Source organism: Mycobacteroides franklinii, assembly GCF_001853795.1.
Taxonomy (GTDB): domain Bacteria; phylum Actinomycetota; class Actinomycetes; order Mycobacteriales; family Mycobacteriaceae; genus Mycobacterium; species Mycobacterium franklinii.
Window position 1 is genome coordinate 739,431 of the sequence record NZ_MLIK01000004.1, and the last position, 56,687, is coordinate 796,117.

The 56,687-nt window shown below is 64.7% G+C and carries 61 protein-coding genes and 1 tRNA gene (2 of these 62 cut by a window edge); 31 read left to right on the forward strand and 31 right to left on the reverse strand.

What is annotated here, in order from left to right:
• The 3 genes in view from BKG76_RS04115 to mca are tightly spaced (each overlapping or abutting the next) and all read right to left on the reverse strand, a layout consistent with a single transcriptional unit that may run on beyond the window.
• Positions 1-217 carry the 5' end (the start) of a thioredoxin domain-containing protein gene (locus tag BKG76_RS04115; RefSeq protein ID WP_070936208.1) on the reverse strand. It extends 1,769 nt beyond the left edge of the window, so 217 of the gene's 1,986 nt are visible here — the first part of the coding sequence; its start codon is at positions 215-217; its stop codon lies beyond the left edge, outside the window.
• Complete coding sequence (locus BKG76_RS04120; RefSeq protein WP_070936210.1) at positions 207-497, reverse strand: hypothetical protein; 291 nt, start codon at positions 495-497, stop codon at positions 207-209. Before BKG76_RS04120 ends, BKG76_RS04115 begins: the two co-directional genes overlap by 11 nt.
• Entirely contained in the window at positions 494-1,363 is an 870-nt protein-coding gene (gene mca, locus BKG76_RS04125; protein WP_070936212.1) for a mycothiol conjugate amidase Mca, read from the reverse strand. Before mca ends, BKG76_RS04120 begins: the two co-directional genes overlap by 4 nt.
• 86 nt (positions 1,364-1,449) lie before the next feature.
• Between mca and BKG76_RS04130 the strand changes: the two genes are divergently transcribed.
• Entirely contained in the window at positions 1,450-1,869 is a 420-nt protein-coding gene (locus BKG76_RS04130) for a DUF4307 domain-containing protein (protein WP_070936214.1), read from the forward strand.
• A 265-nt stretch (positions 1,870-2,134) separates the two neighbouring features.
• Entirely contained in the window at positions 2,135-2,629 is a 495-nt protein-coding gene (gene greA / locus BKG76_RS04135) for a transcription elongation factor GreA (protein ID WP_005059312.1), read from the forward strand.
• Positions 2,630-2,637: 8 nt separating this feature from the next.
• Here greA and ilvA read toward each other — a convergent pair whose 3' ends face one another.
• The gene (ilvA, locus tag BKG76_RS04140; RefSeq protein WP_236737517.1) at positions 2,638-3,786 is read right to left on the reverse strand and encodes a threonine ammonia-lyase; all 1,149 of its coding nucleotides are present in this window, start codon (positions 3,784-3,786) and stop codon (positions 2,638-2,640) included.
• Here ilvA and BKG76_RS25270 point away from each other — a divergent pair.
• Positions 3,748-3,963, forward strand: a complete 216-nt coding sequence (locus BKG76_RS25270) for a hypothetical protein (protein ID WP_236737518.1) — start codon at positions 3,748-3,750, stop codon at positions 3,961-3,963. The genes ilvA and BKG76_RS25270 overlap by 39 nt on opposite strands.
• Positions 3,924-4,604 (forward strand): GOLPH3/VPS74 family protein, encoded by a 681-nt coding sequence (locus BKG76_RS04145; protein ID WP_070936218.1) that lies wholly within the window; start codon positions 3,924-3,926, stop codon positions 4,602-4,604. Before BKG76_RS25270 ends, BKG76_RS04145 begins: the two co-directional genes overlap by 40 nt.
• On the opposite strand, the gene BKG76_RS04150 is transcribed toward BKG76_RS04145, so the two are convergent.
• The 4 genes from BKG76_RS04150 to BKG76_RS04165 form a co-directional block, all read right to left on the reverse strand.
• Entirely contained in the window at positions 4,601-5,773 is a 1,173-nt protein-coding gene (locus tag BKG76_RS04150) for a cystathionine gamma-synthase (RefSeq protein ID WP_070936220.1), read from the reverse strand. The genes BKG76_RS04145 and BKG76_RS04150 overlap by 4 nt on opposite strands.
• Positions 5,774-5,836: 63 nt before the next feature.
• A complete protein-coding gene (locus BKG76_RS04155) occupies positions 5,837-6,412 on the reverse strand; it encodes an RDD family protein (RefSeq protein ID WP_070936222.1) in 576 nt (191 codons plus the stop codon).
• 106 nt (positions 6,413-6,518) lie between these two features.
• Positions 6,519-7,916 carry a cystathionine beta-synthase gene (locus BKG76_RS04160; RefSeq protein WP_070936225.1) on the reverse strand — a complete coding sequence of 466 codons (1,398 nt, stop codon included), beginning with the start codon at positions 7,914-7,916 and terminating at the stop codon, positions 6,519-6,521.
• A 90-nt stretch (positions 7,917-8,006) separates the two neighbouring features.
• Complete coding sequence (locus tag BKG76_RS04165) at positions 8,007-9,095, reverse strand: alpha/beta hydrolase (protein ID WP_070936228.1); 1,089 nt, start codon at positions 9,093-9,095, stop codon at positions 8,007-8,009.
• 190 nt (positions 9,096-9,285) lie between these two features.
• On the opposite strand from BKG76_RS04165, the gene BKG76_RS04170 reads away from it, so the two are divergent.
• The 3 genes from BKG76_RS04170 (at position 9,286) to purT (ending at position 12,888) form a co-directional block, all read left to right on the forward strand.
• Positions 9,286-10,281: an SGNH/GDSL hydrolase family protein gene (locus BKG76_RS04170; protein WP_070936230.1), complete on the forward strand. Its 996-nt coding sequence runs from the start codon at positions 9,286-9,288 to the stop codon at positions 10,279-10,281.
• Between the two features lie 50 nt (positions 10,282-10,331).
• Entirely contained in the window at positions 10,332-11,549 is a 1,218-nt protein-coding gene (locus BKG76_RS04175) for an acetyl-CoA C-acetyltransferase (RefSeq protein ID WP_070936232.1), read from the forward strand.
• Between the two features lie 130 nt (positions 11,550-11,679).
• A complete protein-coding gene (gene purT / locus BKG76_RS04180) occupies positions 11,680-12,888 on the forward strand; it encodes a formate-dependent phosphoribosylglycinamide formyltransferase (protein WP_070936234.1) in 1,209 nt (402 codons plus the stop codon).
• A 60-nt stretch (positions 12,889-12,948) separates the two neighbouring features.
• Here the strand turns inward: purT and BKG76_RS04185 are convergent, their stop codons facing one another.
• Positions 12,949-13,794, reverse strand: coding sequence for a Bax inhibitor-1/YccA family protein (locus BKG76_RS04185; RefSeq protein WP_070936236.1), 846 nt, complete (start codon positions 13,792-13,794; stop codon positions 12,949-12,951).
• Between the two features lie 315 nt (positions 13,795-14,109).
• Between BKG76_RS04185 and BKG76_RS04190 the strand changes: the two genes are divergently transcribed.
• From BKG76_RS04190 to BKG76_RS04215, 6 genes are read left to right on the forward strand one after another with little or no spacing between them, the layout of a single operon-like run.
• Positions 14,110-15,627, forward strand: coding sequence for a CoA-acylating methylmalonate-semialdehyde dehydrogenase (locus BKG76_RS04190; protein ID WP_070936237.1), 1,518 nt, complete (start codon positions 14,110-14,112; stop codon positions 15,625-15,627).
• 11 nt (positions 15,628-15,638) lie between these two features.
• A complete protein-coding gene (locus BKG76_RS04195) occupies positions 15,639-16,787 on the forward strand; it encodes an isobutyryl-CoA dehydrogenase (protein WP_070936239.1) in 1,149 nt (382 codons plus the stop codon).
• On the forward strand, positions 16,784-17,818 hold the full coding sequence (locus tag BKG76_RS04200; protein WP_070936241.1) for an enoyl-CoA hydratase/isomerase family protein: 1,035 nt from the start codon (positions 16,784-16,786) through the stop codon (positions 17,816-17,818). Before BKG76_RS04195 ends, BKG76_RS04200 begins: the two co-directional genes overlap by 4 nt.
• Positions 17,815-18,696, forward strand: coding sequence for a 3-hydroxyisobutyrate dehydrogenase (mmsB, locus tag BKG76_RS04205; RefSeq protein ID WP_070936855.1), 882 nt, complete (start codon positions 17,815-17,817; stop codon positions 18,694-18,696). Before BKG76_RS04200 ends, mmsB begins: the two co-directional genes overlap by 4 nt.
• Positions 18,693-19,466, forward strand: a complete 774-nt coding sequence (locus tag BKG76_RS04210) for an enoyl-CoA hydratase (RefSeq protein ID WP_070936246.1) — start codon at positions 18,693-18,695, stop codon at positions 19,464-19,466. Before mmsB ends, BKG76_RS04210 begins: the two co-directional genes overlap by 4 nt.
• Before the next feature lie 4 nt (positions 19,467-19,470).
• Entirely contained in the window at positions 19,471-19,968 is a 498-nt protein-coding gene (locus BKG76_RS04215) for a MarR family winged helix-turn-helix transcriptional regulator (RefSeq protein WP_070936248.1), read from the forward strand.
• A gap of 145 nt (positions 19,969-20,113) precedes the next feature.
• Here the strand turns inward: BKG76_RS04215 and BKG76_RS04220 are convergent, their stop codons facing one another.
• Positions 20,114-20,482 carry a rhodanese-like domain-containing protein gene (locus BKG76_RS04220; RefSeq protein WP_070936249.1) on the reverse strand — a complete coding sequence of 123 codons (369 nt, stop codon included), beginning with the start codon at positions 20,480-20,482 and terminating at the stop codon, positions 20,114-20,116.
• Positions 20,479-21,051, reverse strand: coding sequence for a cysteine dioxygenase (locus BKG76_RS04225; RefSeq protein ID WP_070936250.1), 573 nt, complete (start codon positions 21,049-21,051; stop codon positions 20,479-20,481). The genes BKG76_RS04220 and BKG76_RS04225 overlap by 4 nt, the downstream gene beginning before the upstream one ends.
• Before the next feature lie 180 nt (positions 21,052-21,231).
• Between BKG76_RS04225 and BKG76_RS04230 the strand changes: the two genes are divergently transcribed.
• From BKG76_RS04230 to BKG76_RS04250, 4 genes are all read left to right on the forward strand, one after another.
• Positions 21,232-21,675: a lipoprotein LpqV gene (locus tag BKG76_RS04230; RefSeq protein ID WP_232783644.1), complete on the forward strand. Its 444-nt coding sequence runs from the start codon at positions 21,232-21,234 to the stop codon at positions 21,673-21,675.
• A 213-nt stretch (positions 21,676-21,888) separates the two neighbouring features.
• Positions 21,889-22,476: a hypothetical protein gene (locus BKG76_RS04235; protein ID WP_070936252.1), complete on the forward strand. Its 588-nt coding sequence runs from the start codon at positions 21,889-21,891 to the stop codon at positions 22,474-22,476.
• A complete protein-coding gene (locus tag BKG76_RS04240) occupies positions 22,469-22,945 on the forward strand; it encodes a hypothetical protein (protein WP_070936254.1) in 477 nt (158 codons plus the stop codon). The genes BKG76_RS04235 and BKG76_RS04240 overlap by 8 nt, the downstream gene beginning before the upstream one ends.
• Before the next feature lie 103 nt (positions 22,946-23,048).
• Entirely contained in the window at positions 23,049-23,663 is a 615-nt protein-coding gene (locus BKG76_RS04250; protein ID WP_109420558.1) for an LGFP repeat-containing protein, read from the forward strand.
• A gap of 31 nt (positions 23,664-23,694) precedes the next feature.
• Here the strand turns inward: BKG76_RS04250 and BKG76_RS04255 are convergent, their stop codons facing one another.
• Positions 23,695-24,078, reverse strand: a complete 384-nt coding sequence (locus BKG76_RS04255) for a hypothetical protein (RefSeq protein WP_070936257.1) — start codon at positions 24,076-24,078, stop codon at positions 23,695-23,697.
• 36 nt (positions 24,079-24,114) lie between these two features.
• The gene (locus BKG76_RS04260; protein ID WP_070936258.1) at positions 24,115-24,504 is read right to left on the reverse strand and encodes a VOC family protein; all 390 of its coding nucleotides are present in this window, start codon (positions 24,502-24,504) and stop codon (positions 24,115-24,117) included.
• A 48-nt stretch (positions 24,505-24,552) separates the two neighbouring features.
• On the opposite strand from BKG76_RS04260, the gene BKG76_RS04265 reads away from it, so the two are divergent.
• The 4 genes from BKG76_RS04265 (at position 24,553) to BKG76_RS04280 (ending at position 29,079) form a co-directional block, all read left to right on the forward strand.
• Positions 24,553-25,188, forward strand: a complete 636-nt coding sequence (locus BKG76_RS04265) for a DUF3060 domain-containing protein (protein WP_070936259.1) — start codon at positions 24,553-24,555, stop codon at positions 25,186-25,188.
• 19 nt (positions 25,189-25,207) lie between these two features.
• The gene (locus BKG76_RS04270; protein WP_131815785.1) at positions 25,208-25,684 is read left to right on the forward strand and encodes a lipoprotein LpqH; all 477 of its coding nucleotides are present in this window, start codon (positions 25,208-25,210) and stop codon (positions 25,682-25,684) included.
• A 168-nt stretch (positions 25,685-25,852) separates the two neighbouring features.
• The gene (locus tag BKG76_RS04275) at positions 25,853-26,551 is read left to right on the forward strand and encodes an ABC transporter ATP-binding protein (RefSeq protein WP_070936859.1); all 699 of its coding nucleotides are present in this window, start codon (positions 25,853-25,855) and stop codon (positions 26,549-26,551) included.
• 128 nt (positions 26,552-26,679) lie between these two features.
• Positions 26,680-29,079 (forward strand): FtsX-like permease family protein, encoded by a 2,400-nt coding sequence (locus tag BKG76_RS04280; protein ID WP_236737536.1) that lies wholly within the window; start codon positions 26,680-26,682, stop codon positions 29,077-29,079.
• 28 nt (positions 29,080-29,107) lie between these two features.
• Here BKG76_RS04280 and BKG76_RS04285 read toward each other — a convergent pair whose 3' ends face one another.
• From BKG76_RS04285 to BKG76_RS04295, 3 genes are read right to left on the reverse strand one after another with little or no spacing between them, the layout of a single operon-like run.
• On the reverse strand, positions 29,108-29,731 hold the full coding sequence (locus tag BKG76_RS04285) for a class I SAM-dependent methyltransferase (RefSeq protein ID WP_070936261.1): 624 nt from the start codon (positions 29,729-29,731) through the stop codon (positions 29,108-29,110).
• A complete protein-coding gene (locus BKG76_RS04290) occupies positions 29,728-30,300 on the reverse strand; it encodes a DUF4389 domain-containing protein (protein ID WP_070936861.1) in 573 nt (190 codons plus the stop codon). The genes BKG76_RS04285 and BKG76_RS04290 overlap by 4 nt, the downstream gene beginning before the upstream one ends.
• 26 nt (positions 30,301-30,326) lie before the next feature.
• Positions 30,327-31,532 (reverse strand): FAD-dependent oxidoreductase, encoded by a 1,206-nt coding sequence (locus BKG76_RS04295; protein WP_070936262.1) that lies wholly within the window; start codon positions 31,530-31,532, stop codon positions 30,327-30,329.
• Between the two features lie 357 nt (positions 31,533-31,889).
• Between BKG76_RS04295 and efeU (BKG76_RS04300) the strand changes: the two genes are divergently transcribed.
• From efeU (BKG76_RS04300) to BKG76_RS04320, 5 genes are all read left to right on the forward strand, one after another.
• Positions 31,890-33,464 carry an iron uptake transporter permease EfeU gene (gene efeU, locus BKG76_RS04300; protein WP_236737519.1) on the forward strand — a complete coding sequence of 525 codons (1,575 nt, stop codon included), beginning with the start codon at positions 31,890-31,892 and terminating at the stop codon, positions 33,462-33,464.
• The gene (gene efeO / locus BKG76_RS04305; RefSeq protein ID WP_236737520.1) at positions 33,454-34,677 is read left to right on the forward strand and encodes an iron uptake system protein EfeO; all 1,224 of its coding nucleotides are present in this window, start codon (positions 33,454-33,456) and stop codon (positions 34,675-34,677) included. Before efeU (BKG76_RS04300) ends, efeO begins: the two co-directional genes overlap by 11 nt.
• Positions 34,677-35,957, forward strand: a complete 1,281-nt coding sequence (locus BKG76_RS04310) for a Dyp-type peroxidase (RefSeq protein ID WP_070936267.1) — start codon at positions 34,677-34,679, stop codon at positions 35,955-35,957. The genes efeO and BKG76_RS04310 overlap by 1 nt, the downstream gene beginning before the upstream one ends.
• 310 nt (positions 35,958-36,267) lie before the next feature.
• Positions 36,268-36,822: a hypothetical protein gene (locus BKG76_RS04315; protein WP_070936270.1), complete on the forward strand. Its 555-nt coding sequence runs from the start codon at positions 36,268-36,270 to the stop codon at positions 36,820-36,822.
• On the forward strand, positions 36,819-37,196 hold the full coding sequence (locus BKG76_RS04320; RefSeq protein ID WP_070936272.1) for a hypothetical protein: 378 nt from the start codon (positions 36,819-36,821) through the stop codon (positions 37,194-37,196). The genes BKG76_RS04315 and BKG76_RS04320 overlap by 4 nt, the downstream gene beginning before the upstream one ends.
• Positions 37,197-37,406: 210 nt before the next feature.
• Here the strand turns inward: BKG76_RS04320 and BKG76_RS04325 are convergent, their stop codons facing one another.
• The 4 genes from BKG76_RS04325 to BKG76_RS04340 form a co-directional block, all read right to left on the reverse strand.
• Positions 37,407-37,979, reverse strand: a complete 573-nt coding sequence (locus BKG76_RS04325; protein ID WP_070936274.1) for a hypothetical protein — start codon at positions 37,977-37,979, stop codon at positions 37,407-37,409.
• Positions 37,976-39,256, reverse strand: a complete 1,281-nt coding sequence (locus tag BKG76_RS04330) for an NlpC/P60 family protein (protein WP_070936275.1) — start codon at positions 39,254-39,256, stop codon at positions 37,976-37,978. The genes BKG76_RS04325 and BKG76_RS04330 overlap by 4 nt, the downstream gene beginning before the upstream one ends.
• Positions 39,257-39,259: 3 nt before the next feature.
• Positions 39,260-39,565, reverse strand: coding sequence for a WXG100 family type VII secretion target (locus BKG76_RS04335; protein ID WP_070936276.1), 306 nt, complete (start codon positions 39,563-39,565; stop codon positions 39,260-39,262).
• A 206-nt stretch (positions 39,566-39,771) separates the two neighbouring features.
• Positions 39,772-39,845: transfer RNA gene (locus BKG76_RS04340), tRNA-Leu, on the reverse strand.
• 218 nt (positions 39,846-40,063) lie between these two features.
• Here BKG76_RS04340 and BKG76_RS04345 point away from each other — a divergent pair.
• From BKG76_RS04345 to BKG76_RS04365, 5 genes are all read left to right on the forward strand, one after another.
• Positions 40,064-40,327, forward strand: a complete 264-nt coding sequence (locus tag BKG76_RS04345) for a hypothetical protein (RefSeq protein WP_070936278.1) — start codon at positions 40,064-40,066, stop codon at positions 40,325-40,327.
• A gap of 345 nt (positions 40,328-40,672) precedes the next feature.
• On the forward strand, positions 40,673-42,514 hold the full coding sequence (locus tag BKG76_RS04350) for a fatty acyl-AMP ligase (RefSeq protein WP_070936280.1): 1,842 nt from the start codon (positions 40,673-40,675) through the stop codon (positions 42,512-42,514).
• Positions 42,515-42,599: 85 nt separating this feature from the next.
• Positions 42,600-43,079, forward strand: coding sequence for a transcriptional regulator (locus tag BKG76_RS04355; protein WP_070936282.1), 480 nt, complete (start codon positions 42,600-42,602; stop codon positions 43,077-43,079).
• Positions 43,080-43,081: 2 nt separating this feature from the next.
• Positions 43,082-43,600, forward strand: coding sequence for an ImmA/IrrE family metallo-endopeptidase (locus BKG76_RS04360; RefSeq protein ID WP_070936283.1), 519 nt, complete (start codon positions 43,082-43,084; stop codon positions 43,598-43,600).
• A complete protein-coding gene (locus tag BKG76_RS04365; protein WP_070936284.1) occupies positions 43,597-44,793 on the forward strand; it encodes an MAB_1171c family putative transporter in 1,197 nt (398 codons plus the stop codon). The genes BKG76_RS04360 and BKG76_RS04365 overlap by 4 nt, the downstream gene beginning before the upstream one ends.
• On the opposite strand, the gene BKG76_RS04370 is transcribed toward BKG76_RS04365, so the two are convergent.
• From BKG76_RS04370 to mfd, 11 genes are all read right to left on the reverse strand, one after another.
• The gene (locus BKG76_RS04370) at positions 44,720-45,580 is read right to left on the reverse strand and encodes a sulfite exporter TauE/SafE family protein (protein WP_070936286.1); all 861 of its coding nucleotides are present in this window, start codon (positions 45,578-45,580) and stop codon (positions 44,720-44,722) included. The two genes, BKG76_RS04365 and BKG76_RS04370, sit on opposite strands and share 74 nt — an antisense overlap.
• Positions 45,577-46,467, reverse strand: a complete 891-nt coding sequence (locus BKG76_RS04375) for an alpha/beta fold hydrolase (RefSeq protein WP_070936288.1) — start codon at positions 46,465-46,467, stop codon at positions 45,577-45,579. Before BKG76_RS04375 ends, BKG76_RS04370 begins: the two co-directional genes overlap by 4 nt.
• Positions 46,468-46,659: 192 nt before the next feature.
• Entirely contained in the window at positions 46,660-47,604 is a 945-nt protein-coding gene (locus BKG76_RS04380; protein WP_070936863.1) for a Ppx/GppA phosphatase family protein, read from the reverse strand.
• Positions 47,601-48,083 carry a DUF501 domain-containing protein gene (locus tag BKG76_RS04385; RefSeq protein ID WP_070936289.1) on the reverse strand — a complete coding sequence of 161 codons (483 nt, stop codon included), beginning with the start codon at positions 48,081-48,083 and terminating at the stop codon, positions 47,601-47,603. Before BKG76_RS04385 ends, BKG76_RS04380 begins: the two co-directional genes overlap by 4 nt.
• Positions 48,080-48,697 (reverse strand): FtsB family cell division protein, encoded by a 618-nt coding sequence (locus tag BKG76_RS04390; RefSeq protein WP_109420559.1) that lies wholly within the window; start codon positions 48,695-48,697, stop codon positions 48,080-48,082. Before BKG76_RS04390 ends, BKG76_RS04385 begins: the two co-directional genes overlap by 4 nt.
• 14 nt (positions 48,698-48,711) lie before the next feature.
• A complete protein-coding gene (gene eno / locus BKG76_RS04395) occupies positions 48,712-50,004 on the reverse strand; it encodes a phosphopyruvate hydratase (RefSeq protein ID WP_070936292.1) in 1,293 nt (430 codons plus the stop codon).
• A gap of 48 nt (positions 50,005-50,052) precedes the next feature.
• On the reverse strand, positions 50,053-50,772 hold the full coding sequence (locus BKG76_RS04400; RefSeq protein WP_070936294.1) for a lytic transglycosylase domain-containing protein: 720 nt from the start codon (positions 50,770-50,772) through the stop codon (positions 50,053-50,055).
• 154 nt (positions 50,773-50,926) lie between these two features.
• Positions 50,927-52,153 (reverse strand): iron uptake transporter deferrochelatase/peroxidase subunit, encoded by a 1,227-nt coding sequence (gene efeB / locus BKG76_RS04405; RefSeq protein ID WP_070936865.1) that lies wholly within the window; start codon positions 52,151-52,153, stop codon positions 50,927-50,929.
• 17 nt (positions 52,154-52,170) lie between these two features.
• Positions 52,171-54,222 (reverse strand): iron uptake transporter permease EfeU, encoded by a 2,052-nt coding sequence (efeU, locus tag BKG76_RS04410; RefSeq protein WP_070936866.1) that lies wholly within the window; start codon positions 54,220-54,222, stop codon positions 52,171-52,173.
• A gap of 114 nt (positions 54,223-54,336) precedes the next feature.
• Positions 54,337-55,380, reverse strand: a complete 1,044-nt coding sequence (locus tag BKG76_RS04415; protein ID WP_070936295.1) for a nucleoside triphosphate pyrophosphohydrolase — start codon at positions 55,378-55,380, stop codon at positions 54,337-54,339.
• A protein-coding gene (gene mfd / locus BKG76_RS04420) for a transcription-repair coupling factor (protein ID WP_070936296.1) crosses the window boundary here: on the reverse strand, positions 55,377-56,687 show its 3' portion. Its footprint extends 2,343 nt past the window's final position; the window shows 1,311 of its 3,654 coding nt (coding positions 2,344-3,654); its start codon lies beyond the right edge, outside the window — the gene reads right to left on this strand; its stop codon occupies positions 55,377-55,379. The genes BKG76_RS04415 and mfd overlap by 4 nt, the downstream gene beginning before the upstream one ends.

The following is a 56,687-nucleotide window of genomic DNA, read 5'->3' on the forward strand; positions in this document are numbered from 1 at the left end:
CATTCATGACGGCGGCCACCTCGTCGTCCTCGAAGGACTCGTGGGCCATCACGTGGCACCAATGGCACGCCGCGTACCCGACCGACAGCAGGATCGGCACGTCACGAGATTGTGCTTCCTGCAACGCTTCCGGCGTCCACTGCTGCCAGTGCACCGGATTGTCGACGTGCTGACGCAGGTATGGGCTAGTCGCCTCGCCGAGCCGGTTAACGGTCATCGCCCCGCTGATCGGTTGAATCCGAAGGAGTCTCGGGTTTGTCGGCGGACGTTCCCACCGTGCCATCGTCGACCGCCTGATCGGGCTCGGGATGCTCGGGATCGAACGTCTCCGGCAGCTTGCGCAGATGCGCGTTCATCGAACGGATCAGAAAGAACGTGCCCACCAACAGCAGCACCACCACCGTCAAACCGAAGGGGCCGGCCTTACCGAAGTCCGGCCCGACGTTGGTCGGGCTCTTCTCGTCGGCGAGCACCAGCACGGCGTCCATCAACATCATTTGGTTTCAACTCCTGCGAACAAATCGTCCTCGGGGGTGCTCGTCGGCACCCGTGACTTCGCGAGCTCGAAGTCCTCGGTGGGCCACAGTCGCCGCTCGAACTCGCGAGGCACTGCGAAAAAGCTACTGTCCGGCGGGATCTGCGACGCGTGCGCACGCAACGCCGCGTCCCGGGCGTCGAAGAAGTCCGCGCAGGGCACCCTGGTGGTCACCCGGCGGTCGAAGGTGTCGTCATCGGCCGGCCAGCGCTCGAGCCATTCATCGAACGGGCCCTTGTATCCGTGGTTCTTGCACTCATCGTTGAGCAACTGCATGCGCGCTCGCATGAACCCATGGTTGTAGTAGATCTTGCTGACGGTCCACGGCTCGCCCGCCTCGGGAAACTGGTCAGGATCGGCTGCGGCGTCGAAGGCCGCCATCGACACCTCGTGGCACCGAATGTGATCCGGGTGCGGATAGCCGCCGTTCTCGTCGTAGGTCGTCATGACGTGGGGGCGAAATTCCCGGATCACCGCAACCAGCTTGGCGATCGGCTCCTCGATGGGCACCAGTGCAAACGAATCCGACGGCAGGGGCGGCAGCGGGTCGCCCTGCGGCAGCCCCGAGTCCACGTAGCCGAGCCAGCGGTGTTGCACGCCGAGCTCGGCAGCGGCCTTGGCCATCTCCTCGCGGCGGATGGTCCCGATGTTCGCGGCAACCTCGGGACGGTCCATGGCCGGATTGAGAATGTCGCCGCGCTCGCCACCGGTGAGGGTCACCACCATCACGTCATTGCCCTCGGCGGCGTACCGCGCACTGGTGGCGGCTCCCTTACTGGCCTCGTCATCGGGGTGGGCGTGCACCGCCATCAATCGCAATCCGGTCACCCGTGCGCCCGCCTCTTTCTGTCAGCCATCACTGCTCTCGCGCCCCCATCGTTTCATCTCGGGTATACCCGTCATACCGTTGACCCGTGCAGCGACCAGAGGAGCGTTACGGCACCAAGCCCGCCAAGCCCCAGCGCGGCCGCTGGATCGCCATCGGACTGACCGCATTGGTCATCGTGGCGGGGGTCGCGATCGCCGCGATCGGATATAGCCGCTTGGGACCCGGGGACGTCAAGGGCGAACTTTCCGCCTACAAGCTCGTCGACTCCTCGACGGTCTCCGTCACCGCCTCCGTGGAACGCAAAGACCCGTCCAAACCCGCCGTCTGCATCCTGCGCGCACGATCCATCGACGGCAGTGAGACCGGACGGCGCGAGGTGCTGGTGCCACCGTCGTCGGAACGATCCGTACCGGTCACAGCCCTGGTGAAGTCGACGCGCCCCCCGGTGACCGGAGACGTTTACGGCTGCAGCCTGGCGGTTCCGGTGTATCTGGTCGCATCCTGACCTAAAACCTGCCGCCAACGGCCCCACGGAACCACACCCGGTGCCATCAGACAGACGTCGGCAACGTTCACATCGGGCAAACCTCCACCAAAAATAGGCTGAACATCACAGCGACAGTGGTATGCTGGGCGGATACACGGATCCCTGCTGGGACCGTGTATTGCTGCATTTTGGAGAGTGAAAGCCGCAGCAATGCACCCAACCCGGCACCCGATAGATGAGCGCCAGTGGACGTTGCTGGCCTGAGGCAAGGAGTACCTGCACCATGACCGACACCCAGGTGACCTGGCTGACCCAGGAATCACATGATCGGCTCAAGGCGGAACTCGACCAACTGATCGCCAACCGCCCCGTCATCGCCGCCGAGATCAACGAGCGCCGCGAAGAGGGAGACCTGCGCGAGAACGGTGGCTACCACGCCGCCCGCGAAGAACAGGGCCAGCAAGAGGCGCGCATCCGTCAGCTGCAGGAACTGCTCAACAACGCCAAGGTGGGTGAAGCGCCGACCCAGTCCGGCGTCGCGCTGCCCGGTTCCGTCGTCAAGGTCTACTACGACGGCGACAAGGGCGACACCGAGACCTTCCTCATCGCCACCCGCCAGGAGGGTGTCAAGGACGGCAAGCTCGAGGTGTACTCCCCCAGCTCACCTCTCGGTGGCGCACTGATCGACGCCAAGGTCGGCGAGACCCGCAGCTACACGGTGCCCAACGGCACCGAGGTGCAGGTCACGCTGGTCAGCGCCGAGCCGTACCACGAGTAAGGCTCCACCTACCGCTCCTCTTGAACCGTCAGGCCGGCCGCGACGATTGCGTCGAGGACGGCCTGACGGTGTTCTGGCCCCCGTGTCTCGACGGTCGCCAGCACATCCACCTCGCCCAGACGCAGACGCTCGCTGTTACGCCAATGCGTGACGTCGACGACGCTGGCGCCCGAGGAACGGAAAACATCCAACAGACCCGAAAGCCCGCCGGGTGCGTCGGCGATGGTCACGCGCACCGTCAGGTAGCGCCCAGCCGCCCGCAGACCGTGGGTGATGACGTGGGTGAGTAGCAGCGGGTCGATGTTTCCGCCCGAGAGCACCGCGCACACCGGGCCGGTGAGTCCCAGCTCTTCGGCGGACAGGGTGAGCAGCGCGGCCACCGCGGCAGCCCCGGCGGGTTCCACCACCAGCTTGGCCCGCTCCAGGCAGAGCAGCAGCCCGCGCGATAACGCCTCCTCGCTGACGGTGACCACATCGTCGACCAATGCGGCCACATGCTCGAAGGGCACCGCTCCGGGCTTACCCACCGCGATGCCGTCGGCCATGGTGTCCATCGATTCCAGTGCCACCGGGTGCCCGGCTTTCAGCGACACCGGGAAGGCGGCGGCACCGGCGGCCTGCACCGCGACGATCCGCACCTCCGGCCGCGCCGCCTTGACCACTGCGGCGATGCCCGCGACGAGGCCGCCGCCGCCCGCGGGCACCACGACGGTGCCCACCTCAGGGAGCTGCTCCAGGATCTCGAGTCCGACGGTGGCCTGCCCGGCGACGACATCGCGATGGTCGAAGGGATGAATGAGTACCGCGCCGGTTTCCGCCGCGAACTCCGTCGCGGCCACCAGTGCCTCGTCAATCGTGCTGCCCGTGAGGTGCACGGTTGCACCGTAGGCGCGGGTCGCGACGATCTTGGGTAGTGCCGCCCCCACGGGCATGAACACCGTCGACGGGATACCCAGCGTGGTCGCCGCCCAGGCCACGCCCTGGGCGTGGTTACCCGCGCTGGCCGCCACCACCCCGTTCACCCGTTGGTCGTCGGGCAGCAGACTGATCCGGTTGTAAGCCCCGCGCGGTTTGAAAGATCCTGTGCGTTGCAGGTTTTCGCACTTGAGGCGCACCTCGTGCCCGCAGCGGTCACTGAGCGCACGGAAGGCCACCATCGGTGTGCGTCGGATCACAGGGGCGAGCCGCTCGGCCACCTCCTGGATCTCCTGGACCGTTACCAAACCCGTTGCTCCCGCGGACTCTGTCGCCATGCCAGGCATCATGTCACCTGTTCTGCCGCTATTGTCCCCTCATGCCACAGATTGCGGAGGACCTCCTGCTTCTGTTGCTGAACAATGCCTCGGGACGGCCGCTGCTGGACAAGAATCGGCGCGCGCAGGCTCTAGCTGCCGCGATCGTGTTGGATCTTGCTCTGGCACAACGCGTTCGACCGGCAACACACGGTGAGCCCTCGAAGGCCGGCCATCTGCTCGTGTTGCAGGCTCCCGATATCGGGGATCCGGTGCTCGACCGGGCGATACACCGGCTGCGACGACGGCCGATGAGCCCGGCGGAGGCGATCACCAAGGTGGGCCGCGGAGTGAACTCGCAGATGCTGCATCGGCTGGAGATCACCGGCGACATTCACACCGTACGGATGGGTAGCCGACTTTTCCCCGAGAAGTACTGGCCGGTGACCAACAACGAGCGCGCCAACGCCGTACGTCAGGGCGTCACGGATGTGTTGTTCCACTACGCACCGCCCGCGCCGAGCACCGCTGCCATCATCGCAGTGCTACACGGGGTCAACGGATTCGACGCGATCTTGAGTCTGGACCCAATCGGCAGACAGCAGGTGTCCCGCTGGTCGCAAACGATTGCCGACGGCGGATGGGCTGCCCAGACCCGCGACAATCGCGGTCCTGCGGTCAATCTCGCAGTGACCGCCGCGGTCATCTCGGCGGCCCTGCATTCAATGAACCATTGCGTCTAGCGCAAGGCGTGCTCGAGATCCCCGATCAGGTCGCTGACCTCTTCGATGCCCACCGAGAGCCGCACCAGATCTTCCGGTACCTCCAGCAGTGATCCGGCAGTCGACGCATGCGTCATGGCACCGGGATGCTCGATCAGCGACTCAACGCCGCCCAAGGATTCAGCCAGAATGAAAAGCTCTGTTCGCGAGCACAAGTCGAGTGCGGCCTGGCGCCCTCCGGCGAGCCGCACGCTGATCATTCCCCCGAATCCACCCATCTGCTTGGCGGCCACCGCATGCCCGGGATGGCTGTCCAACCCCGGGTAGATGGTGTGCGCCACCGCGGAATGGCCCGCCAGGAACTCGGCCACCGCTTGCGCGTTCTCGCTGTGTCGCTGCATCCGCAATGCCAGGGTCTTGATGCCCCGATAGGTCAGGTAGGCATCGAACGGGCCCGGCACGGCGCCCGCCCCGTTCTGCAGGAACGCGAACGCGGTGTCCAGCTCCTCGTCGTTGGTGAGCAACGCACCACCCACGACATCGGAGTGTCCGCCAATGTATTTGGTGGTGGAGTGCAACGCGATATCGGCGCCGAGATTCAGCGGCTGCTGCAACGCGGGCGAGGCGAAGGTGTTGTCCACCAACAGCTTCACCGAATGCTCTGCCGCCACCTGTGCGACCGCCGCGATATCGGCGATGCTCAGCAGCGGGTTGGTGGGCGTCTCCAGCCAGATCAGCTTGGTGTTGGGGGTGATCGCCGCACGAATGGCGTCGACATCGGCCACCGGCACCGGGGTATGACTAATCCCCCACTGCGAGAACACCTTGTCGATGAGGCGGAAGGTGCCGCCGTAGGCGTCGTTGGGGATGATCAGGTGATCGCCGGGACGCAGCAGCGCACGCAGGACGCAGTCGGTGGCCGCCATCCCCGATGAGAACGCCCTACCGAAGTGGGCGTCCTCCAATGCCGCCAGCGAGGACTCGAGAACGGCGCGCGTGGGGTTACCCGTGCGTGCGTACTCGAAGCCTCCGCGCAGCTGACCGACGCCATCCTGGGCGAAGGTCGAGCTGGCGTAGATCGGCACGTTGACCGCGCCGGTCTGCGGATCGGCATGGAAACCGCCGTGGATGGCCCTTGTGGAAAACCCTTGCCACCGAGACGCGTCGGCGGCGCTGCGCTGCTCACTCATCGGGTCCGAGCCTATACCGGACCGGTAGGTGTGAGACAGCCCAGCGCCGCCTGGCGATTACTTCTACTTGGGAACGACGACGGTCTTCACTAGCATGTCGGCGATCGTCTGACGCTTCGCGGTGAAGAGCGGCAACAGGAAGCCGATGTAGCAGATGACGGCATCGAGGAAGTGCGCGATCTGACGCACCACGGACATGCCGAATCCGATGGGCTGACCGGTGGTCTCGCTCAGCACCTTAATGCCGAGTATGCCCTTACCGATGGTCGAGCCGGTGTCACCCTGCTTCTTCAGATTCCAGAGCCAGAAGGCAAGCGCCGCGATACCGAAGATGGTGACCGCAGCCATGCCGAGGCCGGTGAAGCTGTAGACCTCGGCGTCCTCGCCATAGGACATGCCATTCATGGAATCGCTGTCATACACGCTTGACGAGAAGCTCTGCTTCTCGGCGGTGGCCATCGCGATGCCGTATCCGATCCAGTACAGGATCGCGACAATCCCGTTGTCGATCAGAGCAGCGCCAACACGCTTGATCCAGATCTCAAAATTGCTACCCGGCAGGGCCGGCGCACCGGCGGCAGGAGGAGGCGGCGGGTAAGCGCCCGGATCCTGCGGCGGGGGTGGTGGAACTTCGGTCACGATTGTCCTCCAGTTCGTATGACACGCATCAGCGTCGACCAACAGAGCACATTACGCGTCCAGCGTTTCCACAGGTTGGCTTCCGCGAAACGATTTGGGGCGAAATTCAGTGCCGTACGCCCCTACCCGAGGAGACGAATCCCAGCAGGTCATGGCGGGTAATAACGCCAACGGGCTTGCCCTCGTCGACGACCATCACCGCGTCGGTGTCACGCAGCATGGACCCGGCAGTGCTCAGCGGTTCACCCGAGCCGACCAGCGGCAACGGTGGGCTCATGTGCTCAGCCACCGCATCAGCGAGTTGGGCCCGGCCTTCGAATACCGCTGACAGCAGCTCTCTTTCAGAGACAGACCCGGCGACCTCACCTGCCATGACGGGCGGTTCGGCACCCACGACCGGCATCTGCGACACCCCATACTCGCGCAGGATCTCGATGGCGTCACGCACCGTCTCCGACGGATGAGTGTGCACCAAATCCGGTAGTGCACCGGACTTTCCGCGCAGCACGTCACCCACGGTCGGCTCGGAGACGCTGCCGTCCAGACGGCTGCGCAGGAACCCGTAGGAGGACATCCAGCCGTCGTTGAACACCTTGGACAGATATCCGCGGCCACCGTCCGGCAACAGCACGACGACCAGCCCATCGGGACCGACCCTCTCGGCCAACCGAATTGCCGCCACCACTGCCATCCCGCAGGATCCGCCGACCAGCAATCCCTCTTCCCGGGCAAGGCGGCGAGTCATCTCGAACGAGTCCGCATCGGATACCGCGATGACCTCGTCAACCACACTGGGGTCGTAGGCGGTGGGCCAAAAGTCCTCTCCCACACCTTCGACGAGGTAGGGGCGGCCGGTGCCGCCGGAATAGACCGATCCCTCCGGATCGGCACCGACGACCTTGACGGCACCCCCCGATACCTCCTTGAGGTACCGGCCCGCGCCCGTGATCGTCCCTCCGGTGCCCACCCCGGCGACGAAATGGGTGATCTTGCCGTCGGTGTCGGCCCAGATTTCCGGGCCGGTGGTCTCGTAGTGGCTGGCGGGGCCGTTCGGATTGGAGTACTGGTCGGGCTTCCAGGCGCCCTCGATCTCACGCACCAGGCGGTCCGAGACGTTGTAGTAGCTGTCGGGGTGCTCCGGCGGTACCGCGGTGGGGCACACGACGACTTCGGCCCCATAGGCCCGCAACACATTCCGCTTGTCTTCGCTGACCTTGTCGGGGCACACGAATACGCAGCGATACCCCTTGCGCTGGGCGACCAGGGCCAGTCCGACGCCGGTGTTACCCGAGGTGGGTTCGACGATGGTGCCACCGGGCTTGAGCAGGCCCGCCTCCTCGGCGGCCTCGATCATCTTGACGGCGATGCGGTCCTTGGAGCTGCCGCCGGGGTTGAGGTATTCGATCTTGGCGGCCACCGTCGCGTATCCCTCGGGCACCACCGAGTTCAGCCGGACGAGGGGGGTGTTACCGATCAGATCCGAGACATGCTGGGCGATGCGCATGCCGGTAACGCTATTAGACCGACGAGCAGCTCGCGCAAAGAGGCTCCATCACCGACGGCTGGTTCGCGCGCCGAGGACCTCAGGCAGGGATCAGACCGCAGCCGGTGCGACGAACTCGGCCGAGGACGTCTCGGGCACCGCGTCGCGGATGTACTGGCCGATCTGCGCCAGCGACCTCTTGGCCTCGGGCACGATCTTGGTGGCCACCTGGAAGACGTGCATCTGGCCGGGCCAGATCTTGATCTCCACCGGCACCCCCTGCTCGGCCAGGCGCTGCCCCAGCAGGCGAGCGTCGTAGAGCAGCACCTCCGACCCGGAGCAATGCACCAGCGTCTGCGGCATCCGGCCGTCGACCTTGTCGATGATCTCTTGTGGGGGTATGCCGCCACCGGCCTTGGTGAGAATCTTCTCGAGCGCCTCAAAGCAGTTGGGCGGCAACATGACATCGGTCTTGGCATTCTCGTGCGCCACCTTGGGCGCAGGATCCAACTCGATGAGCGGCGAGATGAGGGCCAGCGCCGCCGGGGCCTCACCGTCCTCAGCCAGCAGGCGTTGAGCCACGGCTACCGACAGAAAACCGCCCGCCGAATCACCCGCCAGCACAATCTGATCCGCCGCATATCCCTGCGCGCGCAGCCAGCGGTATCCATCGAGGCAGTCGTCGACGGCCTGGTCCAGGGAAGCCTTCGGCGGCATCCGGTAATCAACCACCAGACACGGTGCGTCGGCATGCTGGGAGATGGTGGACACCATGGCGCTGTGGGTGTTTGGGCCACCGACGATGAACGCGCCGCCGTGCAGATACAGCACCACACGCCCGGTGCCGTCTGCCGGCCCGACACCCTTGGCGCGAATCAGCCGCGCGTTGGTGTTCGCCAGCGTGACGGTCGCCTTGACCGTGCCACGCGGGGGAACCAGGACGCGGCCCAGCTCTTCGATCAGCCCAAAGGGGTACGGGAGCGTGGGGGCGTGGCTGCCGATCTGCAGCACCGTGCGCACCGTCATCCGGACGCCGAATCCGAGCAGCTGCGCAGCCAGACTGGCCGCGTCCTCGATCACTTCGACGGCGGCGCCATCACTCAGCGGCAGGCCGCGGACCAGCGTGTCCAGGGCACTCCGCGAGGATCCTGCAGACCCTGTCGCATGCCCGTATCCGGGAGCGTCCTTCGGTGCGGTCATCTGTTCAGGCTCCTTTGCCTAGCCAGTGTCCTGCGTGTACTCAGGCTGCTAGCTGGCAGCTAGCGCCCGATGGACTATACCCATCAACAAGCAACAAACCGCTTTCGATACCGCATCGTCCCTGCCTCATTTCTCGTAATGCTGGTCAGAGGACTGGCGCGGTGTGTCGCGGTCAGTGAAAATAGCCAGCGTGAGCATCCTCGCCACGCGCCGACGCACCGTCTGGGCAGCCCTGAGCACCGGGGCCGCGGGCGCCGCGATGGGCACTGCCGGGTGGGGCGCGTACAGCTTCCTGAATGCGCAGGCCAGGCAGGTTCGCCGCGTGGTCCCGAAGACACATGACGCTCCCCCCGTCGCCGACGGCGTGTACGCACCGGGCGGCGGTCCGGTGACGAAGTACAGCCGCGGCGTTCAGTTCGACCTGCACCTCGCGATATTCGGTGACTCCACCGCCACCGGCTACGGCTGCCACGTCCCCGATGAAGTGCCCGGGGTGCTCTTGGCGCGCGGCCTGGCCGAAGAGTCCGGGAAGCGAATCCGCCTGTCGACCAAGGCGATATCGGGGGCGACATCAAAGGGATTGGCCGCCCAGATCGACGCCATGTCGATCATCGGCCCGCCACCGGACGCCGCGGTCATGATGATCGGCGCGAACGATGTGACCTCGCTCAACGCGGTGCGGGCCTCCGCGCAACGCCTGGGCGACGCGGTGCGGCGACTGCGCGCGGCCGGGTCCGTCGTCGTGGTGGGCACCTGCCCCGATTTCGGGGTGATCACCGCCATCCCGCAGCCGCTGCGCGCGGTGGTGCGCTCCCGCGGGCTGCGGCTGGCCCATTTCCAGACCGCGGCGGTACGAGCCGCCGGCGGCCTACCGGTTCCGCTTGCTGACCTGCTGGCTCCGGAATTCCTGCAGGCACCCGAGGAAATGTTCGCCGACGATCACTACCACCCCTCCGCCGCGGGATATGCGCTGGCAGCGCGGCTGCTGCTGCCAGCCCTCGCGAATTCACTCGGTGAATGGACGGGTGGGCCCATCCCGGATTTGCCGTGGGTGTCCGCAGCAGCAGAATCACAGACCATGAGCGCGCGGATGCGCGTCCTGGGCCGAATCTGGCGGCGTAATGCCGTGGAGATCGCTACCGGCATCACGGAACCCGACGATCTGCCCGCGGTGTCGCTGCATTAGATTCCTGGGGAGTAGAACCAGTACTAAATCCCCTATATTCAGGAGTTTTCATGCCCGAAGCCGTGATCGTTTCCCTTGCCCGCTCCCCGATCGGGCGGGCCGGCAAGGGCTCGCTGGTGAGCATGCGGCCGGATGACCTGGCCGCGCAGATGGTGCGCGCCGCTCTCGACAAGGTGCCCGCACTCGACCCCAAGGACATCGACGACCTGATGCTGGGCTGCGGTCAGCCCGGCGGCGAGGCCGGTTTCAACATCGGGCGCGCCGTAGCGGTGCAGCTGGGCTACGACTTCATGCCCGGCACCACCGTGAACCGCTACTGCTCGTCCTCGCTGCAGACCACCCGGATGGCGTTCCACGCCATCAAGGCCGGCGAGGGCCACGCCTTCATTTCCGCTGGCGTGGAGACGGTTTCGCGCTTCCCGAAGGGCACCTCCGACGGCTGGCCCGACACCCACAACCCGGTGTACGGCGAGGCCGAGGCCCGCACCGTCACCGCCGCGCAGGGTGCCACCGAATGGCATGACCCGCGCAACGACGGCCTGACCCCCGACGTGTACATCGCCATGGGCCAGACCGCCGAGAACGTGGCATTGCACACCGGCATCAGCCGCGAGGACCAGGACCACTGGGGCGTGCGCAGCCAGAATCGGGCCGAAAAGGCCATCGCTGACGGCTTTTTCGAGCGTGAAATCACCCCGGTGACCCTGGCCGACGGCACCGTCGTGTCCAAGGATGACGGCCCGCGCGCCGGCACCACCTACGAGGCCATCAGCCAGCTGAAGCCGGTGTTCCGCCCGAACGGCACCATCACCGCCGGTAACGCGTGCCCGCTCAACGACGGTGCGGCCGCGCTGGTCATCATGAGCGACGTGCGGGCCAAGGAACTGGGCCTGACCCCGCTGGCGCGCATCGTCTCGACCGGTGTCTCCGGACTGTCCCCCGAGATCATGGGCCTGGGCCCGATCGAGGCCGTCAAGCGCGCACTGGCGAACGCGGGCAAGTCGATTGGCGATATCGATCTGTTCGAGATCAACGAGGCGTTCGCGGTTCAGGTGCTGGGCTCGGCCCGCGAGCTGAGCATCGACGAGGACAAGCTGAACGTCTCCGGTGGCGCGATCGCCCTGGGTCACCCGTTCGGTATGACCGGTGCCCGCATCACCGCCACGCTGCTGAACAACCTGACCACCTATGACAAGACCTTCGGCGTCGAGACCATGTGTGTCGGTGGCGGCCAGGGTATGGCGATGGTCATCGAGCGGCTCGCCTAGTTCTCCCTTTCGTCGACACGCCGTGCTGCGGCGGGTTCGTCTCGTACGTTCCCGCCACGACACGGCGTGTCGGCGTTTGTGGCGCCTGCCAGCCATGCGGCAGGCGCCCGCTCACTAGAATTCCGTGGCGATGACCACTATCGGAACTCCCCTGTCACCGCGTGCCACCCGCGTCATGCTGCTCGGCGCGGGCGAACTCGGCCGCGAGGTACTGATCGCCCTGCAACGCCTGGGTGTCGAAACCATCGCCGTCGACCGCTACCAGGACGCCCCTGGACACCAAGTCGCCCACCACGCACACGTCATCTCGATGACCGACCCCGAGCAACTGCGCGCCCTCATCGAGGCCGAGAAGCCCGATCTGGTGGTTCCCGAGATCGAGGCGATCGCCACGGCCACCCTGGAGGCGCTGGAGGCCGAGGGTGTGGTGCGCGTGATCCCCACCGCTCGCGCGGCGCGGCTCACGATGGATCGCGAAGGTATCCGCCGGCTGGCGGCCGAGACACTCGAATTGCCTACCAGCCCTTACCAATTCTGCAGCTCGCTCGACGAGTTGCGGGCCGCGATCGACTCGGAATCCGGGGGCATCGGATATCCCTGCGTGGTGAAGCCACTGATGAGCAGCTCCGGCAAGGGACAGAGCAAGCTCGACGGACCCGCCGATGTCGAGAACGCCTGGGAGTACGCGATGGCGGGCAGCCGGGTAACCAACAACCGGGTCATCGTGGAGGGATTCGTCGACTTCGACTACGAGATCACGCTTTTGACGGTGCGGGCGCTGGGGGCGGACGGTGAGATCGAGACGAGCTTCTGCGCGCCCATCGGGCACCGGCAGGCCAACGGTGACTACGTCGAGAGCTGGCAGCCACATCCGATGTCGGACGAGGCCCTCCGGAGTGCTCAGCACATCGCGCGATCCGTCACCGAAAACCTGGGCGGTCAGGGAATTTTCGGTGTCGAACTGTTCGTCAAGGGCGATCAGGTGTACTTCAGCGAAGTCAGCCCACGCCCACACGACACGGGCATGGTCACCATGATCACGCAGTGGCAGAACGAGTTCGAGCTACATGCCCGCGCCATCCTGGGACTTCCCGTCGACACGACCATGAAGTCCCCCGGGGCCAGCGCCGTGATCTACGGCGGGGTCGACGCGCAGGGCGTGGTGTTCGACGGCGTCGAGGACGCTCTCCGGGTCCCGCGTACCGACGTGCGGTTGTTCGGCAAGCCGGAAAGTTTCGTCACCCGCCGGATGGGTGTGGCGCTGGCACGCGACGAGAGTGTGGACACCGCACGCCGCAATGCCGCCGAGGCCGCCGGCCGGGTCCGCGTTTCCGGCTGAGCCTTTCGACGAAAAAAGGGGCGCCCCTTGGCGGGGCGCCCCTTTTTTTACTGCGAAGCGCTAGTCGTTCTGGAAGTAGCTCAGCAGTCGCAGAATCTCGACGTAGAGCCAGACCAGGGTGACGGCCAGGCCGAGGGCGATGCCCCAGGCGGCCTTCTCGGGGGCACCGGCGCGCACCATCTGGTCCGCGGCGTCGAAGTCGATCAGGAAGCTGAACGCGGCCAGACCGATGCAGACGAGCGAGAAGATGATCGCGATCGGACCACCGCTGCGCAGACCCATGTCGATACCGAAGAATCCGAGGACAATGTTCCCGAGCGCCAGCACCATGACGCCGACCAGGCCAGCGAGCAGCATCCGCTGGAACTTGGGCGTGACGCGGATGGCGCCTGAGCGGTACACGAAGAGCATGCCGATGAACACACCCACGGTGCCCAGCACCGCCTGGCCGATCAGGGCGCCGGCGTTGGCCCCGGCTACCTGGAAGGTCAGCGCAAACGAGATCGCACCGACGAACAGGCCCTCAAGCGCCGCGTAGCTCAGCACGATCGCCGGGCTGTCCTGCTTACGCCCGAAGCTCGCGATCATCACCATGACCAAGCCGCCGAGCCCACCCACGAGCAGGAACGGCATTGCCAGCGCCGGGTTGGTGCTGACCATGAAGAAGGAGGCGATGGCGACGGCGACGATGACACCGAGGGTGATGCCGGTCTTGGTCACCACATCGTCAATGGTCAGCGGCCGGGACACCCCGGACTGTGCCTCCGGGTACGCGGTGTACGGGTCCTGGCGCATCTGCTGGGCCGCCATGGCACCGGCGCCTGCCGCACCCGCCCCGAACTGCGCATAGCCGCCACCCTCTTTTCCGGGCAACGACCGAAGAATGGGATTGCTGGTGGTTCGCACCGTCGTGATCCTCTCCTGGAAGTGCGGTACCGCGATGTGCGGCCTCCGCAGATGACGTCAATCAAAGTCAACTGGACGTTTAACGAGCAGGCAAGTGCAAGAGTTCCACGCTTACGCCAAGGGTTCCCGAACTGTCCGGCCACGTCGTGGGCTCACAGTACCGCCCGCTGCCCGCGGCTGTGGCAAATCCCTGTGAGATCCCTGTGAACACTGGGATTTTTAGCAGGAAGTCCTACTAGACATTACGTGGATGTCCAACTAGATTCGGGAGTACCGACCTCCCTGATCTCCCACCGTTTCCCAAGGGGCTACACCATGAGTTCGTTACCTGATTCGCTACCCAAACTGACGCATTTCGTCGCCGGTAAGCGCGTTCCCGGCACCTCCGGCCGCTTCGCCGACGTGTTCGACCCAACACTGGGCAAGCCGGTGCGGCAGGTACCGCTGGCAGACGTTTCCGAAGTCGAGGCGGTCATCGCGAACGCCGCGGAGGCTCAGCCCGGCTGGGCCGCCCGCAACCCTCAGCAACGCGCCCGTGTGCTCGCCAAGTTCGTCGACCTGGTTCGCGCCGAGATCGACGACCTGGCCGCGATGCTGTCCCAGGAACACGGCAAGACCATCGCCGATGCCAAGGGCGATATCGAACGCGGACTCGAGGTCTGCGAATTCGCCACCGGCATCCCCCATCTCATCAAGGGCGAGTACACCAGTGGTGCCGGCACGGGCATCGACGTGTACTCCATCCGTCAGCCCCTTGGCGTAGTCGCGGGCATCACCCCGTTCAACTTCCCGGCCATGATCCCGCTCTGGAAAGCGGGCCCCGCTCTGGCGTGTGGAAATGCCTTCGTCCTCAAGCCATCCGAGCGCGACCCGTCGGTGCCGCTACGCCTCGCCGAGCTGTTCCTCGAAGCTGGCCTGCCGCCCGGCGTCTTCAACGTTGTCAACGGGGACAAGACCGCCGTCGATGCGCTGCTGAACGATCCGCGCATCGCCGCGGTCGGATTCGTCGGCTCCACCCCGATCGCGCAATACATCTACGAGACCGCCACCGCCAACGGCAAACGCGCCCAGTGCTTCGGCGGCGCCAAGAACCACATGATCATCATGCCCGACGCCGACATCGACCAGGCCATCGATGCGCTGATCGGTGCGGGTTACGGCTCGGCCGGCGAGCGCTGTATGGCCATCTCTGTTGCAGTGCCCGTCGGCGAGGCCACCGCGGAACGGCTCGTCGACGGACTGGCCAAGCGTGCCCGCGAACTGGTGGTCGGGCCATCGCTGGACGCCGGTTCCGATTTCGGCCCGCTGGTGGGTGCCGACGCACTCAAGCGGGTGCGCGACTACATCGACATCGGTATCGCCGAGGGCGCCGAACTGGTTCTGGACGGGCGCGATCTCACGGTCGACGGTCACGAGGATGGATTCTTCATCGGCGCATCGCTTTTCGACCACGTGACGCCCGAGATGCGCATCTACCAGGAAGAGATCTTCGGTCCGGTGGTGTCGGTAGTGCGGGCCAAGGACTACGACGAGGCGGTGCGGTTACCGTCCGAGCACGAGTTCGGAAACGGTGTCGCCATCTTCACTCGTGACGGCGACACCGCACGCGACTTCTGCGCCAAGGTCAATACCGGTATGGTCGGCGTGAACGTACCGATCCCAGTTCCGGTGGCGTACCACACCTTTGGCGGCTGGAAGCGATCCGGATTCGGCGACCTCAACCAGCACGGACCCGACTCCATCCGGTTCTACACCAAGACCAAGACGGTGACCCAACGCTGGCCCTCGGGCACCAAGGAAGGCGCCTCCTTCGTCATTCCGACCATGGACTGAGCGCACAATCCATGTTCAATCTCACCGACGAACAGCGCGAAATCTGGAATACGGCAAGAGAGTTCGCCGATATCCACATCGCGCCCCATGCCCTGGACTGGGACCGCGACAAGTACTTCCCGGTCGAAGTGTTTCCCAAGGCCGCGGCCCTGGGCATGGGCGGCATCTACATCAACCCCGATGTCGGGGGCTCCGGACTCACCCGCCTGGACGCCTCGTTGATCTTCGAGGCCATGGCCACCGGATGCTCCGCCGTCTCGGCGTTCATTTCCATCCACAACATGGCGGCCTGGATGATCGACGAATTCGGCGACGAGGAACAGCGTCAACGCTGGCTGCCCTCGATGTGCACCATGGAGACCATCGGCGCCTACTGCCTCACCGAGCCTGAATGCGGCAGTGACGCCGCGGCGTTGCGCACCAACGCGGTTCGTGATGGTGACGAATACGTGCTCAACGGCGTCAAGCAGTTCATCTCCGGCGCCGGGGCCGCGGACCTGTACGTCGTGATGGCACGCACGGGGGGCCCCGGGCCACGGGGCATCTCCACCATCGTGGTTCCCAAGGACACCCCCGGCCTATCCTTCGGCCCGCCCGAACGCAAGATGGGCTGGCATGCCCAGCCCACCGCGCAGGTCATCTTCGACGACGTCCGGGTTCCGGTGGCCAACCGCATCGGTGAGGAAGGCATCGGGTTCACCATCGCGATGCGCGGCCTCAACGGTGGCCGGCTCAATATCGCGTCATGCTCGCTGGGCGGGGCGCGCTCTGCGTTGGAAAAGGTCATCGAGTACCTGCGCACCCGCAAGGCCTTCGGTGAGGAGCTGATCAAGTTCCAGGCGCTGCAATTCCGGCTCGCGGATATGGCCACCGAGCTGGAGGCCGCCCGCACCATGGTCTGGCGTGCGGCCTCCGCGGTCACCGAGGGTGATCCGCGCGCCGCCGAGCTGTGTGCCATGGCCAAACGCATCGCCACTGACGTAGGTTTCACCGTGGCCAACGAGGCGTTGCAGCTGCATGGCGGCTACGGCTACCTCGCCGAGTACGGCATCGAGAAGATCGTACGAGACCTACGGGTGCACCAAATCCTGGAAGGAACCAACGAGATCATGCGAGTCATCGTGTCCCGTAAGCTGATAGAACAGGGGCTCCCGGCGTGACGGATCAGATCGAGACACGGGTCGAGAAGGGCGTCGGCCTGCTGACGCTGAACCGCCCCAAGGCCATCAACTCGCTCACCAACGACATGGTGACCGCCATGTCCTCGGTGCTGTCCGAGTGGGAGGCCGATGATGACATCCGGGCCGTGGTGTTGTCGGGTGCGGGCGAGCGTGGTCTGTGCGCCGGTGGCGACGTGGTCGAGATCCACAACAGCGCCAAGATCGACGGCGTGGTCGCCCGCCGGTTCTTCCGCGAGGAGTATCAGCTCAACGCACAGATCGCCCGCTTCCCGAAACCATATGTGGCACTGATGGATGGCATCGTGATGGGCGGCGGTGTCGGCGTCGGCGGGCACGCCAACATCCGGATCGTCACCGAGACCTCCAAGGTCGGCATGCCCGAGGTGGGGATCGGATTCATCCCGGATGTGGGCGGCACCTACCTGCTCTCGCGCGCGCCCGGCCAGCTCGGCGTGCACGCCGGACTCACCGGCGCTCCGTTCTCCGGTGCCGACGCCATCGCGCTGGGATTCGCCGACCACTACGTGCCGCATGACCGGCTCGACAAGTTCACCAAGGCCATCATCGACAGCGATATCGCCACTGCGCTTGCAGTGCACGGCGCCAGTGCACCGTCGAGCGACCTTGTGGCTCAAAGTAGTTGGATCGATGAATGCTACGCGGGCGAATCCGTCGCCGATATCGTGGCGGCGCTGCAGTCCCACGGGGATGAGCGAGCACGTGCGGCAGCCGAGCAAATCCTGACCCGCTCTCCCATCGCCCTGTCGGTGACGCTGGCAGCGGTACGACGGGCACGCGAGTTGCCGTCGTTGGAAGCAGTTCTCACCCAGGAATATCGGGTGTCCAGCCAATCGGTGCGGTCGCACGACCTTGTTGAGGGCATCAGGGCTCAGCTGGTCGACAAGGACCGCAACCCGCAGTGGGATCCGAAGACGCTCGCCGCGGTGACCGAGGCCGATGTCGAGGCCTTCTTCCAGCCGGTCGACGATGATCTGGAGTGGTCGGCATGAGCACAATCGCATTTATCGGCTTGGGCCACATGGGATTACCGATGGCGGTCAATCTCGCCAAGGCCGGGCATACCGTGGCTGCCTTCGACCTATCCGAGCAGGCGCGCGATGCCGCCACCGAGGCCGGTGTGCCGTTGGCCGAGTCGGGGGCGGCAGCCGCAGCCACCGCTGACGTGGTGATCACCATGCTGCCCAAGGGCGCGCACGTGCTCGCGGCGTATGAGGATCTGCTGCCCGCGGCGCGTCCCGGCACCCTGTTCATCGACTCCTCCACCGTGGACGTGGCCGATGCCCGCGCCGCACATGAGGCGGCCACCGCGGCGGGCCACCGCTTCGCCGACGCGCCGGTATCCGGTGGCGTACCCGGCGCCACCGCGGCGACCCTGACCTTCATGGTTGGTGCCGAGGACGCCGTATTCGCGGCCGCCGAACCGATTCTGGACGTCATGGGCAAGCGTGTGGTGCACTGCGGCGGCCCCGGTGTCGGCCAGGCCGCAAAGATCTGCAACAACATGATCCTCGGCGTATCGATGATCGCGATCAGCGAGGCATTCGTGCTCGGCGAGAAGCTCGGGCTCTCTCATCAGGCGCTGTTCGATGTCGCGGCCAACGCCTCGGGCCAATGTTGGGCGCTCACGTCGAACTGTCCGGTGCCAGGACCTGTACCCACCAGCCCCGCCAATCGCGACTACACCCCGGGCTTCGCCGTCGCCTTGATGGCCAAGGACCTGGGTCTGGCCGCCAATGCGGTGCGCGCCAACGGAGTTGATGCGCAGTTGGGATTGGCCGCGGCGCACATCTACGACGACTTCAATTCCACCGGAGGCTCCGGCCTAGACTTCTCGGCGATCTTCTCGCGAATCCAAGGAGCGTCATGACTTTCGAAACCATCCTCACCGAACGCATCGATCGCGTCGCGGTCATCACATTGAACCGGCCCAAGGCGCTCAACGCACTGAACTCGCAGGTGATGAACGAGGTGACCGCCGCCGCAGCCGAATTCGACGCGGACCACGGCATCGGCGCGATCATCATCACCGGCAGTGAGAAGGCATTCGCGGCGGGTGCGGATATCAAGGAGATGAGCGAGCAGTCGTTCAGCGACATGTTCGGCTCCGACTTCTTCGCCGCCTGGGCCAAGTTGGGCGCGGTGCGCACGCCGACGATCGCCGCGGTGAGCGGCTACGCCCTCGGTGGGGGCTGCGAGCTGGCCATGATGTGCGATCTGATCATCGCCGCCGAGAACGCCAAGTTCGGGCAGCCCGAGATCAAGCTGGGCGTGCTGCCCGGCATGGGTGGCTCGCAGCGACTCACCCGCGCCATCGGCAAGGCGAAGGCCATGGACCTGATCCTCACCGGCCGGAACATCGACGCTGCCGAGGCCGAGCGCAGTGGCCTGGTCTCACGCGTGGTGCCCACCGAGAGCCTGCTCGACGAGGCCAAGGCCGTCGCCACGACCATCTCGGAGATGTCGTTGTCGGCCTCGATGATGGCCAAGGAAGCCGTGAACCGGGCCTTCGAGTCCAGCCTGGCCGAGGGATTGCTGTTCGAGCGCAGGATTTTCCACTCGGCATTCGGCACCGCCGATCAGTCCGAGGGCATGGCCGCGTTCGTCGAGAAGCGTCCCGCCAACTTCATTCACCGCTAAGCGCATGACCCTGCCGTTCGATCCCGTCGACGACGCCCATCGCCATTGGGTGGAAAACGGCTGGGGTGAGGTCGCCGACGGGATGGCCGCCGTCACGTCGGTGATGCGGGCGCACCAGATCATGCTGGCGCGGGTCGAGGACGTACTGCGCCCGCATGGTCTGACCTTCTCGCGATATGAGCTGCTGATGCTGCTGTCCTTCAGCCGGGCAGGCTCCATGCCCATGGCCAAAGCCAGTGCACGCCTTCAGGTTCACCCCACCTCCGTGACCAACACGGTGGATCGACTGGAGGAGGCGGGGTTGGTGCGCCGCGTGCCCAATCCCGCCGACGGTCGCGGCACACTGGTCGAGATCACTGCTGCGGGGCGCGATCTCGGTTCGGTGGCGACCGCCGATTTGAACGCCAAGGTATTCGCACAGATCGGGCTATCGCCGTCGCGCACCCGGACCCTGGTCTCGGTGCTGACACATCTGCGGCGCGACGCCGGTGACTTCAGCTAGAGCTGACCGTCCCGGACCACGCACTTGGTGCCCGCCTCTACGCGACAACCGCCGAATGAACCACGTCAGACGGATTTTTGTCGCATAGAGGTGGGCAGGGCCCACACATCCACCGCGCCGCAGACCCCAATGACATCGCACGCGACTAGATCAGGATGCCCTTGTCCTTGAGGGCCTTGTATCCGCCGATGACATCGGTAGCGCGGTAGAGGCCGATCTCCTGCAGCGAGGCGGCGGCCAGGCTGGAGGTGTAGCCCTCCTGGCACAGGATCACCCATTCCACATCGTGATTACCCGCCTGCGGAATCCGGGCGTCACTTTCCGGGTCCAGACGCCACTCCAGCACGTTGCGCTCGATGACGAGGGCGTTGACGACCTCGCCCTCTTCGGCACGTTGCGCAGCGGGACGAATGTCGACCAGGAATGCACCGCGCCCCAACGCGGTCGGCACTTCATCGGCCGGTAGGCGGCGCAGCCGACCGCGGGCCGTGGCGAGCAGATCATGAATCGTCATGCCGCCGGGCCTTCGGGCTCATCGGTCAGGATGGTGCGGCTGCGTCGCAACGTGTTGGCCTGGGTCACTTCGTAGTACGACATCGCGGTCAGCGGCGGCGAGTAGGCGTGCACGCTCAGCGTGGGCCCGATTTCGGCAGGAAGCGGTACTCCGCTGGATTTCAGGGGGGCACGCATCACGTCGTGCACCCAGCCGAGCGGAAATCCCGCCTGATCGCCCGCATCCAGCCGACGGCGCACCAATTTTCTTCCATCCCAGCGATATTCGTGCAACGAGCCGCTGAGCACGGTGAGCGCGCCGAGCGATCCGGAATGGTCGTGCAGTTCGGTGGACTTGTCGGGCACCCAGCTGATCAACCAGACATCGAGCTCGTCGTCGGCGTGAATGCGGGTGGCCCAACGCTCGTCGAGGGGAAGGCCGCCCGCAGGCAGCAGATGGTCGAAGCGGCCGTGCAGGGCATCGTCGGCACCCTCATCGGTGATGCGGAGCAGATCCGGCAATCGCAGTCGGGTGGGCAGGGATCCGGCGGAGGAAGGACGGCGCAGATCCAGAACAGATGCAGTGGTCATGAAGGCTCAATCGATAGCAGGGGCAGGGGTGGTCACGGCTAGCCGCAACAACACCCCTGAAAACCCCTGCGTCCCATCACAGCTCATATCGTACCGGCGTTTTCCTGCGGTTTTGCCCTCGGAGCAAAAGCTCTGAGTGAGTAAATGTTGTCGCTGGTAGGCACTTGCTAGTTTGGAGTGGTGACCGCTCCAACTCGCATCGCCGCGACCCTGATGGCCTTCTGCGTCCCCTTGATCGGGGCGGCGTGCACGTCGAAATCCGACGACAAGGCGGCTCCGAGCCCCTCCATCACCTCCACCACCAGCACCTCGGTCGGGGCTCCTGCCGCCCAGCCGCCGGCTGCCGGCTCGGGGGTGTCCCCGGCGGGCGTCACGACGTCCGTGAACGCCGCACCCAGCTCCTTGGAGGAGGAGTACTACCAGGCGTGCCGTGCGGCGGCCGACTGGATGATCGGCAAGCAGGACGGCCCCGTCCAGCTCGTGGAGGGCTACCTGCAATCCATTCAGAGCACCGGAAACGTCGGCCCGGGGACCTTCCACAAGTCCTGGCATGACCTGACGGCCGACCGGCAGGCCGCGGTGATCGTGGCGACAAATGCCGCCGCCGAGCAGCAATGCGGATAAGCCGCTGCTCAGCTCGCAGTCGCGAACACCCTAGACCGGGCGCAATAACCGGCAATCTCGAGAAATCCATTGCCATTCAATTCAATTCGGGCAAACCGGTATATCACTCACATCCAGCAAACATAGAGTGCCGCGCGTAACCTGACCTTGGACGAACCCCGACACGGTGTTAACATGCTGCGGTCAGTGCTCATGGGGTCAAGGATGCAGCGAATGTGTCCACTCACCGAACGGACGGTAACGACGTTGGCAAATTCAGATCAGCTTCCCCCGAAGCCCACACTGGTTCATTGGACGATCGTCGGCGCGGCAGTTGTCGCAACCATCGTCGCGGCGGTTGTCGGCTTCACGGCGACCGACCCCGAACTCACCCGATTCGTCCAGGGCATCGTCACACCGCTGCTGGCACTCGTCTCCGGAATCTTGATTGCCGACCTGTATCACCGCATTCAGCAGAGCAACACGCTTGACCGCAATGTCGGGCAGTCGGCGTACGCGACCATGGTGACGTTGCAGGGCATGATGGACGTGGACAAGCACCTTGCGACCGCCTCCAACGATCTCAACGAGGGCAACAAGCAGTCCGCCTCCAGCGCCCTGAACCTGGCGCTGACGATCAGCCGCCTGACTTTGCGCCACGCCTTCCAGGCCCTGCGCGAATCGGAGAACGTCTCGAGCACCGCGGTGGCCAAGGCCAAGACCGATTTCTCGACGGCCGAGACCGCCGGGCAGCCCGAACGGCAAAAGATCGAGACCGCGTCGCGCCCCAACAACTACACCGTCGGCGTCGGCAATGCCTGAAGAGACGACGCCAGCGGAGCAATCGGCTGGTGAGCAGGAGCTTGAGCCGGTAGACCCGATCATCGGGAAGGTGGCCGATATCGTCGACCGCTACTCGGTGCTGGTGAACAAGGGTGATGAGGCCGGCGTCGAGGTCGGGATGATTTTCTCGGTCATCGGCGCCACCGGGACCGCCGTGCGCGATCCAGAAACCGGCGAGGACCTGGGCACACTGCCCATCGAGAAGGCCCGCATCCGCGTCACCGAGGTGTACTCGAAGTTCTGCCAGGCGGAGACCTATCGCATCACCGAGCCCGCAGTCGCCGGCCTGATCAGCGACATCCTGCAGGAACAGTGGCCCGGAACCAGCGATGAATTCGGTCGTGAGCAGTTCACGCTCAACGTCGTGCCCACGCCGACGGTTCCGGAAGCTGCCAACGTGCATATCGATGTCGGCGACTACGTCTGCGAGCTGACTCCGGCTTCCTGACGGTCCTTTTTATTGCCGGGCGAATCAATGGACGTTCTCCCGACAAAAGGTGAACATCGAAAAACTCACCTAATTGCCGCGTCGACATTGTTACGTTCAATTAATGGACACCAATCTGATGAAACGAGCAGCAGGCGCGGTTTCCATCGTTGCGATCTCCGCAGCGGTAGCTGTCGCCTGTTCACAGCAGGACAAGGACGCCGCAAAGGAGTCGATGTCGAGCGCGACGAGCGCGGCATCATCGGCCATCAGCGCGGGTGGTAGCGCCGCGTCGAGCGCGGCCTCGTCGGCAAGTAGCGCAGTGTCATCCGTCATGGCGGGGGCACCGTCGACGGTCAACGTGCCCGGCGTCGGCGACGTGACGCTGGAGCCGCCCATCGCCGAGGCCTACACCAAGGCCGGGGGCGAGGCGAAGCTTGGCCTGCCGACCGGGCAACCGGAAAAGGTGGGTGACGGCACGGTGCAGGCCTTCGCCAACGGCACCATCTTCAGCTCACCCGCCACCGGTGCGCACCTGGTTCAGGGCGAAATCCTGAAGGTGTACACGACCCACGGCGGCGCCGGAGGAACACTCGGCTTCCCCACCGCCGACGAGGTGGAAACGGCCGGCGGACCCGATGTCGCCAAGGGCGGCTGGATCGGTGAATTCCAGAAGGGCACCATCACCTGGCTGAACCAGGGCGACGGAACCTTCAAGGAAACCGTCACCCAAAAGTAGGGATCACTCGGCTGCGGCGGGCGCTGAGTAGTCAGCGCCTGCCGCGCCACCACTGCGGATTCTCCGCCGGCGACCAGCCCGGCGCGGTGAGATCTGGCCACGGCGGTCGGCGGATGACGGCCACGAGCCCCAATACCGCCGCGAGCATGCCGGTGAGGATGCCCAACGTCGAGGCCCGGTCAGCGTTAAAGGCCGGGCGCCATTGAGCGTCACCGTCTTTGACGACGAATACCCCCAGCGGTCTGGCAAGTGTCTCCAGAGCTTCACCCTCTGGGCTGCGACCGCGGCTTCGCACCTTGGCAACCGTGATGACCATGGTGCCATCGGCGGTCGTATAGGGCTCGCCGTAGACGATCGACCTACCGCCGTCGGTTGCGAGTCCGTCGAACGAAATTGGCAATTCCATGTCGCCCATTGTGTCCCCGGGGCGCCTCGATAGCGAGAGATTCTTTTAGGCTTCGGCGCCGGAGAACAGAATGAGGTTGCCGTCAGGATCCCTCACGATGAAGGTGACGCTCCCCCACTCCTCGTCTTGCAACGGCTGATGGAAGTCCACACCCGCGGCCCGATACTCATCGTGAAGCGGGCCCAACTTGTACGTCGTGAGCGTGGCAGCAAGCGGATCGCGTTCCGTGGCAAGAAAATTACCGTCGAACACCGGGCCGGCCACCTTGCGTAGATTCAGGCTCGCCCCGCCGCGCCGCACCTGCCCGTAGAAGGCCGGTTCGCCGTAGGTGAAGGTCACCTCGAAGCCGAGCTTGTCCGCGTAGAAGGCGAGGGCGCGTTCGAGATCGGTGACAAACAATTGCGGCTCAGCGGCGACAATCTCGGTGGACCCCATAAGAGAAACGCTACCGCTCGGAGGGGCTCACTGTGGGACCATCTGCAGGTGGAGTCCGATGATGATCCCGAGGCAAGAATCCGGGAGCTGGAACGCCCGTTGAGTCAGGCGGCGCGGGCATCGGAGCTGGGCGTCCCGGCCCAAAGCCTGTATCCACCGCCGGTGTATGGCCCGGCGCAGACCCCGGGGCCTTCGGCCCGCAAGCTCCTGTGGCCGTTCGCTTTCCTCTCCGCAGCAGTCATCGCGGCAGTGGCCGGGCTCATCTTGTACGCCGCCAAACCAACGCTCCCCCATCGCGTTCCCACAAATTCGGCACCGACCAGCACGGGGCCCGCCAGGTCAACCGTCGTGAAATCTCCGGCCCGGACCGCGGTGACGCCGTCGTCTACCGCAGCGCCGGGGCCGACTTACGTGCCCGCGGGTTCGACCTTCAGCGTCTCCGGCACTCACAAGAACGTCGCCGTGAACTGTGACGGCTGCTCGGTCAACGTCAGCGGAGTGTCCAATACCGTTGACATAGAAGGGAATTGCGATTCCCTCACCGTCTCTGGCGTCGAAAACGCGGTGAGCGTCGAGACCGCGGAGAAGATTGGCGTCTCGGGCTTCAACAACAAGGTCACCTATCACTCCGGAGGGCCCGAGGTCTCCCAGTCGGGCGGCAACAACACCGTGGAACAGGGCTGAGCCTTCAGTGCGGTTAGACATGCGCCGACCGCATCTGACGGCTGCCATCGGCAGTGCAGCCATGCTGTGCCTCGTTGCGTGTGCCCACGGGAGCCCCGTCACCCAGACAGAGTCACCGTCCACCGCATCCGGCCGGGCGCAATCCGATATCCCAGCGCTCAAAGTCATCTTCGATGGCAAGTCCCTGCCACTTCAGGCCGGTCCGACCTGCATCGGGGACGGGCAGAACATCCTGACCATGTCCAAGGTTGAGGGAACCGGCGAGGGTGAGGTCATGGCGGATATCCGAATCCACCCATCATTGGCGGTGAACTCCCTGCAGGTGAAAGGGGTTGGCGCTGACTATTTCTGGGAAACCACGTCCACCGGCGGAGAACCCATGACGGTGACGAAGACCGACAGAACCATTGTGATCAGCGGAAAGATCCCCAATCTCAAGGACAGGGCCGATAAGAAACCCCTTGAGATACGCGCGGAGAACTGCCCAGGGACCTAGCGGCGGAGCTGTAGGGCTCACCGGAAAACCTCGCACAAGCCCACATTTGACGAGCGCGGCGGGAGTAGGCTCCGCATATCCCGACCGCGCCTCCGCGCGCCGGGTAACCCGGTCTCGCGGGAGGCCACCTTGAGACAACTGGACAACGCCGATACGACCCAGCGCGAACTGACCATCGAACTGCGCAATGTAGTGCGCGAGTACAGGGTTGGTGGGCAGGCGGTGCGCGCCCTCGATGAGATCAGCCTGCGCCTGGCCGGCGGCCAGTTCGTGTCGGTCATCGGGCCATCGGGGGCGGGGAAAAGCACACTGCTGCACCTACTCGGGGCGTTGGACTCCCCCGACTCCGGATCCATCACCTTCGACGGCGAGGAGATCGGTCGGCTCCGCGACGAACAACAGTCGGAGTTCCGCCATCATCGGGTCGGGTTCGTCTTTCAGTTCTTCAACCTGCTGCCGACCCTCTCGGCGTGGGAGAACGTGGCGGTGCCGAAGCTGCTCGACGGCATCCGGCTGGGCAAGGTCAAGGCGGACGCCGTTCGGCTGCTGGACCGCGTCGGCCTCGGTAAGCGGACCGAACACCGCCCGGCCGAACTGTCCGGCGGCGAGATGCAACGCGTCGCGGTGGCGCGAGCCATGATGATGAATCCACCGCTGATCCTTGCCGACGAACCCACCGGGAACCTGGATTCCCACACGGGTACCGCCATCCTGGCCCTCCTCGCCGAAGTCGCCCATGAAGAAGGCGCCGGCCGCCTGGTGGTGATGGTGACCCACAACGCCGACGCCGCCGCGGCAACCGATCGGGTCATCACGCTGCAGGACGGACGGCTCGGTTCCGACGAGATGTCGGTGGCGCCAGGGTGATAGGCCGCGGACGCGAGGAGCAACACGGCCCCGGAGCCACCATCGCCGCCGCAGCGAGCAGGCTACGTGTGTTCAGTCTGCGCGAACTGATCGTGCATCGTCGACGCACCATCGCCTCGATCGCCGTAATGGCAGTTTCTGCAATGTATCTCGTGGCGATATTCGGCATCTTCGGGTCGATCACCGGATCGGTCAACCGATTGGCAGACGGAGTCGCCGGCGTCGCCGCACTCGAGGTATCGGGTATCACCGATGCGGGGTTCCCCGAGGCGGTCTTGGCCGATGTCGCCAAGATTCCCGGAGTCGCGACGGCGGCACCGATGATCCGGATGTCCGCACTCACAGATTCGGAACCGGTTCTGCTGTTCGGCGCCGACGACCGCAGCGCCGCGCTGGAAGGCGCTTTGAAAGATGCTGTCGGAGTGAAGGTTGACGCGCCATCGCGGACGGCAGCCGGTGTCCAGATCGGGCCGTCCGTCGGTCATTCGAAGGGCGATACATTCCGGCTCGGCTCAGGTTCGGTGACCGTCGCCGAGGTGCTCCAGGGCAAGCAGCTCGCAGATCTCAACGGTGGGCACTATGTGCTTGCCCCACTGCCGTTGGCACAGGAAATCACCGGACGGCAAGGTCAGCTCGATTCGATTCTGGTCACCACGGCACCGGGCGCCGATATCACCGCAGTCCGGGACGAGGTCACGGCCGCCGTGAACGGCCGGGCGATCGTCGCCGATCCGAGCCTGCGGGCGGTGCGGGCCGGCGACGGTGTCAAGCTCATGAACTACATGGCCCTGATGGGCGCGGCGGTCGCGTTGGTGGTCGGGGCGTTCCTGATCTACACGACGATGACCATGGCGATCGCCCAACGCCGCCCGGTCATCTCGATGCTGCGCGCAATCGGCGGCGGCCGCGTGACGATCGTTCGCGACATGCTCGCCGAGGCTGCGATCCTCGGGCTGATCGGCGGCACCATCGGTTCGGCCCTCGGAATAGTGTTGGGCCGCAGAGCTATTGGCCGTTTGCCACCGACGGTGACCCAGGGGCTCGAAGCCCGTATCGAATATTGGCTGCCCGACTATGCGATCCCGGCTGCCGTCGCCGCGACGGTACTCACCAGCGTTGCCGCGTCGGCGATGGCCGCACGGCAGGTATACAAAGTGTCACCGATCGAGGCGCTGGCGCCCGTCGGAGTTTCCGTGTCCGACAACGTGCCGCGTTGGCTGCGTATCGTCAGCGGAGTCGTGGCGGTGGCAGTGTTGGCAGCGTCACTCCTGACAGTGCTCTACCGACCAGGGGCGCTCGCCTTCGTCGCGATCGCCGCCCTATTCGTCGCCGAGATCGCCTTAGGCTTCGCGCTCGCCGGACCCATCGTCCGCGCGACAGCCACGGTGGCACGACTGTTCGGTTCACCCGGGGTGCTGGCGGCACCGACGGTCCAGCGCGCGCCGCGGCGGGTGTGGGCCACCGTGATGACCGTGCTCATCGCCGTGGTCACCACCGTGGTGATCACCGGAACGAACAACGACATGATCCGATCCGCGCGCGACATCTTCGCGCCCGTCGCCGATGTCGATGTCTGGGTGAGCGCCAACTCACCCGACCGCTACCCCACCGATGCTCTGCCGCAAGGTCTTACCGAGAAGGTGGCTGCGGTCCCTGGCGTCGCGAACGTCGTCGAAGGCGCCTCTGGATTCGCCGTGGTCGGCGGCACACGCGTGATGCTCGATGGATTCTCCCCCGGCACCCACGATCCACTTTTTCGTGCACTCGACGAACGGGTACGTCATGACATGCTCGCCGGCCGGGGCGTGGTGCTCTCCCAGAACCTGGGCAAGACTCTCGGCGTCCAGGTGGGCGACGAATTGCAGTTGCAAACACCCCACGGCCCTCAGCGGACGCCCGTGCTGGCCCTGGTGCCCTATTTCTCGACGGTCATCGGCACCGTCGGGATGAGCCTGGATCACCTGCGGGCATGGTTTGACCGCCCGGGCATAACGACACTGCAAGTCACCGCCGTGGATGGCGCTGATCCGGGACGGCTGCTGGCCGACGTTCGCGCTGTGGTGCCCGCACCGAACTACGTGTACGACGGCCGCGCGGCGTTGGCCGGTTTGGAAGCCCCACTGCACCAGAGCATGCTGATCGCCAACGCCGTGTGGATCATCGTGGTGTTCGTCGCCGCGGTCGCGCTGCTGAACACGTTGACGCTTTCGGTACTCGAACGACGCCGAGAAATCGGTGTGCTGCGGGCGATGGGATCCAGCCGCCGGTACACCTTGGGCATGGTTCTTGCCGAGGCCGCGGCCATCGGCGTCGTCGGCGGTGTCTCGGGGCTGCTGGTCGGTCTGGTCGATCAGTGGCTGTTCAGCCTCGTCAGCGGCACCGTCATGAACTTCACCGTCACCTTCCAGCCAAGCCCCATGGCGGTGGTCTTCACCGCAGGGGCGCTGGCGATCAGCCTGTTGGGCTCGGTCCCACCCGCACGGCGCGCGGCACGGCTCAACATCATCGAGGCCGTCAGCATCGAATAACCAGATCGAATAGCCATGTCGGATAGCACTACTCGACTACGGTGGCGACGCCCTGCAAGTGAGGTGTGCACGGCGGCGGCACCAGGGTCCGCCGAACGTTGCGCAGTCCCCTGGTGTCAAATCCGGCGGCGGCAATCGCTTCGACGGTCCGGCGGTTCGGCTCGCACCCGGAGGCAAGCCACGACCATGGCGTGGCGATCAGATCCTGGAACCGCCCCATGATGCCGTCCCCGCGGACATGCTCGAGGACCACCAAGCGGCCTCCCGGGACGAGCACCCGCCGGATCTCGCCGAGGGTCGCGGCCACATCGTCCACCGAGCACAACACCAGCCCGACATGCACCGAGTCGAAACTGTTGTCCGGGAATGGTATCGACTCCCCGACCCCATCCAGGATGTCGACGTCAACGCCGCGGCGGCGGGCAAGGGCGCCGGCCATCCGACGCATCGCCGCCTCCGGTTCGACCGCCGCGACCGATGTCACCGCGGGAGGAAGAAACATGAGGTCGGTTCCCGGGCCAACACCCACGATCAGCAGCCGGCCGGTCGCAAGACTCATCGCCTCACGCCGGTACCGGCGATAGAACAGTCGGTCGAATACCGGCATGCCGAGCCGATATACATAGGGGAACAACGGGTTACGGTGCTTCACGTTCCGCCACCGCCCAATTCCATGCGGAATGGCGGATATTCATCGCACATCAACGAGACGTACACGGCCACCCGGTAACGCCACCGCACGATTCCCATCAGGAGGTCGAACATGTCTTGCGACACCGTGCCTCTGGCCAACAACCGCACCGCGGAAATCACGGCCAGAACCTGCAGCAGTGGCTCCATGGCCCAGCAGATGATGATCTGCGGCAGCGCCAGCAGCAGCTTCACCAGCACCGCCCAATGGCTGAGTTGTCCCGGATAGTCGACGTCGAGTTCGCCGGGATAGTCGGGCCGCGCGGCAAGCGTGAAGGGCGGGTACCTATCTGTGCTGTTCATCGGAAACCGGTAGTTCATCACCCGCCAGGACCAACGCAGCACCCCGACGTTGACGTCGAAGATGGTCCGCGGATATCGGCCGGTGAACAAGATTGCGATACCGGCGACGACGGTCAGCACCGGATACATCGCATAGAGGACGATCAATATGGGGTAGTGCGGGACCGCCAGCACACACCATTTGACGATAAAGAGCCAGCGCGAGGGCCCGTCGATCGCGCCTCGCACACGGACGGCGTCGGCAGGCATCGCCCTCACCGCCGGCAGGCTGTGTCGGTGGTTAGGGCCCGGTTGATGTCAGCGGCCATCCGGCGGTGACTCACCGACTGTAAGAACGTCGCTAGTGCCCACGTCATGAAACGGTCCGAGACCATCGCCGCCGTCCTCAGCACGGCCTCTCCGTGCGAAACCTGAAGCGAGGCAACCCTGGACACGGCCGCAGCACGGCGTCGACGGGTTTTCTCATACCAGCGCAGCGCATCAGGCAGGTCGGTGTTGGCGCCGCGCTGGAATTCCGAAACCGCCTTGCACAGCACCATCGTGTCAAGCAGTGCCTGGTTGGTCCCTTGCGCGAGGGTGGGCGGCATGGTGTGGGCCGCATCGCCGAGCAGGGTCAGCGCGCCGTGGCCTGGCCGGGGAATGGGATGCCGGAAATGGGGATAGGGCGAATGGGCCAGATCATCGTCGGTGAGTGCCGCAAGCACTCGGTCGACAGGCTCGGACCATCCGGTGAACGTGGACCTGATCATGTCGATCGGGCGTGCCGGCCTGACAAAGCCGGGCGACCAGGGCAGGTCGAACCACCACTGCACCTCGGAGCCTCCGGCCGGCCACAGGCCGAGGCTTGCGCGCTCACCGATGACGACGAAGGCGACGCGCTCGTCGGCGCCGTTCGGGAAGGCGGCCAGTCCCTGCCAGCTGCACCAGCCGGTCGGTTCCCCGTGCCCCGCGCCGACGACATCGCGGACCATCGAATGCCTACCGTCGGCTCCGATCACCAGGTCTCCCTCGGCCACACTGCCATCCGCGAACTCGACCCGCGCCCCGTCGCCGTTGGCCACCGCTCCGATGGCGCGGGCATTGCACCGAATACGTTCCGCCGGAAAGTCTTTCAGCAACCGATCGAGCAGGACATGACGCGGAACCATCCGAACCGGCTCGCCCAGCCGGTTGGCGATCGTGGCCACGTCCAACGTGGCCAGCGGATGCCCCGTCGACGTCATAACCCGCACGGTGGACAGCTGTTGGCCGGCCCGGTCCATATCCACGCCCAGCTGCCTCAGCACCGTCGCGCCGTTCGACCAGATGGTCACCGCACCACCACCGGCGTGTACGTCCGGACGCTGCTCGTAGACGGTGACATCATGACCGTCGCGCAATAACCCCCGCGCGATGGAGATTCCGCCAACACCGGCGCCGACGACCAGGACCCGCAACGACGGCGCCTTCGCTGCTGGCATCAGCCCCGTGGGTCGGCTCGTGAGCCGTTTTGGCTCCACGGCTCAATGTATGACTGTGGCGGGCCCGCTGTACAGGTTATGCCCCGTCGAATGTGAGCCAGTGCGACCTGATCGACAGCACCACCACCCAACCCGTCTGACCTTGCCGGGGCTTCCGAGGCCACCGCTAGCGAATGCTGGTTTGTGAGTATGGTCGTCGCACAGTCGGTGTGGTTTCGCCCGGCAGTAGAGCTGATAGGCGCGGGCTGACGGCACCATAGCTGGCCGTTTACACGGTTCGCTGATGCAGGTTACCCTTGCTTTACTTCGCCCGGGCTCGGGCGCCTGGCGTAAGGAGCAATCCTGCAGGGCATCTTTGTGGGCACGTTCCTCATCGGTCTGCGCGAGGGCTTGGAAGCCACCCTCATAGTCAGCATCGTTGGCGCTTTCCTCGTGCGTAACGGCAAATCAGTCCGCCCGGCGATGGTCGGCGTAGTGGTTGCTGTTGTCCTGAGCATCGCGGTCGGCGTTGGCCTGGATCTACTGTCCGCGTCGCTGCCTCAACGACAGCAGGAGATGCTTGAGACGGTTATCGGCGCAGTGGCAGTCGTGTTCGTCACCACCATGATCATTTGGATGAACCGCAACGCTTTTCGCCTGAAGAGTGAGCTGGAGCAGGAAACCGTACAGGCGATCAACTCCGGCGGTTCCCTGGCGCTTGCCGTTATGGCATTCCTGGCGGTACTCAAAGAGGGGTTCGAAACGGCGGTGTTCCTGCTGGCGGCCGCGCAGGCAACGCACGGCAGTCGCTGGATGGCGCTCCTCGGGGGCCTGGCCGGTATCGCGGTCGCGGTTGCCGTCGGCGTTGGCATCTACTTCGGCGGCCTGAAACTCAACCTAGGACGGTTCTTCCGCGTCACCGGTGTATTCCTGGTATTCATCGCGGCCGGGCTGGTCATGGGGACATTGCGCACCGCACACGAAGCCGGCTGGGTCAACATCGGTCAGCAGCAGGTCTTCAACTTCTCGTCCTGGATGCCGGCCCAGTCGTTGCTGGGTGCGCTGATCACCGGCATGTTCGGCATCCAGACAGATCCGCGCCTGATCGAAGTACTGGGTTGGCTGCTGTACGCCGTCCCGGTGCTGGTGGTTTTCCTGTGGCCGGCGAAGCTCGCCGCATCGCCCCGTGGGCGCCGCAACGTGCTGATAGCGGCATCGGTCGGCTTGAGCGCTACCGCGCTGGCGCTGGCCATACTGGTGCCCGCCGAGCGTGAAACGCCGCCGGGACCCACGAGAACAGTGGTTCGCGCCGACGGCGGCAGCGCCCTGGTGAGCCTGCGGCCGGACGGTGACGCCCGCATATTGACGGTGAACGACGGCGCCCCGGTACATCTGGACGCCGCAGGCACACAGGACCTCAACGGCGTCAAAATGCAAGTGTGGCAAGCGAAAGTCCCCACCGAGCCAGGCGTGAACACCACTACGGTGTCATTGGAACAACTGGCCGCCCTGACCGGTGGTCGATTGCCGATCGGCCTGGGCGCCACTCGCGCGCCCGGCCCGTTCCACGTCACCTGGAGCGCAACTACATCGTATTCGGTTGCCAGTAATGGGAATTCACTTATCAGCGCGCAGGCACAGAGCAATCGTATTGCGGTGTTGCGCGGCGGCGGCCTGAGTGCAGCCAAGACTGTCAGCGTCGGTGGTATGGGCACGGATTGGAGCAGCGATGTGTCGGCAGACAGTGCGGCTGCCGCCACTGTCAGCCATCTCGCCGTCGACCGCGCCGAGCGAGCGCTGTGGCGAGTGTGGCTGCCGATCCTCCTGGCCGCCGCGACAGTTGTCACGGCCACGCTCGCCATACGGGCCGCCCGCAGTTCCCCAGCAAGCAATCAAGAAAGGCAACCAAGCAATGACGAACCCGCCCCCCTCGACGAGGTCGATGTCTCGTAACCTGCTGCTCTGCGCACCGGCGCTGACCGCCGCGACGGCGATGGCACTGGCTGGTTGTAGCTCGCACAAGGACTCCTCTGCCGCGGGCGCATCCACCAGCGGCAACGGCGTCAACACGGTGACTGTGACGCTGTCCAACGACGACGGCAAGGACGGCTGCAAGCTCGACACCGCGAGCGTGCCCGCCGGACCCGTGACCTTCAAGGTGACGAACACCAGCGCGCCCAGCCTTACCGAGGTGGAGTTGCTCAAAGACCAGCGCATCGTCGGCGAGAAAGAGAACTTGGCGCCGGGCCTGGATCCGGTGTCGTTCACCATCACCCTCGACGGCGGTTCCTACAAGCTCTACTGTCCGGGCGCGGCCCAGGAGTACGTCGACTTTGCGGTGACCGGACAGGCGGCCGCGGCTCCTACCGGCACTGTGCAGACCATCTTGTCCAACGGCACCAAGACCTATGCGGCCTACATAGCCGATCAGGTCAACCAGCTGAATTCGGGCGTCAAAGCGCTCGACGCCGCCATCCAGGCCGGCAATCTGGAGCAGGCGAAGACTGCGTACGCCAAGGCTCGGCCCTTCTACGAAAGGTCCGAATCCAACGTCGACGGCTTCGTGTTGCCAGGTTTCGCGGTCGACGACAACGCCGGCAACCTCGACTACCTCATCGACATGCGGGAGTCGACACCGGTGGACGCGAAGGTGGGCTGGAAGGGCTTCCACGCCATCGAACGGGATCTCTGGCAGGGCAATGCCATCACGCCCAACACCAAGGCACTCTCCACCGAGCTCATCGGCAACGTCGGCAAGCTCGTCTCCGTGGTAAATACGTTGCAGTACAAGCCGGAGGACTTGGCAAACGGCGCCGCCGACTTGATCGAAGAAGTGCAGAACACCAAGATCACCGGCGAGGAAGAGGCGTTCAGCCATATCGACCTGGTCGACTTCGCAGGCAATGTCGAAGGAGCCCAGCAGGCCTATGCCGCGCTGCGCCCAGGTCTCCAGAAGATCGACGCGAACCTTGTGGCTCAGCTTGATCAGCAGTTCCAGGCCGTGCTGACCACCCTGGACGGTTACCGCGACCCGTCGGCGCTCGGCGGCTACAAGACGTGGACACCGGAACTGCGGGCAACCGACGCACCCAAGCTCACCGCCGTCATCCAACCGCTGCACCAGAGCCTTTCCGCCGTCGCCCAGAAGGTGGTGTCGGCGAACTGATGTCCGATACCGACGTGCCTGACACCCCCGCCGCGGCGGGGGTGTCTAGGCGTGGTGTTCTCTCGGGCGCACTGTGGGGTGGTCTGGGCGGTCTCGCTGTTGGCGCGGCCGCCGGCGGCGCCACCGGCTGGGCGCTCGCATCGGACAAAACTGCCGACGACGACATCGATCTGTCCAATTCCTATCCGTACTACGGGCAGGTCCATCAGGGCGGGGTAGAGACCGAGCCGCAGCGCCACAGTGTTGTCATGACATTCCGGTTCACCGATTCCGCGGATCGGCGTGCGCTGCAGTCTCTGCTGGCACGCTGGTCTGCGGCCGCGGCGGTGCTACAGCAGGGCAAACCGATTGGCGCAGTGCAGCCGGGCGTCGAGGTGCAGCCCCCGGCCGACACCGGTGAGGCATTCGGGCTGAGCCCAGCCGGCCTGACGGTGACGATTGGTCTGGGACCGTCAGTCTTCGGTCAGCGATTCGGGCTGGCCGCACGCAAGCCCGCGGCATTCGGCGATCTTCCGGTGCTCAACGGAGACAACCTCGACCCCAAGCTCACCGGTGGCGATCTCAGTGTGCAGGCGTGTGCCGATGATCCGCAGGTCTGCTATCACGCGGCCCGCAATATGGCACGCCTGGGACGTGGCACCGTCTACCCCTACTGGGCGGTGCTCGGATTCGGCCGTGCCTCTGCGGGTCCGGGGCAGCAGACACCACGAAACCTGTTGGGGTTCAAAGACGGAACACGCAACGTTGCCACCAAGGAAGAGTACGAGAAGTTCGTCTGGGTCAGCGGCTCGGATCAGGCGTGGATGAACGGCGGAAGCTATCAGGTGATCCGCAAGATCCGCATGCTGCTCGAGACATGGGACACCGACCGAGTAGGCAATCAGCAGCAGATCTTTGGGCGTAGCAAGGAAACCGGCGCTCCACTGACCGGTAAGGCCGAGACAGACACGCCCGATTTCGCTGCCGTCGACGGCAGTGGAACCCCGGTTATCGACCCCCGGGCTCACATCGCGCTGGCCGCCCACGAACACAACGACGGCGTGATGATCCGTCGCCGCTCCTACAACTACACCGACGGTCTCGACGCCGATGGCCAATTGAACGCAGGGCTGCTGTTCATCTCCTACCAGAACGATCCACGGCATTTCGTCGACATTCAGAACCGGCTCGGCGCCTACGACCTACTCAACGAATACATACGCCACATCGGTTCAGCGGTCTTCGCCGTCCCACCGGCGCCCGAGGCCGGCCACTACGTAGCGCAGCCGCTGTTCGACTAAAACTGTTGCGGGACCGGCGACCAAGGGAAGAAAGCGACTTCTCACGGTGACGACGCTGGTGCCCCCAGTCGGACTCGAACCGACACTTGGCGGATTTTAAGAACGGACGGGCCGCCTAGGGCGACCAGGCGAAACAGGTACGCAGAAGGTGGTAAAACCGCTGCAAGGGAACATATTAGGTCGTTGCCGGTACGGTAGCGGTACGCCTTCAGTACGGCCCCATATCGCCCGCGGTCGCCGGGGCGAAGCGCTTAGCCGAAGAACGCCGGGCAGGGAGCGGCAGTGAGTAAGATCCTGGAGACCAAAGGGGGTGGAGCGCTTGATCAGAGACTTCTTCGAGTGGTCCAATCTCTATCTGGCGATCCCGCTCGGTCTAATTGGGTTTCTCGTCGCGATCTTCCAAATCGTCCAAGCTAAGAGGGCAGCTGACCGAGCCGAGGTAAAAGCGGGCGAAGCGAAGACCGCCGCAGAGGCTGCCAAGTTCGCCGCCGAGAGTGCACGGTCGCAATTCAAAACCATGTCCGTCACTGTCCTACTTCCCCAGCTAAGAAGCCTCGAAGACGCAGTTGAAAGGGCAATCCAAGACCAAAATCTGACACTGCTGCTCCACCTGCTGCAAGACTGGCGCTGGCATGCGAGCGCCTGCCGTCAGTACCTTGACGAGTCAATCGAAGCCGAGGCGAAAGCAATGACTGACATTCAGAAATCAGTGACAGCCGTGACAGATCTGAAGCCAAAGCTGCTTGCGTTCAAGGGTGAGACAGACTGGGTTCAGGCCACTGGCCGGGTGCGTAAGACCATTACAGGTGTAACAGCAAATTTGGGCGCGTTGACAGCCCAAAACACGGTGAAGGAGCCCAAGTGAGCACCCCGGATGCCTACTACTATCAACGCTTACAGGGCCTGATCGACGGGCTCGTAGAGCGAACTCGCTCTGCCATACAGGCCGACCAGACTATGTGGGATCGCGCCGGTAAAGACACCTATGAACTTTCCCTTAAGCGAACATCGATGCGAATCTACTCCCGAGATGGGGATGGAACTCGCCCATACATTTTCGAACTTTACGATGCAAACGGCACCTTGGTCGAACGCCTTGAAGACGATGTATTCGGCACAAACGTTGAGCTTGGTGAGCTGTACCAACTTGTCGCACACGGAAAATTGACAAAGGCGAAAGAGGACGCGCTAAACGAGGCTTTGAGCGAACTTGACATCCCGGAGCCACCCGCCTTCTAATTCGCCTGGCGCCCAAAAAGACTGACGATGTTGTACCGCGGCACCACCCCACGTGCTGGCCGGCCAAGCGCCCGCGACCGCAGCGCACCCGGCAACTAACCCATGAACCAGTCCAGGGACTAGGTAACGGCGTGCCATCGCCATCCCACCTACTATCCCTGGACTACCGCCTCAGCCGGGACGGGGTTTTTGCGCCCCGACTGAGGCACCCTAGACCTTGGGTGAAGCCGGGCAACCCTGCACCACATGATCATTCGTGATCGCGTACAGATACCAGTTATCCGTCTTGCGCAGCTCTACGGTGGCCTCGGAGGAAAAGGGCTTTAGGTCGGGAGGGTCTTTGATCGTCCGCCGAGTATCGGCGGTGTAGGTGTAGCACACTTGTAAGACCGCAGAAGGCGAATTCAGCGCAGACAACGCAACGTCCGCTAGACGCAAACCCTGTCCGTCACGCATGATATGCGGCTGCACCTGGCCCCCCTCCTGAACGACGCCTAGCTTGCGTGCCGCCTCCTCAAGCCTGCGGGAAGCGTCCTGGCCTATGTCCTTGGCTTTGATCTTTATGAACTGCCGATCGCCAGGGCTGTTTTGTCCCGGTGCGCCGTTGTAGACGTTGATGGCAGGCCAAATGTCGTTGGTGAAGCGTGGGATGACGCCCAGGGTGTCCGTGACGGTGGTTGTAGCGACGGGGGTGAGTGTGGGTTCGGCTGTCTGGGAATGTGTTTGACATCCGGCAAGCAAGCTTGTCGCCGCAAGGATTGCACCGACGATAGTTTTGGTCATGGTTTCACCCGGAACACGTCGGTGGGTTGCCCGTCCCATGTAGTGAGCGGCGCGGTATTGACCGGTTCCCCGGATTGGGGTGCGTTTATGACGACGCCGTTGCCGAGGTAGATGCCGGTGTGGTGGGTGTCGGTGCCGGTGAATGCCTGGTGACCGGAGTTGCCGAACACCAGCACGTCTCCTGGTTGTGCATGCGAGAGTCCTTCTGGCACTTGGGCCAGGTATTTACTGTGGTCGATCCGGTCTGTTCCCGGGACGTTAGCCGGAATCCGGGTGTCGCTGTCTACCATCGTAAATGGGTCCACTCCTGCGCCTTGAGCGACCGAGTAACGCACCAGCCCGCCACAGTCGAACCCGATACGGTTCCAGTCCTCGTAAGTGTCGGCTCCGGTGCCCTTTTCCCCATGCCCACGTGAGGGACCATCGGGGGACTGGTTCCCGCCCCAGGCGTAGGAGACGCCTTGCTGGCGTCCGGCGGCACCAATAGTTCGTAGAGCTTTGTCTTGCACGGCTTCGGGTTTCGGCAGGAACGCGGGCGGCACACCACTGGCGCGCTGTGCACCATTGGCTTCCTTACCGGATAAGTAGTCTTTCCATGCCTGATCGCGTGCTGGTCCAGGCCCCATGTTGGGATCCCAGCCTGGCGGGTTATCAGCCATAGGGATGGTCTTCGCGCCGGGGATCATGGTGGGCTTTTCGCCGTTGGGATAAGGCGGGTTACCGTCCGGTCCTCCCACCGGGGCGGAAGCATTGATAGACGGATCGCCAGGCTTTGGTGGTGGGGGCGGTGCATCGGTGACATCAGTGCGCAGAGCGGCTGCGATTTCCTGCTCAACTTGGGTTGCACGCTGTTCCAGGGCGGTGACTTGCTTCTGTAAAGCAGCGATGTGCTCGTCCTGGAGCGACTTTTCAGTGTCCTTGACTTGGCGCGCGGCAACAACTTTGCCGTCGTCGGTGATCTTCAGACCGAACCCCTCGGCTTCCTGATCGAGAATGCCGAGTTTGTTCGTCACATCCCGAACATCATCTATCGCAGGCTTGACCGCCTTAACGACCTTCTCGGCCGCATCTGCATTGTCGCCCAGATCAACCCGAGCCTTGCCCGCACTCTGCTGCCATGCCTCAGCAGTAACCCCGCCCCACGTAGATAGGTCATTAGCGACCTGCTCCATACCCTCACCAAGACGACGCAAACTAGCAGCCTTCGCGGTGGCAGTATCAAACAGCTTCTCTAAGGTTTCGACCTTCCAGTGCCTGATGTCACCGATCTTCGCCATCGGTCACGCGTTCCCGGTATTGCCGAAGCGGCCCGCGCTGTCGTCATCGACGCCAACAACTTTGGTGGCGGCCTCAAGTATCCAAGTCGCATGCTCACCAATGTGTTTGCGGATCACCTCGTGCCGCTCATCCCACCCAGTTCGCAATTCCTCCATCGCCGAACCCACCACCCCAGGCCACCGTGACGCCAGCTCCGCAAGATCAGCATCGTGTCCCGTGTGGTCCTGGCGGTGGGTCTCCACATGATCCAGCAGCTTGTTCGCCTGCTGATACAAAATCTCCGGGTCAACGCTCAACGGCCCAGGCATTCAGTTCCCCCTGACTGGTAGCAGTGCAGCTAGGCCGAACTATACGCCGTAGCCAACTTTCTGGTCCACGATCGGTTCCAGAATCCCGCCGTGCTCGTGTTAGCTAGCAGAACTTGCACCCCTCCACACACCGGGTGACGCCGGGGTGAAGGGGTTATCGAGACCACTCCCCGACACCGCTAACCCACCTACCTGCCCAAATCTTGTGCCCCCAGTCGGACTCGAACCGACACTTGGCGGATTTTAAGTCCGCTGCCTCTGCCAATTGGGCTATGGGGGCTTCCAGATTCAGGCCATGTCCGCCTCGGTTAAACACCGAGCGCGTTCATTCCAAACCCTTCGAAGCCTACTGTGGCGGAGTGCCTCCACCAGACGCTGCTGTAATCCTGAGCGGCCTGGCGTCGTCTGGAGCACAGATTTCATTGACGGTGGACGTATGCCTCGCAGCGGGTGCAACGCCACGGAGATCACGGAGATACAGAACGACGGTGGACATCGATGAGATTTGAAGACGTCTACTTCTCCAAAGAAGACCGATACTCCGTTGGCGTGGAGACCGATTCTGGCCGCTACTACGTCTCGATTCCGGTCAGCAACGGGCTCGTTGACTACGAGGAGTACTACGCCATCGACACGGAACAATACAAACTGTTCGTGGGCAACAAGTCTGCCGCGATCCCATTCGTCGAAGCTTGTCGACGGCACGAACATGACGACCTGTTGATTCAGAAGTCAGGCACTAGTCGCGGCACTCCGGTCTAGGTATCCACCGACCTAAAGCGGCTACACCTCGCCGCGCAGGTCCGGTGCAGTGGATCGCCTGCCACACAGCGGCGGCATTAAGTCCGCTGCCGCAATAATCCGTACGACCAATGTCACACCCTGATGCGACACACCCCTGGATCACATTGAAACTCTCAAGCGGTTAGTGATACCCCTTGTATAACACCAGAATTCGATCGAGTTCTGGTGGTGATTCGTCACCAGATCGCGCGATCGCCGACATTGAACGTTGCCGCCCGCTCCTCACACGACGGGTCACCTGCGAACAAAGAGATTCCTTAGTTAGCGCAGGTAGTGTTTTCCATCGTGAGTCGGGAGTTGGATATGTCAGATGCAGTGGCGGTTCGCCAGAGTGGAATTGAGGATTATCTCGACGCCCAGGGCTCGATCGATCTTCCTCCCGGCACCACGCTGCTCTCCAACTTCGCACACAACATCGCTGAATTCGGCGCCACCGCCGCATACCGCTACCTGGACTTCACGCGCGACGATGACGGCGTTGCCATCGAACTGAGCTGGGTGGAGCTGGACACCCGGATGCGCGCGATCGGCGCCCGCCTGCAGCAGGTCACCCAGCCGGGTGATCGCGTCGCGATCCTGGCGCCGCAGGGCCTGGACTACGTCATCGGATTCTTCGCAGCCATTCAGGCCGGAAACATCGCGGTTCCACTCTTCGCCCCCGAGCTGCCCGGCCACACCGAACGCCTCGACGCGGTGCTCGCCGATGCCACCCCGTCGGTCATCCTCACCACCGACAGTGCCGCCGAATCGGTGAACGCGTTCCTGCGCAAGCTTCCTCGCGGGCGGCGCCCGCGCGTCATCGCCATCGACGCGGTGCCGGACTCGGTCGGTGCGACATTCATCCCCGCCGAACTCGACTCCGAGGATCTCGCGTACCTGCAGTACACGTCGGGCTCCACCCGCACCCCCGCCGGCGTGGAGATCACCCACCGGGCGGCCTGTACGAACGTGCTGCAGATGATCCTGGCCGGCGGCCTCGATCAGAACATTCGCAGCGTGAGCTGGCTGCCGCTGTATCACGACATGGGCCTGATCATGATCCTGTTTCCCCCGTTGTGCGGCGGCCACATCACCCTGATGTCGCCATTAGCCTTCGTGCGACGCCCTCGACGCTGGGTCAAACAACTGGCCACCGAATCCGCGTTCGGGCGAGTGTTCGCTGCCGCCCCGAACTTCGCCTTCGAACTCGCCGCCCAGCGTGGCCGCCCACCGGCCGGCGAGACCTGGGATCTGAGCAATGTCGCGGGCCTGCTCAACGGATCCGAGCCGGTCACCATCTCCGCGATCGAGAAGTTCACAGAGGCCTTCGCCCCCTACGGATTTCCGGCCACCGCGATCAAACCGTCGTACGGCATGGCCGAAGCCACGCTCTCCGTCGCCACTATCGCCACCGACGCACGCCCCAGCGTCATCTATCTGGACCGCGACCAGCTGGCCGAAGACCGCGCCGTGCCCGTCTCACCGGACGCACCCACGGCGGTCCCCCACGTCTCCTGCGGCCAGGTGATCTCCAGCCAATGGCTGACCATCGTGGACCCGCGCACCGGAGGCGAACTCCCCGAAGGAGAAATCGGTGAGATCTGGCTGCATGGCGACAACATCGGCCGCGGCTACTGGGGCCGCACCCAAGAAACGCAAGACACCTTCCGCAACACGCTGAATTCACGGCTCACCCAGCACAGTCACGCGACCGGGACTGCCGCCGATAGCCGATGGCTGCGCACCGGGGATCTTGGCGTGTACCTGAACGACAACCTCTACGTCACCGGCCGTATCAAGGACCTCGTCATCATCGACGGGCGCAACCACTACCCGCAGGACATCGAGGCGACCGCCTCGGAGGCCTCGTCCGCGGTTCGTTCCGGCTATGTCGCGGCGTTCTCCGTCGCGGCCAATCAGCTCGCCGAGGCCGCCATCGCCGACATCAGCGAACGGCTGGTGATCGTGGCCGAACGGGCGCCCGGCTCGGGACGGGTGGAGCAGGCGCCGGTGGTGGAGGCCATCCGGGCCGCGATCTCCCGCACGCACGCGTTGCCCGTGGCCGACGTCCGGCTGGTTGCCGCAGGTGCGATTCCCCGCACCACCAGCGGGAAGCTCGCGCGCCGCGCCTGCCAGACGGAGTATCTCGCCGGCGTGTACAGCTGATCGACGCCTCAACTGTGCGTTGAATCACACTGATTGTCCGCCCCCTCGCGTTGAGGGCTGACGACATCGGTGTTTGACTTACTCAATGGCCACCACGAGCCCGCCGTCGGCGTCCGTCCAGGACGCCAAATCCGCCGATGCGAACCTCGCTGACCGCATCAATGCGTTGTTCCAGTCGCATCGGCGGCCCGACGGCCGTATGTGGACCAATGACGAGGTGGCCAACGGCATCAAAAAAGCCGACCCGGGCATCAAGGTCGGCGGCGCGTATCTCTCGGCGCTGCGCACCGGAAAGCGCGCCCGCCCGGCCATCGACCTACTCGGCGCGCTGGCCGACTTCTTCCGGGTTCCGCTATCGGTCCTCACTGATCCTGAGCGCACCTACTCGCTCGACGAGCGCCTGGGCGCGCTGGATGAGACCACGCGCGACGAGGTGGAGCTGATCGCGTTGCGCGCGATCGGCCTGAACAAGCAGAGCCTGGAGACCGTCGCCGCGGTGCTTGATCACGTGCGCGCACTCCAGGGCCTGCCTACAGTGGACAACTCGGTCAGCAACGGGCAGTAATCATGCCGAAGATGCGTTGTGTCACAACCGATCTACGGTCCACTCGCGAACTTCAGGCCATCCACAAGCAGTGCGCCCGCAAGCTCGCCGACCTTGGGCTTGAGTCGCTGACCACCGTCGAAGACATCCGCGCCCGCGCCAGCGAGCTCAGTGAGCGCGATATTCAGCTGGTCCCCTACGCCCTCTCCGGCAGCGGGGTGCACGGCCTGCTGGTTCGCACCGACGCCACCGACTACGTGGTGTACGACAGCGACACCACCACCATGCATCGCGAGCACATCATCCTGCACGAGCTCAGCCACGTGATGTGTGGGCACACCGGTTCCAGCAAGCGCGAGCTCGCTGAAGTCCTTTGTCGTGAAACGTATCTGGACGACCAAGAGGTCGAAGCCGAGATGCTGGCCTCCATGATGGGCCAGCGGGTCAGCCCTGACAGCCACCGTCCGATCGCCGTCACGAACGCCAATCTGCGACGCATCCTGGCATCGCTGACCTTGGAAGGCTTGCCGGCGGCGCCGTGACGTCAGTTTTCGAAGACTCCGCCGTGGCGTATTCGGTCGCGGCCGTCTTCAGTTTCGGCGCCGTGGTGGTTGTCGCCGCCGCTATGCTGCGCTCGGGCGTGCGACCGCCCGCTTCGGTGGCGCTGTTGTTGTCCTTCCTCTTCAAGGGGATTGCTGTCACCTTGGCGACTCCACCTGTGTACGAGAAGTTCGACAATCTGGTTGGCGTGCACAACATGGGCCGGCTCGTCTTGAACCTGTCCGGCGGCATGGCGTGGACCGCCTGCGTTCTCACCGTCATCACCTTCTGGGGTGAGTCCGGTCCGCGCGCCGTCCAGCGCGTCCGGCTGTGGATCGGGATGGCCGTCGTCATCGGCGGCGCACTGATTCTCTGCTGGTTTGTCGCGCCCACTTCTGAACTCCCCCAGGATTTCTACTCATCGCACGGCAACAAGCCCGCCTGGGTCGCATACATGCTGATCTATCTGATCACCTACGGCCTGGGTGCCCTCCTGATCATCATCAAATGCCTGCAGTACGCCCGTTTTCACGACGTGGCATGGCTGCGGCGCAGCATGCTGCTCACCGCCTCCGGAGCGACCATGTGCCTGGCGTTCTGCATCATGCGGGCGCACTCGGCGATCTACGGCATGATCACCAACGACAGTTTCTCCTGGCAGCGGCTGGCCCCGCTGGCCGCCACGATCGGGCAGATACTCATCGTGATAGGCCTTGCGGGACCATCGCTCTCGCAGTTGGTCTCCTCGGCACGCCAACGCATCCAGACCTACCTGTGGCATCGTCAGCTCGAACCGTTGTGGACCGCACTCTACGAGGGCAACACCCAGATCGCGCTGGCACCACCCAGCGCCGCGATCGGCGACCACAACTACCGGCTCTACCGCAGAATCGTCGAGATTCGCGACGGCCTCAGCGCGATCCGCCCGTACCTCACGAAGCCTGATGCGGGCATCTCCATCACCTCTGCCGCCCACCAGATCCGTGCGGCCATCGAGCAACAGCGCACCGCGCCTCGCAACGATAAATACTCGGGCACCAAGATCATCGGCGAGGTTCCGGGCGCCAACCGCAAGGAGGAACTGCGGTGGCTCCTGGACGTCTCACGCGAGCTTGCGCAGATCAACCGCCAACACACACCTGAGGCACTGGGCCCGGGTTTGGCTTCTTCGCCCTACGCTTTGGGACGTTCCTGACGGCCCGGACGATCTCGCGGACGGCGATGAATACCAGGTAGGAGCCGAACACCAGCGCGAGCCAGCGCGCATTGAGCGCCAGCGCCAACAGCGCACCGATTACGGTGCCCGGCAAGGCGAATGCCGCCAATCGAAAACCGATCGAAGCATCGGCGGTGCCCTGCCGCAGGTGCGTGGTCGCCGCGACAAGTGCATTGGGCAGCATCACCATCAGCGAGGTGCCCTCCGCTACGTGCAGCTCGGAACCGAACAGCACCAGCATCGCCGGCACTGTCAACAGCCCGCCACCCAGGCCCAGCGCGGCCGACCACGCACCGACCACGAATCCGACGACGGCCCCGATGGCGACCACCGATGGAACATGTGAGAGCACGCCATCAGGCAGCAGCGCATCACCCGCCGACGGGTCTATCCCGGCGGCACTCAACAGCAGCTTGGTCGCGGTGGCAAGCAACACAAACACAAACAGCGCCTTCAGAATCCACTCCGGGATTCGCGCCACCAGCTTGGCCCCCACCACCGCGCCGATCACGCCGCCGGCCATGAGCCCGGCACCGGCCACCACATCAACCTTGGCACCGTGCAACGCGTAAACCGTGCTGCCCGCAATCGCCGCCGAAACGTTGGGCAGCGTCGACGTCCCGTGAATGACGGCCCGGCTCAAGGTGGTTGCCCGCGCCAGCGAAGGAACGGTGATGACGCCGGTGCCGCCACCCAGCAGCCCGCCCGACACGCCACCGAGCACGCCGATGCGTGCCAGCGTCGGCAGCCCCGGACGTTCGGTCATCCGGCCACCCGGAGCTTCTCGATATCGGAGAATTCGGACAACCGGAAGAACGCTTCGGCACGGTCCAGGATCCGTTGACGCATCGTCACCGTCTGCCCGTGGTTACAGCCGTTCAGCAAGGCGAAGTAGGCGCGGGGCATCCGCACCGCGGCCTCCCGGGATTCGGCCAGTCGCATGGGATCCTCTGAGCCGGCGAAAAATAGGGTGGGCGTCTCGATCTGGAGCAGTACCTCTTCGGCCACGCCGGGTTCGTCATCCCACTGACGCAACAAGGCCGAGAGTCCGTGCTGCCCCAGCGCCTCGATCGTCGCCCGAAACCCGGACCCCATGGGCTGGTTGCGGTGCGCCTCCCACCCCTCGACGAAAGCCGTCAGCCCGGATTCTTCAACCACGCGAATGGCATTCGGGAAGATCAACACGTCCACCGCACCGCGCTGCGGCCGATGCGAGGACCCCGCCACCACCAGTGAGGTCAGCCGCTCGGGAGCGGTGGCGGCCACGGTGAGACCGATCCGCCCGCCCAGCGAGTAGCCGATGTAATGCGCCCGATGGATATCCAGGTGATCGAGTACCGCGCAGATATCCCGCGCCGACGAGGCGATGGCATAGCCGGCGGGATGCGCGGGCTTCTCACTCGCACCGTGCCCACGCACGTCGACGGTGATCACTCGGTGCTGCTGGGACAGCTGCGTGATGTAGCCATACTTCGACCACACTCCCGAGTTCTGCAAGCTGCCATGCACCAGCACTACGTCGGCCGTACCCGGCCGCGCGCGCCCATATGTGCGGTAGGCAACCGCGGCGCCATCCGGATCGGGCCGTCGAACGAAACCTGACTCGGAGAACCCAATTTCGCGCACTTCGGCCTTCGATATGGAAGCTGACACGAGGAAACCAAACCTTCCGCACCTAATCGCACATCTGCTGATCCGGGCTACGCGGCGCTGCGCCTTATCAACTCACCGTTATGAATTTGAGTTGATATCTCAACTGTCAGTTGATTTACATCATGAGTCAAGTCGTGGAGCATTAAGACTGTCAACTGTGACTCAGTTCACAGCACTTGGGGATAAAGCGAGCTACCGCAGGGACATCGCGATGCCGTCGAGGATGTCGTGCTCACTGACCACCAGTTCGGTAATCCCGGCGCGCTCAGACAACTCGTGCGCCAACTCCTCAACAACGATGGACCCGCCGCCGATGACGTCGACACGTCCCTCATGCATTGGCCCAAGGGCAGCCCGCTCCGATCGCGGCATTGCGATCAACGACGACGTTACCTCGGCCAGACGCCCCAGGGGCACTCGCGAAAGGTGGATCGCGGCGGGGTCATACACATCCAGCCGGTGCGCCAGCGCCGCCAGCGTGGTGAAGGTGCCCGCGACCCCTACCCAGGTGCGTGCGTCGTGCACCGGCACGACGTCGAAGGTACGCGCCAACTGTGCCCGCACCGCATCGCGCGCCGCCGTGATCTCGTCAGCGGTCGGAGGGTCCGAGTGCAGGCATCGCTCGGTGAGACGCACGCAGCCGATATCGGCCGAGAAGCTCGCAGTAACACCACTGCTATTGCCGACCACCGTTTCGGTGGACCCGCCGCCAAGGTCGACCACCACGAAAGGCTCGGCTGCCGAATCCAGCTCGCCGACCGCACCGGCGAACGACAGGCCCGCCTCCTCGGTGCCCGTGATGACCTTCGCGACGGCGCCCGGCACTACCGTTCCGAGCAGCTCGGCGGTCATCGCGAAGAATGCCTCGCGGTTGGAAACGTCACGCGCAGCCGATGTTGCGACCATGCGCACACGCTGCACCCCAAATGATTCCATCAGCTCGGCGTACGCGCCCAACGCCACCCGGGTCCGTTCGATGGCCTCCGGCGCGAACTCCCCTGTCGCGTCGACGCCCTGCCCCAGGCGCACGATCCGCATTTCGCGATGCACATCGCTCAGCCGTCCGGCGCCATCGATATCCGAGATCAGCAGACGAATCGAGTTGGTACCGCAATCCACGGCGGCAACACGCGTCACCCCCACACCTCGGGAAGTACGCCGGGCATGGTGCCAGCCAGCTCTCGAATTGCCTCATCCCCCAAGGGATTTACTCCCGGCCCCACGGCGAGCGAGTGCCCGATCAACACGTGCAGGCACTTGACCCTGTCGGGCATCCCACCTGCGGTAACGGTGGTTCCGAGCGGTTCGATGGCATCACGCTCGGCGAGGTAACTCTCGTGCGCGCGCCGGTATGCGGCAGCCAATTCCTCATCGGCGGCAAGGCGTTCCGTCATATCGCGCATCAGGCCACCCGATTCCAGCCGGCTGGCCGCGGCCGTGAGGGCCGGATGCGTCAGGTAGTACAGCGTCGGAAAAGGCGTGCCGTCGGGTAGACGCGGGGCAGTCTTCACCACCGCGGGCTCACCGTTGGGGCAACGGTAGGAAACCTCCAGCATCCCTCGCGGTGCGCGGCCCAATTGCGCTCCGACCGCAGCGATATCGTCGTCAGAGATCACGGGCGCGGCGCCGTAGGTGCAGGCTCAACGGCGGGCGGTGCGGTCGGTATTGCCGTCGGGGAATCTGCGATGTTGTGCCACAGATTGGTGTACCAGGGATTGCCGTTGTCCACCGGTCCCTGCCCCTGCGGCTTGGCATCGACCGGGGTATTCGGCAGCTGCACCTGGAACGGCACCTCACCGGGCATCACGAATCCCAGCCGCTCACGTGCCTGGGCCGCGATATAGGCCGGATCCGCCAGCCGGCGCTTCTTGTCCTCGAGGGAGGCAATCTGGTCTCGCAGTTGGGCTTCCGCGGCCGCAAGCTGATTCCTCTCGGCCTGCTGAGAGAAGTAGGTGCGCACCGGGCCGGCCACCGTCAAGGTCAACGCACACACCACCGCCGCCAGGATCGCGGCCCGCCGCGCGGTGGAACCGAGACGCTGCTCGGACTGGTGCTCGGCGCTCCGTTCGATCGACGCGGCCACCGCCCCCGTCGTCTTCGTGGCCTTGGCCGGTGCCGCGGGCCCCCGGACAACCTTCTGCGCCGGACGCTTGACCGGCGTCCGTTTACGCGCAGCCGGGGCCGGCCCCCGCGACCTACCGGACGCGGGGCGGCGCTTGGATTCAGCCACAGCTCAGCTGTCGGCTAGTTGGACGGTTCGATCGAAAAACGCGGGAACGCAAGATCTCCCGCGAAGCGGGCGGCGTCGCCAAGTGTTTCCTCGATACGCAGCAGCTGGTTGTACTTGGCCACCCGCTCGCTTCGCGCCGGGGCGCCGGTCTTGATCTGGCCGCTGCCCACCGCGACCGCCAGGTCGGCGATGGTGGTGTCCTCGGTCTCGCCACTGCGGTGGCTCATCATCGTCTTGTAGCCGCTGCTGTGCGCCAGCGTCACCGCGTCCAGCGTCTCAGTGAGCGTGCCGATCTGATTCACCTTGACCAGCAAGGCATTCGCAGCACCACGCTCGATGCCTTCCTCGAGGCGCTCGGGGTTGGTGACAAACAGATCGTCGCCGACCAGCTGTACCCGGTCGCCGATTGCGGTGGTGAGCGCGACCCATCCGTCCCAGTCGTCCTCCGACAGCGGGTCCTCGATGGATACCAGCGGGTAGGCGTCAAGCAGCTCTGCGTAGAACGCACCCATCTGCTCGGCGGTGCGCTTCTCCTTCTCGAAGCTGTAACCATCTGCGACGCTGTAGAACTCGGTGGCCGCGACGTCCAGTGCCAGCGCCACGTCCGAGCCCAGCTTGAGGCCCGTCGCCTCGATGGCGGTGCTGATCAGATCCAGCGCGGCGCGGGTTCCTGCGACATCGGGAGCGAAGCCACCCTCATCACCCAGACCGGTGGACAAGCCCTGCTTCTTGAGCACGGACTTGAGCGAGTGGTAGACCTCGGTGCCCCAGCGCAGCGACTCCTTGAAGCTCGGTGCGCCGATGGGCGCCACCATGAACTCCTGCACATCCACCCCGGTGTCGGCGTGCGCGCCACCGTTGAGGATGTTCATCATCGGCACCGGCAGAATGTGCGCGTTCGGGCCACCCAGGTAGCGGAACAGCGCCAGCCCGGCCGAGTCGGCGGCGGCCTTGGCCACGGCCAGCGAGACGCCCAGGATGGCGTTGGCGCCCAGACGCGACTTGTCCGGGGTGCCATCCAGGTCAAGCAGGGCCTGATCGATGAGGCGCTGATCATCGGCGCTCTCACCGATGATGGCGGGGGCGATCTCGTCCAGCACGGCGTTCACGGCCTTGGTGACACCCTTGCCGCCATAGCGGGCACCGCCGTCGCGCAGCTCAACGGCCTCGTGCTCACCGGTGGAGGCACCGGAGGGGACGGCCGCCCGTGCGAACGTGCCATCGGTCAAGGCGACCTCGACCTCGACGGTCGGGTTGCCGCGCGAATCGAGGATCTCGCGGGCGCCTACCTGCTCAAGAATCGGCACTGTCTCTCCTTTGGGGGGGTGCTCCGGTGGTCGACTAACAGACTAGTGCTACAGCGTCGCACCTTTGGCGTAGGCCGTGGCCCAGTCCCGTACCTGCTCGGCGTACACGTCCGACATGTTGTAGGCCCACAGTGCCTTGATCCAGCCGTCGGTGGTGCTCAGGTCACCGCCACGCGAACACAGGTACCCGGCCGCCGAGAGGGCCGCGTCGTCGATGTTGTCGGGGCTGGGCTCGCCCTCGCCCGCCGCGCGCACCCCGTAGATGCGCCAGGTTTCCGGAATGAACTGCATGGGCCCCATCGCGCGGTCCTGATTTGCGTCACCGTCCAGCGCACCCTTGTCGGTGTCCGGGAGCCGCAGGTTTCCGTTGGACCCGTCCAGACGCACCCCACGAATGGGCGGCAGGGCATCACCATTGGGCTGAAGCACGGCGCCGTGATAGGTGCCGTTATGGCTCTCGACGGTGCCGATTCCGGCCAGCGTGGTCCACGCGATCTTGCAGCGCGGGTTCTCCCGCTCGGCAACCTTGGCCGCGTAGGCGTAGGCCTCCAGGGCGATGACGGGGATTCCCGTCTTCTCCGCACGGGGCGTCGACCACTCGCGCAGCTGATCGGCGGGACGGCCCTGGATGTGCGCGGGCGGTGTCTCGATATCGGGCACCGGATCACCGGCAGGTGGCGGCACGCCCTGCGGAAGCGGATTACGGCCACCCAACTGCCAGGAACATCCTCCTGCCAGCAGAAACACCGAAATGGAGACGACGAGCATGATCCGTCCTAAGCGCGCCGAGAAGGAGCGCACAGCGAGGGACGACACGACAGAACTCCTAGACGGTGCGATGGATTGCCCTCCATCGTCGCATGAGCTGGCCACACGGTGATGCAGCCGAGGCTGCCGCGGGCGATTGAAGCGGCTGATCGGACTAGCTCAGCAGGGCTTTTCCGTACCAATCGCCCTGGTCGGCTACACCCGGCAACGCAAAGAAGTATCCACCCCCGAACGGCTGCACGTAATCAACGAGTGGCTCGTCGTTGAGACGGTTTTGCACCGTCTCGAACTGGCGTTCCAGATCCTGCTGGTAGCAGACGAAGACGTGGCCCGACTGCATGTTGCCGTTCGCGTCCACGCCCAGGTCGTAGTTGTAGGAACGACGCACCAGCCGCTGCCTATCCGTCTCGTTGGTGCGCGGATTGGCCAGCCTGATGTGTGCGTCGAGCGGAATCGTCTTGCCGTCCGCGTCGGTCGCATAGTTGGGCGTATCGAACTCGTTGTTGCCATCCAGTGGCGCACCGCTGTCGCGACGGCGACCAAACATGCGCTCCTGCTCGTTGATGGAGACGCGGTCCCAGAACTCGACCATCATCCGGATCAAGCGCACCACCATGTAGGTGCCCCCCGCGGTCCAGGCCGGTTCACCGTCACCGACCCACACCAGACTCTCGGCGTCGTTGGAGACGGGGTTGGCGGTACCGTCCTTGAACCCCAAAAGGTTTCGACCAGTTCCCGACGGGCGCGGCGGCGAGTTGTATCCCTCTATGCGCCAACGCATTTGCAGATCACCGCGAACCGCGCGCGTAATATCTCGCAGCGCGTGATGCACGGTGTCCGGGTTGTGCGCGCACAGCTGCACCAACAGATCTCCATGCGACCATGCCACCTCGGGAAAGTCGTTGGGGAACACCGTCATCGGCTTCAGCTTGGCAGGCTTGCGGTCCGCGAGCCCGAATCGTCCGTCGAACAGGCTCGAGCCCAGGGCAACCGTCACCGTCAATCCATCCGATTCGACGACGGGACCCAGCACCGCGCTATCGGCGGGAGGTTCGCCGATGCCGAGCTCGGGCGGGGTGCCGCCGTTGCACAGGAACCGCGCGCGTCCGGTGAGCGTCTTGAACGCCGCGATCACCGCGTCCTTGTTCTTTGAGGTCACATCGAAGGCCACGTGGCAGGCGAAGTTCTGCTTCTCGGCCGGGGGCGGCACGAGAATTCCCGATTGATGCGTCCCATGGAACGCATACCGACTGGGTGGCATAGCCACCGCTGCCGCGTTCGCATCGATCTCGGCGCCCTTGACGAGCGCCGCTCCCGTGATCGCGGTACCCGCGGCGCCCACGGCGGCACCACGAAGAAAGTTCCTGCGATTGACATCCATATTGCGCGACTCCTTGGTCAACGGCTCGGCGGAAGTTCGATGAGCAGCGGTACCGATGCAAGCTTCTCGAGCACATTGCCGAGCGCCGCATTGACCGACTGACGCTCGCTCAGCGGTACCTGTGCAAGCGGTCGCCAACGACCATCCTGCTGTGTGCCCTTGAGGGCGCTACCCAGCGCATCAAGTCGAGACTTGCTCTCTTCCAGCAGTTTCGGCGCACGAGCGGTAACCAACGGCGCGAACTGACCGAGCACCGCCCGGGTGGCATCGACTGCCGCGGCGGCCTCCTCGTACTCGGTTCCCGCTCCCTGGTTGGTGAAGCCCATGAGCTGGAATCGCAGGGTGTCCTCAAGGATTTCGTGGGGTCGCTTGGTCTGGTCCGCCGGATCGGTCATCACGTCCGACAGGTTGGCGCGCAGCTTGTCGATCGTGGCCACCAGCTCGTCAGTGACCGGCGTCAGCGCGGTCGCCGGCTGGCCGTGCCACAGCCCGTATTCCAGGCGACGCAAGCCCTTGAAATCAGGGTCATTGACACCCTCCGGCAGTCCGTGGGGCAGTCCGGCGATGGCGTCTCCGTAATCCTTGAAGCTGCCGTAGGCGGCGCCGATCCGGTTCCAGGTCAGAATCGCCGGTACCCAATCCTTCTTCGCGGCCTCGATGTTGCCGGATGCGAGATCGTTTCGCACGGTTCGGACCTGCCCGCCCAGCACACCCAGCAGATCGTCGGCATAGTGCTGGTATGCCTCCATGGGCGGCTTGAGATCTTCTTCTGTCACCCGCACGACCGGCTGCGGGGTACCGGGAACCGACTCTCCGTTGACTTGTTGGGCCGCAGAATATTTGGCGGGCTCACCAGCCATGAGACATACGAACTTGTAGGTCCCGTTCGACAGCGCGGCCGTCATGGTGGCACTCGTGGACGGACCCAGTGTCTCGATCTCGGCGACCACCCCATTGTTGGCATCGACGAGGTTGATCTCCCCCGTCTTGCCGGATTTGTTCATCACGGTGAACGTCTGCAGACCCGTGCGTGCCGACTTCCAGTCGTCCGCGCACCCATTTGCGGTCACCGTGACCCGAGCACCGGCATCGTGGTCGGCGGCCGGGAGAATCGCGATGACGACCGCGGCCAGCAGCGCGGGCACCACCAAGATGGCTGCGGCGACAGCGAGAGGACGTTGGCCGATCAGTCGCGCGAAGGTGGACGGCTCCTCGTCGGCGTTGGATTCGGCGGGCGAGGGAGCCAGCCGTGAGACCCGCATGAACGCCGGAATGACGAATACCAGATAGCCGACCCAGGCAAGCACCTGCAGCACCGTCATTCTGGGCGTGAGCTGCGTGATGCCGGTGACGATGGTTACCCACCACGAGTCCGCGGATATCCGCTGGCTCAGGTCAAACGCGTACCAGGAGTGACCGGGCAGCCATCCCGCGGTCTGCAGATCGCCCACACCGTAGGCCAGGATGCCGGCGGCGATCACGATCAGGACGATGGCGGTGCGGGTGAAGAACACCTTGAGATTCAGCCGAACGGCGCGCCGGTACAGCAGCCAGCACAGCGCCACGGCGATCGCCAGACCGATGGCGCCGCCAATCACCGGGCCGGTCGTCTCTCCGGCCGCCTTGGCCGCGGTCCAGAAGAACAGGGTGGTCTCAAGGCCCTCACGAGCAACCGCGAGGAAGGCGGTCAGCGTGAGCGCTCCCGCCCCAAGCACCAGGGCGTGCTCAACCTTCCCGGACAGTTCGCCCGACAGGTTGGCCGCGGTGCGCGACATCCAGAAGATCATTGCGGTGACCAGCCCGACCGCCAGGATGCTGAGCAACCCGCCCACCACGTCTTGGCCGATGGCGCCCAACGAACTTGTGGTGGAGTTGAGGACCGCCGCGAAGCTCGCCGACACGGTGAGCGCGCCGAGCACGCCCAGCCATATCGGGGCGGTGGCGCGACGACCCTCCGCCGCCAGCGAGGACCGGTGGACGGCGGCGAGCAATATGCTTACCACGAGGCCCGCTTCCAGCCCCTCGCGCAGGCCGATGAGCAGGTTGGGAATCGCGTCTGATAAGACCACGCAGATAAGGTATGGCACTCCTAACACGCAGCGCAAATGCCTCCGTGGGCAATGGTCCCTGCGCGTCGGGCACAAAGTCCTACCCGGCGTGAATCTAGCTAAGCAACACCGAAGCTAGGCGGTCTTCGACTGACCGGAATCCTCCGGCTCATCGTGCACATCGGGCCGCTGCTCTTCGGCAGTGAGCTCCACATCCTTGGCCTCGACGGGTTCAACCGGCGCCTGCCGCCAGTGCGCACGCCATTCCTCGGCGCTCACCTCACGCAAGTCGCTGACGTCCAGCTCGGCCGCAACATCATCGCCGCGGCGGCCCACCAAGATGCCTTTCTCGGCGCGCCGCACGGTGTCCATAAATTCCAAAGTGTCAGCACGCAGCTGGTTTTCGGCGTCGCCATCGAGGTCGATGCGCACCGACAGCAGCTGTGCCGGGATCAACTCCGTAGGCAAGCCCGCGGCCGTCACCCGACCGAGCACCTTTTGGGTGAGCGCGAGCGCGGGCTGACTACTGGACACACCGTCCAGGCAGGAGTCGCGGTCTTTCTCCTGCGCCTTACGCTCTTCCCATTGCGCCAGTTGCTCTTCCAGCGAGATCGAAGCGGGATCACCACCGGCGCCAAGTATTACCGGAATGCGATTGCCCAGCTTGTTCAACAGCGTCTCGGCGACATCGTCGATGTTGAACGGATGCTCGGGCGCATCCTCGGCGATGCGGGCATGGAAGAGCACCTGTAGCAACACATCGCCCAGCTCGCCACGAAGCTCGTCGGCATCGCCGGTGCGCACGGCATCGAACAGCTCGTAGGTCTCCTCGAGCAGATACCGCCGCAACGAATCGTGGGTCTGCGTGCTCTCCCACGGACCGTTTGTCCGCAGCCGATCCATCACGGCCACCGCATCGATGAGCTTCTCACCCTGCCGCTCGGGCGGAGCGATGATCCTGGCGCCTGCCTGGATGCGCGCCCGCACCTCCGGGTGATTGCGGTCCGAGGACAACAGCGCCGGGGCATCCTCGCCGATGTACACCGGACGTGCGGTCGACAGCGTCCACGCCAGCCGGACCGGAAGTTCCTCGGTGTATTGCAGATCGCCGGCGAGCAAACCAACTGCCTCCACCGGAACCATGGACGGATGGCGCGGGTCGACGAATATGACGGTCATTTGCTCACCTCCATTGGAGTTATATCAACACTGCCCGCGGGGCGCCCCGACAACGCAATCAGCAGATCGGCGATCATGTGGACAAGTTCCAGGTCGCGGATCCGGTCCGAACCCACACCGCCGTCGCCGGAACGCGGAATGGGAACCTGCACAACCGAAGTCGTCGCACGATACTGCGCGGCCGGATGTAAACGTTTCAGCCTCAACTGCGCCGAGTCCAGGAGTGGCAACGGCTGTATCCGAATGTTGGTACCGACCACCGAAAGGTCGGTGATCTCCATCTCGCGACACAGCAATCGCAACGAAGCGACGGCCACCAGTCGCTGCACCGGAAGCGGCAGCGGCCCGTAGCGGTCGGTGAGCTCTTCCACGGCCGCATTGATCTGTGCGGTATCCCCGGCAGCCGCGAGCCGGCGGTACGCCTCGAGCCGCAGCCGATCGCTACCGATGTAGTCGGTGGGCAGATGCGCGTCGACCGGGAGGTCGATGCGCACCTCCTTCGGCTCCTCGGCGGTCAGCACAGTCTTCCCATCCGCCGCAGCGCGATACGCCTCGACAGCCTCGCCGACAAGCCGCACGTAAAGATCAAAACCCACCCCGGCGACATGCCCGGATTGCTCCACCCCAAGCACGTTGCCCGCGCCACGGATTTCCAAGTCCTTCATGGCCACGGCCATGCCTGCGCCCAGATCGTTGTTCTGCGCGATCGTCGAGAGCCTGTCGTAGGCGGTCTCGGTGAGCGGCACCTCGGGTGAGTACAGGAAGTAGGCGTATCCGCGTTCGCGGCTGCGGCCGACACGACCGCGCAGCTGGTGCAGCTGCGACAGACCGAAGATGTCGGCGCGCTCCACGATCAGGGTGTTGGCGTTGGAGATGTCCAAACCGGTCTCGATGATGGTGGTGCACACCAGGATGTCGTATTCGCGGTTCCAGAACCCCTCGACGGTGCGCTCAAGCAATTCCTCAGGCATTTGGCCGTGCGCAACAACGACTCTGGCCTCGGGGACGAGATCGCGTATTCGCGCGGCGGCCTTGTCGATGGTGCTCACCCGGTTGTGCACGTAGAACGCCTGGCCGTCGCGCAACAGCTCGCGGCGCAGCGCCGCCGCCACCTGCTTGTCGTCATGCGGGCCCACATAGGTGAGCACCGGATAACGCTCCTCGGGCGGGGTCAGGATGGTCGACATCTCCCGGATGCCGGCCAGGCTCATCTCCAAGGTGCGCGGAATCGGGGTGGCGCTCATGGTGAGAACGTCCACATGGGTACGCAGCGCCTTGATGTGCTCCTTGTGCTCCACACCGAACCG

Excerpts from the sequence above, each read along its gene's own strand:
- BKG76_RS04120 (WP_070936210.1), bottom strand. The coding sequence starts at position 497 with ATGATGTTGATGGACGCCGTGCTGGTGCTCGCCGACGAGAAGAGCCCG.
- greA (WP_005059312.1), top strand. The coding sequence starts at position 2,135 with ATGACCGACACCCAGGTGACCTGGCTGACCCAGGAATCACATGATCGG.
- ilvA (WP_236737517.1), bottom strand. The coding sequence starts at position 3,786 with ATGGTGGCCTTCCGTGCGCTCAGTGACCGCTGCGGGCACGAGGTGCGC.
- BKG76_RS04145 (WP_070936218.1), top strand. The coding sequence starts at position 3,924 with ATGCCACAGATTGCGGAGGACCTCCTGCTTCTGTTGCTGAACAATGCC.
- BKG76_RS04150 (WP_070936220.1), bottom strand. The coding sequence starts at position 5,773 with ATGAGTGAGCAGCGCAGCGCCGCCGACGCGTCTCGGTGGCAAGGGTTT.
- BKG76_RS04160 (WP_070936225.1), bottom strand. The coding sequence starts at position 7,916 with ATGCGCATCGCCCAGCATGTCTCGGATCTGATCGGTAACACCCCCCTC.
- BKG76_RS04165 (WP_070936228.1), bottom strand. The coding sequence starts at position 9,095 with ATGACCGCACCGAAGGACGCTCCCGGATACGGGCATGCGACAGGGTCT.
- BKG76_RS04175 (WP_070936232.1), top strand. The coding sequence starts at position 10,332 with ATGCCCGAAGCCGTGATCGTTTCCCTTGCCCGCTCCCCGATCGGGCGG.
- purT (WP_070936234.1), top strand. The coding sequence starts at position 11,680 with ATGACCACTATCGGAACTCCCCTGTCACCGCGTGCCACCCGCGTCATG.
- BKG76_RS04190 (WP_070936237.1), top strand. The coding sequence starts at position 14,110 with ATGAGTTCGTTACCTGATTCGCTACCCAAACTGACGCATTTCGTCGCC.
- BKG76_RS04195 (WP_070936239.1), top strand. The coding sequence starts at position 15,639 with ATGTTCAATCTCACCGACGAACAGCGCGAAATCTGGAATACGGCAAGA.
- mmsB (WP_070936855.1), top strand. The coding sequence starts at position 17,815 with ATGAGCACAATCGCATTTATCGGCTTGGGCCACATGGGATTACCGATG.
- BKG76_RS04210 (WP_070936246.1), top strand. The coding sequence starts at position 18,693 with ATGACTTTCGAAACCATCCTCACCGAACGCATCGATCGCGTCGCGGTC.
- BKG76_RS04215 (WP_070936248.1), top strand. The coding sequence starts at position 19,471 with ATGACCCTGCCGTTCGATCCCGTCGACGACGCCCATCGCCATTGGGTG.
- BKG76_RS04220 (WP_070936249.1), bottom strand. The coding sequence starts at position 20,482 with ATGACGATTCATGATCTGCTCGCCACGGCCCGCGGTCGGCTGCGCCGC.
- BKG76_RS04225 (WP_070936250.1), bottom strand. The coding sequence starts at position 21,051 with ATGACCACTGCATCTGTTCTGGATCTGCGCCGTCCTTCCTCCGCCGGA.
- BKG76_RS04235 (WP_070936252.1), top strand. The coding sequence starts at position 21,889 with ATGTGTCCACTCACCGAACGGACGGTAACGACGTTGGCAAATTCAGAT.
- BKG76_RS04240 (WP_070936254.1), top strand. The coding sequence starts at position 22,469 with ATGCCTGAAGAGACGACGCCAGCGGAGCAATCGGCTGGTGAGCAGGAG.
- BKG76_RS04250 (WP_109420558.1), top strand. The coding sequence starts at position 23,049 with ATGGACACCAATCTGATGAAACGAGCAGCAGGCGCGGTTTCCATCGTT.
- BKG76_RS04255 (WP_070936257.1), bottom strand. The coding sequence starts at position 24,078 with ATGGGCGACATGGAATTGCCAATTTCGTTCGACGGACTCGCAACCGAC.
- BKG76_RS04260 (WP_070936258.1), bottom strand. The coding sequence starts at position 24,504 with ATGGGGTCCACCGAGATTGTCGCCGCTGAGCCGCAATTGTTTGTCACC.
- BKG76_RS04270 (WP_131815785.1), top strand. The coding sequence starts at position 25,208 with ATGCGCCGACCGCATCTGACGGCTGCCATCGGCAGTGCAGCCATGCTG.
- BKG76_RS04280 (WP_236737536.1), top strand. The coding sequence starts at position 26,680 with ATGGCAGTTTCTGCAATGTATCTCGTGGCGATATTCGGCATCTTCGGG.
- BKG76_RS04295 (WP_070936262.1), bottom strand. The coding sequence starts at position 31,532 with ATGCCAGCAGCGAAGGCGCCGTCGTTGCGGGTCCTGGTCGTCGGCGCC.
- efeO (WP_236737520.1), top strand. The coding sequence starts at position 33,454 with ATGTCTCGTAACCTGCTGCTCTGCGCACCGGCGCTGACCGCCGCGACG.
- BKG76_RS04310 (WP_070936267.1), top strand. The coding sequence starts at position 34,677 with ATGTCCGATACCGACGTGCCTGACACCCCCGCCGCGGCGGGGGTGTCT.
- BKG76_RS04325 (WP_070936274.1), bottom strand. The coding sequence starts at position 37,979 with ATGACCAAAACTATCGTCGGTGCAATCCTTGCGGCGACAAGCTTGCTT.
- BKG76_RS04330 (WP_070936275.1), bottom strand. The coding sequence starts at position 39,256 with ATGGCGAAGATCGGTGACATCAGGCACTGGAAGGTCGAAACCTTAGAG.
- BKG76_RS04335 (WP_070936276.1), bottom strand. The coding sequence starts at position 39,565 with ATGCCTGGGCCGTTGAGCGTTGACCCGGAGATTTTGTATCAGCAGGCG.
- BKG76_RS04345 (WP_070936278.1), top strand. The coding sequence starts at position 40,064 with ATGAGATTTGAAGACGTCTACTTCTCCAAAGAAGACCGATACTCCGTT.
- BKG76_RS04350 (WP_070936280.1), top strand. The coding sequence starts at position 40,673 with ATGTCAGATGCAGTGGCGGTTCGCCAGAGTGGAATTGAGGATTATCTC.
- BKG76_RS04355 (WP_070936282.1), top strand. The coding sequence starts at position 42,600 with ATGGCCACCACGAGCCCGCCGTCGGCGTCCGTCCAGGACGCCAAATCC.
- BKG76_RS04360 (WP_070936283.1), top strand. The coding sequence starts at position 43,082 with ATGCCGAAGATGCGTTGTGTCACAACCGATCTACGGTCCACTCGCGAA.
- BKG76_RS04370 (WP_070936286.1), bottom strand. The coding sequence starts at position 45,580 with ATGACCGAACGTCCGGGGCTGCCGACGCTGGCACGCATCGGCGTGCTC.
- BKG76_RS04400 (WP_070936294.1), bottom strand. The coding sequence starts at position 50,772 with ATGCTCGTCGTCTCCATTTCGGTGTTTCTGCTGGCAGGAGGATGTTCC.
- efeB (WP_070936865.1), bottom strand. The coding sequence starts at position 52,153 with ATGGATGTCAATCGCAGGAACTTTCTTCGTGGTGCCGCCGTGGGCGCC.
- BKG76_RS04415 (WP_070936295.1), bottom strand. The coding sequence starts at position 55,380 with ATGACCGTCATATTCGTCGACCCGCGCCATCCGTCCATGGTTCCGGTG.